Here is a 57671-nt window from a genome sequence, read left to right on the forward strand (position 1 = left end):
CTGATCAAAAGCAAGCTCTTCATCAGTTCGCTCGACTTGCATGTATTAGGCACGCCGCCAGCGTTCGTCCTGAGCCAGGATCAAACTCTCCAAAAAGATGTTTGATATAAGCTCATAAAAAAATTGACGTTTCGTTTTGTTCAGTTTTCAAAGATCAATCACTTTTTAGTTGATTAACAGCGACTTGATTATTATATCAAAATAATTTGTTGTTGTCAACACTTTTTTATTTAAGTGACTTTTGATTTATAAGATGTATTTTCAAATATAACAGAATTACGATTAACTGTCAATACATTTTATTAATTTGCTACTTCTAATCAATTTGTTTAGAAGCAACGTTTAATAATATACCAATTCCAAAACAAATTGTCAACGCTTTTTACAAAAAAAGGTTAGAGACTCCTATTTTCATTAAAAACCTGTACTTAATCGATGACTTTAAGCATTTAATCAAACGTTTGATTAATTTATTCTGTAGAAAGATCCTTACAGAAAAATATATTTGTAATATAGTAATTCATCCATTCTTCCAAAAAGGAAAATTATCTAGTAACTACAAGCCACTGGTAGAAATAGCTAGCATGATACTTTGTACAATAAATTATAGAGTAAAAAATAAATCTAATAACTTCTGCATTATATATTGAATGTCCTTCGGGAAAATGTCAAAATTAATTGTATATTTAGTCAAAACAGTTAACAATGTCATTTAACAGAAAGATTGGAGATGAACATAATGGAAAACTTACAGACAAAATGTGTTTACTTAGATTTTTATAATCCAACATATAAAGATTCCCTAGTAGATTATCATCTATTAGAGAACCAAAAAGCCTTTACAAAGACACCTATTGAAGCATTAAAATTTTGCGAACAGGACCAAGAGCGACATCCAATCTTAATTTTTTATAATGAAAAACCTGTTGGCTTTTTTGTTTTACATGAGGGAGAAGGAACGAAAGAGTTTAGTGACCATCATGATGCCATCCTGTTACGAGCTTATTCCATCAACTCCGTTTTTCAAGGAAAAGGGATTGCAACCCAATCACTCAGATTAATTCCTAATTTTATAAAAAAATACTACCCTAACATAAATGAAGTGGTTCTCGCCGTTAATCATCAGAACTTTGCTGCCCAGCATGTATATAAATCATGTGGGTTTGTCGACACAGGCCGCCGCGCAGTGGGACGAAGCGGAGAAATGTATATATACTCTCTTAATCTAGCCAGTAACAATGAATGTACAGAATGACAAAAAGGGCTCAGAAATATTTCTCCTAAACCGCTTCTTTGCACGCAAATGTCATTTCTCTTCTTTTAGAATTTGTCTACAATTTTAAAGGGCTGACATCATATAGTGTCTGCCCTTTTCTTATATGGTGTCTCACGTAATAATATGTTAGGTACAAGCCAAATGTATATCAACTCACCAATTAGTTCAACAATCGTTTGCGTTACGATAACAGCCGAGACGATCACCCGTTCATGTTCTGGCAATGCAAATGCCAAAGGGAGAACAACGAGTGAATTACGAGTACTTCCACTAAATAAAAGTGTACGCCCTGAAGATATATTTAATTTGAACATAATTGCTATATATTTTGAAATAATCGGCATAACCACCATAAAAGCTACATAAATAGGAATAACCTTTATAACTATATTGAACTCATTTAATATCTTTGCTAGTTGTGAAGCTACAATTATAAAAAGTGTCAGTGCCATAAAAGGAACCGGAAGCCAGGAGGAAACCCTTACTAACTGAGTACCTGTAGACGATCTGTTTGCGTATATTTGTAAAAAAACAGCAATTCCAAGAGGGATCACGATCAAATCCACAAAAGCCGTAATAAATGGTTTAGCATGAACAAATCCTTCTGCATTTTCTCCTAAAAACAACATTAAGAATATTGGTAAGAGAACCATTTGTAAAACAAATAGAATGGGTGTTGACAGTAACATCAACTTTTCATTTCCACCCCCTAGGGCAGTAAATATAATGACGTAGTCCACACAAGGAACGAGCAAAACTAAATATACTCCCAACAGTAGTCGCGGCTCGTTATGTAGATAAAATGATAAAACCCAGACAACGATTGGAACTACAACAAAATTTACTAGCAGGAGGGCTATAGTAAAACGGCGGTTCCGAAAAACATGTGTAAATGAGGGAAAGGGAATTTGAGAAAACATACTAAACAATACAATCGCAATCACAATAGAAACCCATTTATGTAAAGCGGCCGCTGAATGAGGAAATATCAATCCATATCCTGCTGCTATAAATATACATATAAAGTAAATCCTAGCTTGGTGATGTTCAATCTTATCTTTCATCCCCTTAATATCTCTCCTTCTCCCTTTATGCAAAAAGGTTATATGAAAAGGAGCAACAATGTGCTCCTTTTTAAAGAGAAATTTCCTTAACAACATCTTCTAATTTCATTCCACGTGATGCTTTTACCAATATAAGATCATTTTCCTCAATTCTTGCTTGTAACCGTTGAATTAATTCATCCTTATTTGTGAATGAAAAAATACGTGTTTCTGGAAATGAATCACGGGCTCCTTCTGCAATATAGCGAGCAAGCTCTCCATATGTAAATACAAATTGGATTTTTTCAGCATCAATAGCTTGACCAATTTCTGTATGGAATTGTTTTTCATTTTCACCAAGCTCAAGCATATCCCCCAAAACAAGTATTTTTCGTCTTGCTCCTGAAAAATTTTCGATTAAATGAATCGCCGCTTTCATTGAAGTTGGACTTGCATTATAAGCATCATTAATGACTTTAGATCCACGGATTCCATCAATCATTTCCATGCGCATTGCTGTTAATTTTAAAGCTTGTAAACCTGATGCAATTACTTGCGGTTCTAATGAAAATTCTTTTCCAACTAAAATAGCTGAAAGTGCATTTACAACATTGTATTCTCCAAGAACAGGAATAAAATATTCTACTTCAGGGTCAAGATTGGTTTTAAAGCTGCTTCCTGTTTCCTGCTGCGTAATGTGAACAGGATATACATCATTCGATAGACTTCTTCCAAAAGTTTTCGTATCAATACCGGTGATATGCGGTACTTTTTCTTGAAGAAGCGGTTCATCTCCTATGTAAATTAATAAACCACCATCCGGCAATCCTTCAACAATTTCAAGCTTTGCATCTGCAATTGCTCTCCGTGAACCTAAATTTTGAATATGTGCTTCTCCAATATTTGTAATGATTGCAACATCTGGACGGGCAATGTTTGTTAATAACGAGATTTCCCCCCTTGCACTCATTCCCATTTCTAGTACGGCGATATCTGTATTCTCATCTAAAGAAAGAATAGTTAGAGGCAGTCCTAAATGATTATTATAATTTCCTTCTGTTTTCTGGACTTTGTATTTTTGACTTAAAACAGTTGAAACCATATCTTTCGTCGTTGTTTTTCCATTGGAACCAGTGATGCCAACAACTTTAATATCTAATTGTTTTCGATAAGTCTTTGCAAGTTCTTGAAGGCTTTGCTGGACATCGTCCACTACGATAAGGGGCAGATCAGTTGGCGGATTTGGGACATCCTTTTGCCAAAGAGATGCTGCCGCTCCTTTACGAATTGCGTCTTCCACAAATTTATGTCCGTCTACATTACTCCCCTTAAGCGGAATATATAAATTACCTTTTTCAATCTTACGCGAATCAATACTAACACCTTGAATAGTGATGTCTGCTATAGCGTCGATTTCACTCACAACATTTATCATCGCTGCAATTTCTTGAATAGTTCTTTTAATCATTAATTATGACCTCCTACCAAAATCCCACACTATAAACAGAATGGGTCGGACACCATATTAGTATCAGACCCCCAAAATGTTAAAGTGTATATTTAATATTTTGTTTTTCTTTATGCTTTTCAATCGCAAGTTCCACAAGTTTTTCAATCAATTGTGGATATTCAAGACCGCTATGTTTCCAAAGAAGCGGAAACATACTAAAAGGAGTGAAACCTGGCATTGTATTAACCTCATTAATGATAATTCTTTCCTCTTTTGTTACAAAAAAGTCAGCACGGACAAGCCCTGCACAATCTAATGCTTTAAATGCTGTGATTGCTGCTGCAGATAGCTTTTCATAGACGGTTTGGGAAACCTCAGCCGGAATAACTAATGCCGTATCCCCATCCTGATATTTAGCCTTATAATCATAAAAATCTGTTTTTGGTACTATTTCACCTGCTACCGAACATTTCGGATCATCATTTCCAAGCACACCAATTTCAATTTCGCGTGCTATGACGCCTTCTTCAACAATAATTTTGCGGTCAAAGTTAAATGCCTCTGCAAAGGCTGCCTCTAATTCTGCACGATTAGTACATTTACTAATACCTACGCTGGAGCCAAGATTTGCAGGCTTCACAAAGCAAGGATAGCCTGTTACAGTCTCTACTTCCTCATAGCACTTTTCAGGTGCATCTTGCCACGCACTTCGAATAAATGATACATATTTTACTTGTTCAAGACCAGCTTGAGCAAAAATGTTTTTCATAATAACTTTATCCATACCTGCTGCAGATGCAAGCACACCATTTCCTACATAAGGAAGATTCAACAATTCTAATAAACCTTGCACTGTTCCATCCTCTCCATTTGGCCCATGAAGAAGTGGGAAGACTACATCATAACCGCTATCTGCTTCTGACAAAGATGTAGATAATGCAGTTGGTGCAACTGTTTCTCCGGAATGAAATTCTAACTGCTTGACATCCTCAACCGGGCCGTTTAATAACGGTCCTTTCACCCAAGCACCTTCTGTTGTAATAAAAATTGGATGCACCTCATATTTTTCATGATCCAAGGCTTGAATAACAGCTTTGGCAGTCTGCAATGATACTTGATGTTCCGCTGACTTCCCACCATATAATAAACAAATTTTCTTTTTCATTATGATCCTCCAATAATTACGAGATGTTTCTATTTTACCACTTTGAAATAGACTCTTTTCTAAAAGATTGTTGTTTTTAAATAGATTTTGCTTATTTAAAAATAAGTAGTTGATTTCCGCTCAAGAATTCTCGCTTTCCGCGAACGGACATTGAACCTTTGCGGAGCTTTTCGCCTACAGAGTCTCACCTGTCCCGTTATTCCTGTGAAGTTTCTCACCTTCCGCTCCAATCAACTTATGAACAGTTTAATCGAAAAACAACAAAGTTTTCGAAACAGCCTTCAATAAAACAAACATCATCTAGTCGAAATAACTTTCCGATAGTTTCCTTCCCTATTGTATGAGAAAATAGGGCATTTGTGTATATCCATTATTCTACAATTTTTAAACCAACAACACCTATAATGATTAAAATAATAAATAACAGCTTACGTAAGCTTCTACCTTCACGAAAAAATATAATTCCTATTAAAACACTGCCGGCTGCTCCTATTCCCGTCCATATTGAGTAGGCAGTACTTAATGGAATGGTTTGCAGCGCTTTAGAGAGACAAAACAAGCTGATTAAAGAACTTATGATTGAGAGAGCAGTATAAGTATGGCGTTTAAATCCATTAGAAACTTTCATAAAGAGAACGAAAGCAATTTCCCCTGCACCAGCTGTTATTAAGTAAAGCCACGCCAATACTATTCACTCTCCTTTATTGTTTCCTTCAGAAAACCGCAATCCGATAATCCCAATAAAAAGGCAAATTAGAAAAAACCACTTCACAAAACTTCCCTCTTCATCAAAAAATAAAATACCAATTATAGCTGTTCCTGCAGCACCAATTCCCGTAAAAACCGCATATGCTGTTCCAATCTCAATAGTGCTTGTCGCTTTTGCAAATAAAACAAAGCTTACTAAAATGAATACGACTGTTATGACGATTGGCATTAATTTTGTAAACCCGTGGGAATACTTTAATCCCATCGCCCAAATAATTTCTGCTATTCCCGCAATAAATAGATACAACCACGCCACCCTTGTGCCCTCCCCTTTTTATAAAAAACAACACCGAAATGGAAAAGAGTTTTCTCTTTGTTGCACTTGCAAACATCTTATTTTTCGTTTGTTATTCGACATAGGCAAATAGCAAAGGTATATACAGAAGCTTTTTGTAAATGACAAAGAAAAGGAACTAGCGATTTTTTTGCTACTTCCCTTCTCTGTTTTATTTAATTAACACTTTCCATTCTCTAGATCTGTGATCAAAGATAAGTTTACCATCTACTGGTCTATCCACTATTGATAAGTATTCTTCATACATTTCGTCCATATCATGAAAGTCACCAATTATCCATACGGGAATTTCAATTTGCGCTCGAGTCTGCAGGCTATTATCTAAAGAAATCAGCATTCCCTCTTTCATGCTCGTAATAAACGGCGTTAATACTTCAACAGGTACGGGCGGTAAATTTTTCTTCTTTCTCCGCGCAAAAAGAAGTGATTTATCACCCTTTATTTCGTTTATTCTTAAGGATATAACATCACCTAGCATTTTATAAAAATCATCCATTGAGCGATAATACGTTTTATTAAACCAGCCATCGTCTTGAGCTAAGTAGACAAAACGATTGTTTAGCTTCCGATAAAACGGCATTCGCAGATGATGTTTAATATGGCTTAAATAAAGCAGTTCTGCAATTTCGTAGCCTTCTAGCAAGTCAAGGCCTTCTTCATCTTCAAAATCAATCCAGCAGAAGTCCCCGTAGCGATAGACATCATCTTCCACTAAACGGTCAACTGTTTCCTCATCAACATACTCAAAAAGTGTGTGCAGATTAAACATGCCTGAATCGAATTGATGACGTAAAAGAAGAAGATTTGTTAATTTTGGAAAAGCATGATAGAATTCACGGAATTCTATTCCGTAGGATAATACATAATGGTTCACTTCATTTGTATGAACATATATGAGTCCCCGATTACCTGCATGGTTTTTCAATTAATTTACCTCCGATTGTGCGACACCAATATATGAAAAATACATATAAATATGGAAAAATTTCCTAAAGCAAAAATTATATTCTCATTTTAACAAATTTTTATAAAAATGTTAGTACAGTTCAACACATTCACTTTAAAATTATAATGAACAACAAGAAAAACTTCCATTTTTAAATACGACTTTTTTAGAACTTTTGTATCATACGCTGAATTTCCCAGCAACGAATTTAACAAAATAAACAAATGTATCAAAAATCTTTACAAGTAAAGTATATATAATGGATAAAGGAATTATAAAGCAACGAATTTATTATATGACGTGTACTCATATACATTCATACTTAAGAAATCTATAGTATACTTATTTTATACAACCATTTCATTTCAACTCATGAAGGAAGAACCGATCGAAAACATCCATTATATTTCCGATCGGTATATATAATGAAATGAGTTTTATTTTTAAGGAGGTGCTTGTCTTGCTTGATTGAGATGTTTACAATCACAAACTTCTCATGCAAGACAAAACATGCTGACGATCAATCTTATCATAATTGTATTACTAATCGGAGCAACATCTTTTTTCGTAGCCTCTGAATTTTCATTAGTAAGGGTTCGTGCATCACGAATCGATCAATTAATTGCAGAAGGCAACAAAAAAGCTACAGCTGCCAAAAAAGTAATTACCAATTTAGATAGTTATTTATCAACAACACAATTAGGTATCACTGTAATATCCCTTATATTAGGGTGGCTAGGTGAACCAACTTTACGAATTATTTTAAACCCGTTATTAAACAAAATCCATGTTCCTACAACAATCTTACAATTTTTAAGCTTTGTTATCTCTTTTTTAGTGATTACATTTTTGAGTGTCGTTGTAGGTGAACTTGCACCGAAAAATATTGCAATCCAAAAAGCAGAAAATATTGTGCTTGTAGTGGCAAAACCACTGATCTTTTTAAATAAAATTATGTTTCCATTCACATGGACGTTAAATCATTCATCACGGATTGTGACAAAGGCGCTTGGGTTTAGTATTTCACCTGATCATGATATCGCACATTCAGAAGAAGAATTAAGAATTATCCTTTCAGAAAGCTTAAAAAGCGGAGAAATCAATCAATCCGAATATAAATATGTGAATAATATTTTCGAATTTGATAATCGAATTGCAAAAGAAATCATGGTTCCGCGGACTGAAGTTGTTAGTATTGATAAAAGTGACAATATGAAAGCTGTACTAGATCTTGTTCAACAGGAAAAATATACGAGATATCCGGTTACTGATGGTGATAAGGACAATATTATCGGATTCATTAATATTAAAGAAATTTTAACAGATTTCCTTTCCGCTTCTCAAATTGAATTGGAAGGACCACTTGATCCTTATATCAATCCCATCATACATGTAATTGAAACCGTACAAATTCAAGAGATCCTTGCAAGGATGCAAAAGGATCATACGCATATGGCAGTTTTACTTGATGAATATGGTGGCACAGCAGGAATTATCACTGTCGAAGATATTTTAGAAGAAATTGTTGGTGAGATTCGCGACGAGTTTGATGAGGACGAGATACCTCTTATACAAAAGCTTGGTGAGGATCATTTTATTTTTGATGCAAAACTTTTAATCGAGGATGTCAACGATTTATTAGGAACAAACATTGAAGAAGAAGAAGTAGATACAATTGGCGGTTGGTTACTGACACAAAAATATGACTTAAAAAAAGGCGATATTATCCTTTTTGAGACATATGAATTCAAAGTAGCCGATATGGAAGGCTCACACGTACTCTACATCGAAGTACGTAAAGTTCAAAAAGTGAATCAATTACAAGAAGGAACCTCCGAATAAAAGGAGGTTTTTTTGTTTCGCAAATCATCGCATAATGGACAACTCCTATCCATAATATATATGTAAATAGTACGTTATTGAATTTTCACAATTATCTTATATTTTAAACTGTAACGTTTGACTGTACGGTTATTTTTCTCTATAATATTTATAATATATGATTCTATAGCAAAGAAACGAGGTGAGCCGATGGGGCAGTCTATCGAATAGGAGAATTAGCTTCATTAGCCAATGTTTCAAAAAGAACGATCGATTATTATACTCATTTAGGATTATTGCAGCCAAAGCGATCAAATGCAAATTATCGCATATACGATGAAGAGGCATTAGAGGATTTAAAATTTATTGTTGAATGCAAACATCTCCATTTTCCGCTTGAAACGATTCGTCAAAAAATGGAGTGGAGAAAGAACAATGAATTGAATGAAAAACTTTTGGCTCAACAAGTAGATCTTTTTTCTGAACAAATGAAAAAACTAAATATCGAATTAAGTCAATTTGTACCAAGTTTAGAGAAACTCTCAGATGACCAAAAACATACATTGTGCAAACGTCTATCTAAAGATAGTATGGCACTCGTTGAATCACTTTCTTTATTATTAACTAAACAAGTGGTTGGTCATTCTTAATCTTATTAAATTGAAAACTACAGGAGGTGACTCCTGTCCCATTTCACATGAGACAGGAAAACTTATTTGGACATATTTAAATTGGTGCTGATTTTCATTTTAATCGCACTTTCCGCTTTTTTTGTAGCTTCAGAATTTGCGATCGTAAAAGTTCGTAGTTCACGAATTGATCAATTGATTGAAGAAGGAAACAGAAAAGCAATTACGGTAAAAAAATTACTTTCAAATCTTGATGAATATTTATCTACCTGTCAACTTGGTATAACAATTATTTCATTACTGCTAGGATGGATCGGGGAAGAAACGGTATCAACACTGCTTGATCCGCTATTTGAAATAATCGGATTGCCACACTCTGTGACAACCGTTGTCTCCGTTTTCCTTTCATTTGCCATTATTACGCTTGTTCACGTAGTGATTGGTGAATTGGCACCAAAAACAATTGCTATCCAAAAAGCAGAACAGATTATTTTTCTAGCATCAAGACCATTAATGATATTTCACCGTATAATGTACCCGTTTATATGGATTCTGAACAGCTCAGCTGGCCTTGTGACTAAAATGACAGGATTTGAACCAGCTTCAGAAAATGATGTGGCGCATACAGAAGAAGAATTACGGATTATCCTTTCTGAAAGCTACAAAAACGGAGAAATTAATCAATCAGAATTTAAATATGTTAATAAAATATTTGAATTTGACAATCGTATTGCAAAAGAAATTATGGTCCCGCGTACTGAAGTTGTGTCTCTTTCTAAAGATGACTCCCTTGAATCATTTTTAGAATTAGTTCAGCAAGAAAGATTCACTCGCTATCCAGTGATTGATGGAGATAAAGACCATATTATTGGGATTGTAAATTTAAAAGAAGTTCTTACAGACTTACTTGATCAAAAAAATGGAGAAAAACCAACCATTCAATCTTATGTTCGGCCAATCATTCGCGTCATCGAGACGATTCCAATTAATGATTTACTGATCATGATGCAAAAAGAAAGAATTCATATGGCCGTTCTACTTGATGAATACGGCGGAACAAGCGGTATCGCTACTGTTGAGGATATTTTAGAGGAAATTGTTGGCGAGATTCGTGATGAATTTGATATGGATGAAGTCCCACTTATTCGCAAAGTACAGGAGAATCATTATATTATCGATTCAAAAGTATTGATTAGTGAAGTTAATGACCTGCTAGGAACCCATATCTCTGATGAAGAAGTGGACACAATTGGTGGTTGGGTTTTAACCGAAAATTACGAAGCGAAGCAAGGCGATATCATTCAATCAGAAGGTTTCGACTTTATCATTAAAGACATGGAAGATCTCCATGTTAAGTATATTGAAGTAAAAAAACATGCTTTTCAAGAAGTAAAACGTGAAGCACAACCGCCTATACCACTGACAAATTCAAAAGTATTATCATAAAAAATGAGGAATGGTTTAAAACCATTCCTCATTTTTTATATTTCTTTTATACTTGCGATTCGCTTTCTGCGCGTGGTCCGTACGTAAACCACCTCTCCTCCACCGAGAATCTATTACCGCACACTGATCCCGCAGGAGGACTCCCCATCTGCTTCCATTCCCGTGAACAAAAATATATTTAATCATACAAGAAGAGACAAAAAATGGGCACAAGAAATAGAACTAAAAGATAGATACTTTACCGTCATTTTTATTTTAATATAATTGTATGATAGAAAATCAGAAACAAGAATCATCATTTTTCTACTATTAGTTACGATATCTAATCTTTTTCGACAATTACAGTTTCCCCGGAAATAATTTCCGACTATTTTCAACATGTTCTGTTATCTGTGCTATAATAAAATTGGCTAAACATTACTTCAATTCACTAGTGAAATTATTTTTTAAGAGCTGCTGTTATATACTTACAATTTTCAAGAATCTCTATTAACTCTAACCGAGATTTTGTATAAGATGTTTTAATCCCCATTGCTGAAAAACTGGATATTACCTTTTTCAAATGATCATGGTTCTTTTTCATATGATCACCTCATTTAGCTATAAAATGACGAACTACTTTCCAAGTTTCTCTATAAACGATATTTAAAATTATACTTAATAAATTTTAATACTTCATTAAAATTTTTATGGCATACAGAATACAATAAAGGATAATATAAGTCACTTATACTATACCAGAAAAATAACCGAAATATAAGAGATTTCAAAAAATATACATATTTTATTTGCTGATATAAAACTGATAATAGCTTTCGTTTCATGCCTGCCTATCACATTATTGAAGAGAAAAGATCATTATTTCAACAATCACATCTTTAGAAATCCGCTTCAAACTATCATCTCTCTTTTCTAAATGCGGATAATGTCATACAATGAAAATAATACACTTGATTTAAGGAAGGGTTCATATTATGATGTCAGATCAGCTGAACAATTTTTCTAAAGAACTTCAAGCAAACCTTCATCCAACAAGTGAATACCATCAAAAACTTGTTCAAAAAGGATTATTGTTATACAGGCAAAATCATGTTTATAAAAAACAATATAATCCCCCTACCTATATCAGTGGAAAAGTACAAGATGTTATTCCTGTTGATGTTACACTAAATATGAACGAACCTTTAAATAGTCAATGTTCTTGTCCGCAAGAAGGAATTTGCCGCCATCAACTTGCACTGTTTTTTTCTGCCTATAGTGAAAATAGCAGTGTCTTTGAATGGGTTCAAGAATGGAAGAGCCAGGATCAATCTTTCGATATATTAAAAACGGTGAAACGAGCAAGTGATTTATTAAATGAGGCAGTCCCGCCCGATTTGAGTAAAGGCATTGACGCATGGTTGCATTATTTTAAGCAAACATTCGAAGATGCAAATATTAGTAATGAATATTTTCTAGAAACATCCGTAAAACGTAACTATCGGCGTTTACTCGATTTTATTCCCGTAGAGAGGGAATGGAAGCCGCTTTATCGATTGTTTGCTGCCTATGAGGCCTTAAAATGGTTAAATGGTGTGTGTGTTGAAAATGAATTTCACGGTCTATCTTCCCTTTTCGACTTCCTTTTACAAGAAGCCGAGGAATCATTAAACCAATTGTCTGTGACATCAGCACCGTTTGCTTTTGATCCCTACATTCAATATTTACGAGACGATAGCCATTTTCTAATAGAGTCTAGCTCGTATTTTTATTCGTCCCTATTTCATTTTTATAGATTACTTTGGTCACGTTTGTTTAGATCATCCAGTTGGAGACATGATGAATGGAATAGATGGAATGAACGCCTTATTCATGACATCAATACAAAAGAAAAAATTGAAATTCCTAATATTATGGCCTTCATTCATTTATCTTTTTTAGAAGAGGATGATGATAGAGCACTTTCATTTTTAAAAGAATTAATGAATGATGACCCAACACTCATACTGTTTATGCCTTTTTGGATAGAGGAATTAAAAATCCAAAAAGCATTTCAGAGACAATATCGGTATATCAACTGTGCACTGGCAATGCTTCCTCTATTTTTTCAAGATACTAATAGCAGCTACGAACGGCAATCTTTTACACGTTTATTTTTACAATCAATCGGTGAAGCTGCTTTAATGGAAAAAAACCCTTATTTATTGGAAAAAGTATACAGGGGCCTTTTACCTTATAGCTATTATAAATATGATTCCTATTTATTTTCTCAAAAAAAATTTCGGGAATGGGTAGAGCTTCAACATTTATCGGCAAAAGAAATCGACTTAATTGATAAAGAAAAATTGACTATCATTGCAAAAGAAGCCCCGCAAATGGTCATGCCTTTATACCATGAAGCCATTGAACATCTCATTTCCAGCCGCAATCGAAGCTCTTATAAAAAAGCAGTGCGTTATTTAAAAAAATTGCGAACTGTGTATAAAAAAAGAAACCGTATGTTGGATTGGGACCGTTTTTTCAATCACTTAGTTAATCGTACAAAACGATTACGTGCATTTCAGGAAGAATGTAGAAAGGGAAAACTCATCGATGTTGAATGATCAAGAATTTGTTATAAATATTACGCATATGGATAACGGACATTATTTTTTATTTGTTGATGGTAAAGATGGGATTGAAGTGGATCCCAATGTATGGAAACCATCTTTATTTATTTGGCATGAAGAGAGCTATTATGGCACCCTAATTCCAACTAGTAAATACTTAGATCATAATGGCGTTGCATTAGATGGTTTTTTATTACTTTCTCTTTTAGGAAAAGAAAGTTTCAGTTCTCTTATAGCGTGGGATTGGAATGAACTCGGACAGATCTTTTTGGCCGCCGCCCCCATAATGTATGAAGCCATTATGGACGGTGCGTGGTTCCCGCATTTAATAAATAGCAAAGAGGAAGCAGCCCACATGGAGCTTCCCAGCCTAGTGATTAACGAGTTTACCCCTGGATTTTGGGAACAATCTGTTGACGGGATTTCCGTTCAGTCCATACTGGAATCATGGTTTCACCATTCCATTCAACACTATGTGAGCCATCATCATTCCCTTAAAAATAAATTAAACAGTTTGAACCATGAAACATTAACAAAAGAGGATTTAATCGCTTATTTTGATGAGGGCCGTATAAAAAAATGGCTAAATGATGATGCTGACTTTCCCTTTTCAATTGGATTGCGCCTGACAGAACCAATAAATGATCATGAGCCATGGATATTAGAAACCGTTTTGCGTGATAAACAAAATCCCGAACGTTTTCTTTCCTATCCTAAACAGAAACTATACAAAAAATGGTTAGTATTCGAGGATGATATTAAGAAAGAACAACAGCGCTGGATAAAACTTTTCCCTTGGCTGGAACACAACGGTCACTTAGCAACATCATTGGAGGAAGAGCTAGCTTGGGAATTTTTAATTCATGCAAGTGAAAAGCTATTATACTTAGGCGTTGAAATTTTACTTCCTTCTTGGTGGACTACAATTAAAGAAACAAGTTTGCGCATCAAAGCAAAAATAAAGCAAACAAGCACAAATTATCGACCATCCTTTGTCGGTTTAAATGCTATGCTCGATTTTGATTGGCGTCTGTCAATGAATGGTGCCGAATTAACAGAAGAGGAATTTAAACTTTTAATTGAACAAAATCGCCGGCTAGTTAAAATTAACGGTCAATGGATTACACTCGATCCAAAAATGATTAAATCTCTGCAAGAACTAATGATGCGCGCGAAAAAGGAAGGTCTACGCATGCAGGATTTGTTCGAACAAGAACTCGCACCTGTTGAAACTTCACAAATAGATGAAGTAAGCCCAAGAGCCTTCGCCAATATACAGATTGAACTAAATCGTTCATTGAAGCAATTTATTCATCAACTTACAAATTTACAAGATATACCAAATATAAAAGCTTCTGAATTACTGCAAGGGCAACTTAGGCCTTATCAACAATTAGGGCTAAATTGGCTATCCTTTTTAAGGACATTTCGTTTTGGTGCAATTTTGGCGGATGATATGGGATTAGGTAAAACAATCCAACTGATCTCTTATTTGTTACATGTAAAAGAAAGCGAATCACCTAAAACACCAGCCCTTATTGTATGTCCAACATCTGTTCTAGGAAATTGGCAAAAAGAATTTGAGCGATTTGCTCCTCACTTAAAGGTTGCGCTTCATTATGGGGCAAATCGAGTAAAAGAAAATATTCAAGAACAATATGATCATATAGATGTTGTCCTTACTAGCTACGGACTTTCTCATATTGATCATGAAGAACTATCCACTATTGAATGGAGTACGTTAGCTTTAGATGAAGCGCAAAACATAAAAAACCCTCAAACAAAACAGTCACAGGCTATTAGGAAATTAAAGGGAACGCATCATATCGCTTTAACGGGAACACCAATGGAAAATCGCTTATCTGAGCTATGGACCATTTTTGATTTTGCAAACAAAGGATTTCTAGGGACATTCTCACAATTCCAGAAACGATTTATTTTGCCTATTGAAAAAGATGAAGCACCTGAAAAAATTCGTGAATTGCAATCCTTAATAAGACCATTCTTATTAAGAAGAACCAAAAAAGATCCTGAAGTAGAGTTAAATCTCCCTGATAAATTAGAGCAAAAGGAATACTGCCCGCTAACTGTAGAACAGGCATCCTTATATGAGCAGCTTATTCAAACAACGTTCCAACAAATTGAAACATTATCTGGGTTTGAACGAAAAGGGCTCATTTTACAAATGCTTAATCGTCTTAAGCAACTATGCAATCATCCGGCACTCTTTTTAAAAGAAAACGAACCTAGAAGATTAGTCGAGCGCTCCATTAAGCTCGAAAAATTAACTGACTTAGTGCAGACGATTATTAATAATAACGAGGCTTGCTTAATTTTTACACAATATATTGGCATGGGAGAAATGATTCAGCAAATCTTAAAGGAAAAATTCCAATTGAATGTGCCTTTTTTAAATGGAAGTATGCCTAAAGCAAAACGCGATCAATTTGTTGAACAGTTCCAAGATGGGAGATTTCCAATTTTTCTCCTCTCCTTAAAAGCTGGCGGAACAGGTTTAAACTTAACTGCGGCTAATCATGTCATACATTATGATCGTTGGTGGAATCCTGCTGTAGAAAATCAAGCTACAGACCGAGCGTACCGTATCGGGCAAAAACGATTCGTCCATGTCCATAAACTTATCACGACTGGGACATTGGAGGAAAAAATTGACGCGATGCTTGAAAAGAAACAAGCTCTAAATGATGAAATTATTCAAAGTGATGACTGGATAACAGAACTATCCGATTTAGATCTTAAAAACTTAGTTTCACTACAGCAAGGGGTCTTTTAATATACTTAAACGGGAATGAATTTAATCATTTCCGTTTTTCATTGGATTTGAAAAGAACTACTTTAATTTTTATTTAAACCATTTACAAATCTGAAAGCCCAAAGACGGACAGTGGCGAGGATCTTCAGCTCCCACCAAAGAAAAGCGAGCATCCTGGAGCGGAAATCATTTGCTCTTTTTTTGAAGAGTCTCTAAATTCACAAAAAAGCCTTTTAATTAGCTTCTCCAAGAAATCGAGAATGGCAATTATAGACAATCAAATTCATAAAAAATCAGCCGTTATGTAACAGCTGAAACAAAATATGAAGAGTATTATGAGGTAAATAAAAGAGGGCAATACGTTTAAAATCAATCTATCTGATGAGGAATATTTGAGGATACAATATTGAATGGAAATTTCAGTTTAGATTAAACTAAATTTTTTTTTGCGATTGCAAGAATCGCTTTTTTATTGATCGAATAAAATCATCACGCTAACCTAACCATCTTGTTCGATCTCTTCTAGCATGCTATTTTCTATACGTCTCCTGTTCAAAAATTTAATGGTATCTGCAATAACCTCAGTTATAAACACTTTCCTCCCTTCTTTATTTTCATAGTATCTCGTTTGAAGTCTTCCTACTATTCCGACGATAGATCCTTTCGTACAATATTTCGCCGTATTCTCTGCAGCTTTATTCCATAGTGTACATTGAATAAAATCAGTTATAAACTCACCAAATTGGTTTCGATAAGGACGATTTAATGCCAATATAATATTAAGAACCGACTTTCCTTCTAATGTATAATGGATTTCCGGGTCTTTCGTCAGCCTTCCTACTAATGTGACTTGATTAATCAATAAGCACACCCCCTTCCTTGATTCATATATTACTCATAATCATATTTATCGTAAAATGGGCATGTTCTTCTTTCCGGTACGCTTCTGCCGCAAAAATTACATTTACTTTGATAAAAAATGTGTTTTTTTACAGTTTTATAATCTTAAAATGTTTTTTATTTATTATTGCAACATTTTTGTGACTTAAATCTAAAGGGGGTATGTGAATTTTCTGATTAAAATGGGAAGAAATCCTGTTTTGTTATTATCTATTTTGCTAATGAATGTGTTATAATTTGGGCAAATAACCTCGGAGGAAAGTGTATGAAAACGTTTAAAATCGTCTCATTACATATTGTTGAAGCAGATACGCTTAAACCAATCTCTTTCTATGACGGTTTAATCATTAATAAAGAGGATGGAAAAGGCACATGGCTAATTGAAATTTATACACCGCTTGAATATCATCCGTATTTTCTTGAAGCTGAAGAAAACAAAAGAGCATTGGAAGTGGATGTCGTTATTACGCATGAAAGCAATGATCCTGCTTCATTAACGACCAATGTCCGTGGTATTAAAAAATTCCAGGACGCCATGAGCGTCTTATTAGAAGGGCATATTCAGTATCGAAAAAATGATGATCATGTGGAGCAAATTTTGACTGCATTAGTAAGCGAAGGCTTTCAAGGGAAGGAGCTTGTGCAGGAATTCAAACTTCGTTTAAATCGAAAATAATGTGAAGAATCACCCGCACCATAAAATGATAAAACTTTAGCCTTCTACCTCGAAATATAGATGTCTGTGTAAATTACATCCCGGATTAAAGGATGCTTGGCAATTTGGACAATTGGATCGGCAATGCAAATATTCGTGAATCGTCAGCTCGTAGCCGCACGCTCCACATAATATGGCTTTCTTATCAAATTGTTCCTTTGGCCATACTTTATGCTTCCCACAACCATGCTCCTCGTGGCATTCATAACAAGGGTAGTACGTATTACAACAGTAGAACTTAATCGCAATTCTATCAATTTTTTTATGATAGTGGACACATCGTGTTTCAGAATCCAATACACTGCCCTTTACTTCATGACCATGTATAATCATCTTAATCTCCCTCTTTTAAAAAAAGGGTGACACTCCATCACAACATTCAGATGAACATGTCTCCCTTTATAATTAAACATTCATATAATGAAAGCTATTTGCCAAGAGCAAATATTATTTCTGTTTCACAAGCAAGTTCGCCATCTACTGTTGCAACAGCTTTTGCTTTCCCAATTGGCCCTTTTAAACGCGTCATTTCAACTTCGAGACGTAATTGATCGCCCGGTCTAACTTGACGTTTAAAACGACAATTATCAATACCTGCAAACAGTGCTAGTTTCCCGCGGTTTTCTTCTTTTTTTAACATTGCAACTGCTCCTACTTGAGCCAATGCTTCAACAATTAGAACCCCCGGCATAACAGGATAGTCAGGAAAATGTCCATTAAAAAAGTCTTCGTTTCCTGTAACATTTTTAATTCCAACAGCTCTTTTACCTTCTTCAAATTCAATAACTTTATCGATTAATAAAAAAGGATAGCGATGTGGGATAATTTCCTTTATTTGCTGTAAATCTAACATAATTAGAACCCCCTTATTTTTTCTGAGGTATTTCAATCATTCTCTATTATTGGCGCATACTGTTGACCAAACCCATCATTTGATCCGCAATATTAATCGCCCTCGTTTGTAATTGATAAGATCTTTCTGTTTTAAGCAGATCAGTCATTTCTGTTCCTATATCAACATTTGACTTTTCTAAGGAACCTTGCTCTATAGAAATATTAGCTCGGTTTGCTCCGGTTAAATTCGTATAAACATTTGTGAGATTGGTATTTAGATTTTGCGGTAATTTCAATAAATTATTTCCAGCTTGTTCTAGAACTTGAGGATTTTGTACAGAGACAACACCTAGATTAACACTCGTTGACTGTCCATTTGCATACGTTATTGTCAGTTTCCCATTTTGATCAATATTATATTTTTGAGCATCCTTGTTAAAGGTAATAGCTTGATCATTTTCATTCAGTATAGGATTCCCGTCGCTATTCACGAGCATCATCTCATTATTCCCTACCGGTGAAACATATAAGGCTCCATCGCGGGTAAATTGCACATCGTTTTTGCCATTATCTTGGACAAGTACTTTTAAATATTGATTTTCCTTCGTGAAAGCAATATCTAACGAGCGGTCTGTCTGTTCCAAACTTCCTTGTGCTGTAACCATATCAGACTTCGCAACCTTCGATCCAACACCAATACGAATCCCCGTAGGAGTTAGTCTGCCAGTCTCTTTATTTGAGTCTGGTTGATTATTGAACTGCTGTACTAATAAATCCGTAAATGTCGCTTCTTTTTTCTTAAAGCCTGTTGTATCAGAATTGGCTATATTGTTACTGATGATATCAAGCTTTTTTTGCAACTGACTTAATGAATTTGTAGCTGTAATCATTGATCGATTCATGATTTTTTCTCCTCGCTATTAACCATTTACTCTTCCGACATCGTTAACAGCTTTATTCATACTTTGATCATAAGCTTGTACAACTTTCTGGTTTGCTTCAAAAGTACGATAGGCTGTCATCATATCTGTCATTGTTTGCGATTCATCTACATTTGAGGATTCTAAATACCCTTGTTTAATTTGAAAGCCATTCTGTTGATTATAAGCATTAGGCAATGTAGCATTATTTTCAAGATGGTAAAGCCCATCTCCATCCTTCTCTAATGAGTTTGGATCTTTTGCATAACTAAGCCCAATCCTTGCAATAGCCTGTCCATTTTCAGAAGTAATTTGCCCATCCTCATTTACAGAAAAGTCAGTGCCATTTACTTGAATTTTATTACCGTTATCATCTAACACATAGTTTCCGCTCGCGGTCGTTAAATACCCTTGTTGATCGACAGAGAAATTACCGTCACGTGTATATTTCACTGTACCATCACTTGCTTGCACCGGAAAAAATAATTTACTAGTAGAATCAGTGGAATTATCTTCAATCGCTAAATCGGTTTTATTATTCGTTTCTTCAAGGCTGCCTTGCTTGAAGAGAGGAGTTGCTTCTTGCATATATACACCTGTTGCAAGTGAACCAATAGATGCCTTCCCAATACCTGTCGTACCCTGTTTATCAATGTATTGCATCAGCATCTTTGGAAACGCCCTTAACGAAGATTGGTCGGTCTTATACCCAGGGGTATCCGCATTGGATAAGTTGTTTGTTGACATATCGATTTTCCGTTGTTGTGCAATCATACCTGAAGCAGCTGTATAAAAACCTCTTAACATATGCTCTTCACCTCAAAGAAAGAATATAAGAAGAATAAACCAGTAAAAGATGACATCATCTTTTACTGATTTATTCTAGTTCATAAAGGCATTTTAGCCAAATTTTCTTTTTGAAATCTTATCAATATTTTCAAGCATAATTCCTGTCCCAACGGCAACTGAATCCATTGGATTATCCGCTACTAATACCGGCACCTTAATTTCTTCCGCTAAAAGCTGATCAATACCGTGTAATAGTGCCCCGCCACCTGTTAAAATAACACCACGATCAATAATATCCGCAGATAGTTCAGGCGGTGTTTTTTCTAATACATTTTTTGTTGCATGAACAATAACAGAAACAGATTCGCGTAATGCTTTTTCAATTTCTGTAGAAGTCACCGTAATCGTCCTTGGTAGCCCTGAAACCATATCACGGCCTCTAATATCCATTTCTTCGTTACGCCCACCTGGGAATACGGTTCCGATTGTAATTTTTATGTTTTCAGCTGTTCTTTCACCAATGAGCAATTTATACTCTCGTTTAATGTATTGTAAAATTTCGTTATCAAATTTATCACCGGCCATTTTGATCGATGAACTTGTTACGATATCCCCCATTGATAACACAGCAATATCAGTCGTTCCCCCACCAATGTCTACAACCATATTACCGCTTGGCTGGAAGATATCCATTCCCGCTCCAATTGCGGCAACTTTAGGTTCTTCTTCTAAATAAACATTTTTTCCGCCGCTTTTTTCTGCCGCTTCGCGTATAGCTTTTTGCTCCACGCTCGTTATATTAGTTGGACAGCAAATTAAAATGCGGGGCTTAGACAATAAGCCTTTTACATTTAACTTGTTAATAAAATGTCTTAACATTGTTTCTGTAACGTCGAAGTCAGCAATAACTCCATCTTTAAGTGGTCGAATTGCTACAATATTTCCTGGGGTTCTCCCCACCATTTTCCTTGCTTCTTCACCAACCGCTAATACTTTGTTCGCATTTTTATCTATAGCTACTACCGAAGGCTCATTTAACACGATCCCTTGGCCCTTTACATGTATTAGAACGTTTGCAGTTCCTAAGTCTATCCCAATATCCTTTGCAAACATGCGTCTGCTCCTTCCTTATTTTTCAATGTTTTTTGCAAGAACGATTTATCTTAAACCCATCATTATGTCTGTTTTCCCTAATTATCTATTTTATCATATTCTTGTCCAGTTTCGATAAGATTGTTAAAAATAATTTTTCTTTCAATAGGACTTTTGACTTTAATTTAAACAGACAACATAAAAACGTTAGTACGATAATGGATTCTCATACGGCTGTCTTTATTTAAGATGGGTTTAACTGATAAACTTTCAACAATTAGTGATCGTGCTTTCTTTATTTGAAGATGTTAATACTTAATTAGAGAGATCGTGACACATGAAAAGTATGTAAAGGGGCTTTTTCGTAACAATAAAAATGGATGCTAAACCGTTTAAAAGGAAGAAGGACCTAGACACTCCATCGATAAAACTGTAAGAGGAGATTCAGGCCCTAAATCTGTACTATTAATTGCTTTGTAGTTCTTCTTTTTTATATTTTAGTTTTGTTGCTTCTCCTCCTCTTAGATGTCGAATCGATTTATGATAATCAAGAATATGTTTTACTTCGTTCGCTAAATCTGGATTAATTTCTGGCAGTCTTTCTGTTAAGTCTTTATGGACAGTACTTTTGGACACGCCAAACTCTTTCGCAATCACACGAACGGTTTTTCTCGTCTCCACGATATACTTTCCAATCTTGATAGTTCTCTCTTTGATGTAATCGTGCACACTGCTCGCCCTCCCCAAATTGGATGTGAGGAGTGTGAAATGAGACTCGCTACTCGCAATTCGTACTATATCCCGCAGCCTAATAAGAATAGATTCTAAAGACATGCGACAGAAAGTAAAAAGACTTTCTGGTATTGCAAGGATTAAACAAGTCTATAACTAAATAAAATAAGTCCAATTAACGATTGCTCACCTCAAACCCTCTCGCTTTTTGCTAAGTTTGTAACATTTTATTAGCTTGGGTAAAAATATATGCACAATCAAGCAAGAAAGGACAAGATATAGTGAACTTTTTCTCTTTATAAAGCTTGAATTAATGTTTATTCACTGGATTGTACATGCGGATTACAAAGTCATAACAAAAAAGTCTGATATCATACCCCAATATTAATTGTTTATATTGGAAGCCTATATGACACCAGACACTCTTTATTATTAGATTCACTTTATTGTAATTGTAAATTATTCTCCTGCATTTTCATTAGCAGATGGGGTATTATCGCTGTCAGTATTGTTAGTAGTTTCTTTTTGGTCAGTGCTTGTGCTTTCATCACTGTTGTTTTTCGGTAATTCAACTGAGCTTAATGGTTTATTAAAGTATGACACTGGATTTACTGCAATATCATCTTTACGAATTTCAAAGTGAAGATGTGTTCCAGCTTCTTTATTTAATTCACTTTGCCCAGCTTTTGCTAATGTTTCACCTTGTTTTACGGAATCTCCTTCTTTAACAGCAATGTCTTTAACTGATTGATATTCCGTAACAACGCCATTACCATGATCAATTTCAATGACATTTCCTAAAACAGAATCTTCTTTTACTTCTGATACTTTTCCGCCCATAGCCGCAACAACGTTAAACGATTTACCATTCTTCATCGTAATATCGATTCCTTGATTTGGTTGGTACGTATTACCATATACTACAAGAGCGGCTTCCTGTTCTTTTGCAGAAGCATTTGGATCATAGAATTTCTTTTCAATGCTAGCTAAGCTTGGATGATCAACAGGCATTTTAAAGTTTTCTATTGCTTTATTTACTTCAATCGCCTCGTTGTCTGATTTGTTTTGTCCTACTAATGCATTGCCATCGTTAGAGAATTTTTCTTTTGCTGAATGGCTCCCCACTGACTGATACCATAAAATTCCTGCAATAATCAAAGCTGCACTTGCTAAATAGATTGCTGGATATACCCACCGTTTTTTTAAGATATTCTTAAAACGCTTTAATTGAGAAGGCTGTTTCTTTTCTTCCTCTCTCATTTTCATCACCTCAGCAACCATTGTGAACACATCTTCATAGATTTATACATTTTCATAGAAAAATTTTTAAAGTATTATATTTCGACAAAAATCTTTATTCTATGCATGACCACTAAAAAAAAAACAAAAAAAATCTAGCACCATCCTAAAATGATAGGTAATTTACCATATCTATTTAGGGTGATGCTAGACTTTATTCGTCTTCACTACTTTGTAGCCATTAATTTATTGTTTGCAACTTTTTCTATTGGCACAATACTGACACCTTTATAATAATACTTAATAATGCTATCGCAATCTTTTCCCTCTTCTGCCATACCGTTAGCACCATATTGGCTCATACCTACACCGTGCCCATATCCTTTCGTCGTAATGATTAAATGATTACCTTCTTTAGTCCATGTAAAATCCGATGATGGAAGATTAAGCTTTTCCCGAACTTCTCTCCCGGTAAATATTTTTCCCCCAATTCTAATTTTAGCTACCCGCTTCCCTGCTGTTCTTGAAAGGACCGTTCCAGTATCATTTGTTAGTGTGACACCTAATTTTTGTTCAACATCGGCGATCGGAACCGTTTCCTGCTTTGAAAATTTTGGGGATGATTTATCCCAAGGACTTGGCACGCTTTTTAAATATGGAATTGCATTTGACCAATAATCTTCTGCATTTTCAGTGTATCCATTACTAGTGGAGAAGAAAGCTGCATCAATCGGCTTTCCGTTATACACAATCACTTTTCCTTCCGTTTCTTGTACGGCTTTGTTTATTTTCTCCATTTTTTGATCGTATTGATTCCCCCAGTTTTGTTTCAATTGATCATTACTTAAATATGCCTGATCTGCTACACCATCAGTTACATCCGCATTTTCAGGCAAATCACTATTTCCCCCATATAATAAACGGCTAACAATAAATGTGCGTGCCGTTAAAGCCTGTGCTTTTAACGCTTCAAGTTTAAAATCTGCCGGCATTTCAGCAGCAACAACACCTGCAACATAATTTTCCATCGGTAATGTGTCAATCTTTTTACTTGCAGTTCGATAGACAGTCACTTCAATCGTGGATTGATCTTCCTCTACCTTTTTATGTTTCTTTTCTTCACTTAGCTTTCCACTCGCCTCATCTTTTTGGAAAGGTAGAACAATGATAGTAGGTACTAGAAAGGAAAGGAAGAGTATAAAGATTACAATGATGAAGATAGGTTTAATTGGTTTCATACTTGCTGCCTCCGTTTTTAGTTGATAGACCTATTATCAAACTTATGGGTTTGGACAGGCATTTATGATAAAAAAATCCAGCTTGCTACTTTTCCTTTTCCATTCTTACTAGAAAGATTTACGGTTGTCGTAATAAGGAAAAAATTGCGCAGGGTAAATCAATGTTGTGAGGATAATCTATATCTAGTTAGAACTTTATAGGAGTGTGAATCTTACGATGTCGAAAACGAAACATATTGGGTTAACAATTGCGGCAATTGGATCCATTCCACTAATCATGACATTAGGGAATTCAATGCTCGTTCCGATTCTTCCTAAAATGAAGTCGGAATTACATTTATCCCAATTTCAAGTAAGTTTGACGATTACGATTTTTTCCGTTGTAGCTGCAATGTTTATTCCCATTCTCGGTTATCTTTCAGACCGCTTTAATAGGAAAATGATTATTCTTCCTTCATTATTCATTTATGGGATTGGCGGACTAATAGCAGGTTTTGCAGCAATGTCTTTTCCAAATTCTTATTTTTGGATACTTATAGGCAGAGCGTTGCAAGGTATTGGTGCTGCAGGAACTGCCCCAATTGCAATGGCTTTAACAGGCGATCTCTTTAAAGGATCTCAAGAAGGTAAAGTATTAGGGATTGTTGAAGCTTCAAACGGCTTCGGGAAAGTACTGTCACCAATCGTTGGCTCACTTGTCGCTCTTCTCATTTGGTATGGTGTGTTCTTTGCCTTTCCAGCTTTTTGTATTATTTCAATTCTTTTAACGATATTTTTTGTTAAAGAAAACGTAAAAAAGAAAGCCCCCATGCCTTTTGGAAAATACATTAAAGGGCTTTTAAGCGTCTTTAAGCATGAAGGCCGCTGGCTATTAACTACATATTTAGCCGGAGCAACTTGTTTATTTACTCTATTTGGCATTTTATTTTATCTCTCAGATATTTTAGAAAAGACTCACGATATTAATGGGGTTAAAAAAGGGCTAATTCTTGCGATCCCACTTTTAATTATGTGTACAACCTCATATATTACCGGAAGTAAAATAGGAAATAATCAAAAACTGATGAAAAAACTAATCGTCTTCGGCTTTGCCTTTATGACAGTTTCCTATGCGTTGCTTTCATTTTTCAGTAACCTTATTGCTTTTATATCCATTTTAGCATTAAGCAGCCTTGGTACTGGTTTTGTATTACCTTGTTTAAATAGTATTATTACGAATGCAGTAGGAAAAGAAAGACGCGGCTTTGTCACTTCGCTATATGGTTCTGTACGCTTTTTAGGGGTCGCAATTGGTCCACCTGTCTTTGGAAGACTTATGGAATGGTCGAGAATAGGTATGTTTATGTCTATTTCCTCTCTTGCCTTCGTTGTTGGGTTATTGGCGTTACTCATGATTCACGTAAAAAAAGAGCAGCCTGAAGGTGAAGGGCAAAAACAGAAATCGAATGAAAAAGATGCAACTGTTACAAATTTACAGCCTGCTGGTGGAAGATAATGATAAAGCAAAAAGGAATTAAAGAGCATACTCTTTAGTTTCTTTTCCTTTATTTTTTTCGAGGTAGCAATTTAAGTGCGATTAACGTATTTCGAATCCGCAATTCATAAATCAAGTCCACTACTCTTGTAGACAACCATTGACAGATTACGGCTTGTATAACAATTTGCCAATTAATTACATAGGCTGTCAGCACGAATATAAACCCATTTATCCAAAATAATGGCTTTCCCGGAGCAATTCCTCTTGATCGTGAAATGATCAGTGCTAATATCCCAATTCCCCCTTGCGATACCCCTTCTCTTAATAAAGTTCCTACTCCTATCCCAAGTATTAACGACCCAATGAATAAATCGAACCAGCTGTTTATGTATGGTATATATACATTCTCCTCAAAAAAGTTAACGGAAAGAGATGTAATAGTGATCCCAATTAAAGTCCCAAGTGCACTTTCAGTACCTAAATAATGTACAGCGACCATAAGCATTGACGCGTTTACAATCCATAAGCCAATACTCATTGGAATATTAAACCAGTGATTTAATAAAACTGTTATTCCGCCTGCTCCCCCTGAAGGAATGGAATGCGGAAAAAGGAAAACACCCATGGCGAACCCTTGAATGATCGCACCAGCTATAATAAAACAATATTTCCTCCAAATCATCCGTTGGGCAATTTTTGAACAGATATGATTTTTCAAAGATACCATCCCTAATATAGATTTTACGACTTAAACAATTAATGCTATTCTATGCGCCTCAGCCAAGCTATATGAACGTATCTTCCTCTCTATCATATGTTTGTCCAGGATGCTCGCTACCGCAACGGCAAACTATTTGCTCATAAAAACACACTTCTATTAGCTAAATAAAAAGCGTGTGAAAAGGAAGTTCACACGCCTGTATTAACTAATGAACCATTATATTGAACGAAGCTATTGTTGTGTACAGAAGCGCCCCTGGTAGCCCTTTATTTATATCATAGCGATTTTAGTATCTTTACGGATACGGCTATGATCATCACCAAGAATCCGATCTAAAATAGCTGCTACGATTGAATGGTAGGCGTGCTCATTTCTTTCACGTGGTCTTGATAATGATACATTGACATCCATGGCTATTTGGCCATTTTCCAGCAATATTACCCGATCCGCTAAAGCAACAGCCTCCTCTACATCATGTGTAACGAGTAACGCTGTAAATTTCTGCTCTAACCATACTTGTTCAATTAAACTTTGCATTTCAATACGTGTCAAAGCGTCTAATGCACCTAAAGGCTCATCTAATAGTAATAGATCAGGTTTATGAATTAATGCTCTTGCTAATGCAACCCGTTGCTTTTGTCCTCCTGAAAGCGTTGCTGGCCAATCCTGAATACGTTCTTCTAAGCCAACCTTCCTCAATGTTTCCACGGCTTCTTGGTGATGATCCCCTTTAAGGCCTAATTCGACATTTTGAATAACTCTTTTCCAAGGTAAAAGTCTGCCATCTTGAAACATGATCCTAGATCCGGCATTTATACCCGTTAAGTATTTACCTTCTTGGACGATTTGTCCGCTATCAGGTCTTTCTAAACCTGCAATTAAGCGTAATAATGTACTCTTTCCGCATCCGCTTTTCCCAACAATTGCAATAAATTCTCCCTTATTAATCGTTAAGTTCAAATGCTGGAATACGATTGTTTCTGAATACTTTTTATGAATGTTTTTCAATTCAATATGGGCTGTTTGTTCACTTGTCACTTTCCTTCCCCCTTCAATTGGTCAACAAAGTTTTGAGCGGTTATCCAATATCACACACGATTATGAGATTTTCTTTTTTTTGTAATTCGGATTCCATTTTAAACATTTTTCTTCAAAGAAACGGGCAATTATATCTGATGCTTTACCAAGCAGCGCATATAATAAAATACTTAATACAACAACATCCATTTGCATAAATTCTCTCGCATTCATTGCCATATAACCTATACCAGATGTAGAGGAGATCGTTTCTGCAACAATTAAACTAATCCACATAATACCTAGTGAAAAACGGATTCCAACTAGTATCGAGGATAGCGCTCCGGGAAAAATGATATGAGTAAAAAGGGAAATTCCTTTCATACCATAAATTTTCCCCATCTCAATTAACCCAGGATCAACTGACTTAATTCCATGGTATGTGTTTAAATAAACAGGGAATAAAACACCTAGTGCAACAAGGAATATTTTCGCTTCTTCTCCTATACCAAACCACAATATTACAAGCGGAATAAGAGCAAGATGAGGGATGTTCCTAAGCATTTGAATAGAAGTATCAAATAGAATTTCGGAAATTTTAAATAACCCATTAAACAAACCGAATAAAAATCCAACAGTGCCGCCAATAATAAATCCAATTACAGCTCGACATAAACTAATCCATACATGATGAAATAAATCACCAGTTTTCAATAAGTGTACCGCTGCAAAATAAACATCAGATGGTGCAGGCAATATTCGATTTGACAGTATTCCATAAACAGAAAGTAATTGCCAAGTAATGATTAGCAATATGGGGATGATCCATGGCAGTATGGTTTGGACGATGTTGCGGAGTCGGCGTTTCACTTTCTGTCATCCTTTCCATTGCCTTTATAAATGTTATATATATTATTTTTTATCGTAACTTTCTTAGGAATAATCTTTAATTTATAAAAAGTATTGGCGATATCCTGTTGTTCTTTCACAATGTTATTTGAAATTTTTTGAACTCCATACGTACGACGATTTAAGGCGATCATTAATGACTGTTTGTCGATACCAAGGAGAGGTGAAAGCATATCAGCCGTTTCCTTATGATGATGATTTGCCCAATCAGAGGACTGTTGAACTTCATTTAAAACAATCTTTAAAATATCGGAATGTGCATGCGCAAAGCTGGATGATGCAACAAAGAAATCACGATCAGATGTTAAACCAGCTCCATTTACTAACAATTTTGTATTTGGCAATCTTTGAGCATCTGCTGTGTATGGATCCCAAACAACCCAGGCATCAATTGCCCCTTTCTCAAAAGCAGCCCTTGCATCTCCAGGCTGTAAGTATGCTGGTTTAATATCATTAATGGAGAGCCCTGCTTTTTCCAATGCTTTAATTAATAGAAAATGCGAGCTTGAACCTTTTGCAAAACCAATTTTCTTCCCTTTTAAATCTGAAAGTTTATTAATGCCAGAATTCTTTTTAACTAAAATCCCTGAACCTTTATACTTTGAAATACCTGCAGCTACATAAACAAGAGAAGATCCTGATGCTTGAGCAAAAATCGGCGGTGAATCTCCAGTTCTTCCAAAATCAATACTTCCTGCATTTAAAGCCTCTAATAATTCAGGGCCTGCTTGAAATTGAATCCATTTCACTTTATAACCATATTTTTTTAAAGCTTTCTCTAATGTCCCTCGTTCTTTTAAAATAACTAGCGGACAATTCTTTTGATATCCTATGCGTAAAACTTTTTGTCCACTTGAATTCGCAGTCTTTTCTTTACCACATGCTGATAAAATGGCAGAAAACATGAGCAGGAAAATCAAAAGAGGTATAAAAAATAGACGCTTTCTCACCTTCAAACAAAACACTCCTTTCCTCTCCCCCAACTATTTTCAAATTCGCTCATAACATGTTAAAGAACTCCTTCTAAGTTTTTAAGTTTTAGCGGGCTTTGGCCGTTCCCGTTTTCTTGGGGATTTTATATTCTTTAATACGATATGTACATCAGCCGATTAGGTACCTGTACATCTATAGCAAGAGATAAAGCACTATCGTTTTAGTTAACTTGTATAACTGTATTCTTTAGTTACAAAGTACCATTAACACGTTCTAACTGATGTATAAAACATTTATTGCAAATGATTAGGCAACACTCACTATTGATGCAAACGAACTTAAAAGAGGGATTCAAATAAATGACCATTTAAATGATCATTTATTTGAATCCCTCTTTTAAAGGACTGTATATCTCATTCTTTTACAACATTCCTGATTGTATCCAATAGTAAACGAATTCCTTCCCCTTGGGTCAAGTTTATATGGATTTCCTGCAATGCATTCTCTTTTATTTTGCCCATTAAACTTTCTTTTTGATCGTTCTCCTTTACTAGCTGCTGATTTCCTTGTTTATCTAAAATCCAAAAATGATAATTCAAATTTGGATTTTCCTCAGGAAAGCTAAAGATGATGACATAATGAATATCAAAATATTGATCAAAATATTGAAGAGTTCCCCGCATATAGTTATCATCATTTTTTGTCGCTGAAAGTGAAACACGATATCCATTTGCAGTACCGATCAGATCAATTTCATCAAGTATATACTCAATAAATAACTTCATATTTTCCTCCTTTCTTAAAGTTTTTCTTATATTTTATCTTTTTATGCCCCTGCTGCCTTCTGTACGGGTGATATTAGAATGTAAAGCCATTTCCCTTGCTACCAATTCCGGCTAGCTCCTCCGCCTCCTGAAGAGCCACCACCACCTTTACGATTCCCCCCACTTCCCCCACCATTTCTAAGAAAAATGGAAAGGATATTGATAATCATAAAAGTAAATGTTCCACCAAAAAATTTGTTATCTAATATGATGAGAATGATGATTAGAACCGCTATTCCTATCTGGAGCCACATCGAATGTTTTGGGGCGACATAGGCCTTTGCATCTGTTTTTTTATTTATATGATATTCTTGTGCAACAACATTAAAAAGCTGTTTGTACGTATTTATCACTGCAGCGCTTGGTTTATTTTCTTTCAAATATGGAATTGTATAATCATCTAATATACGCCCTACTTTTCCGTCGGGGAGAGCCCCTTCTAAACCGTATCCAACTTCAATTCTTACACTTTTATCTTTAACCGCCACAAGCAACAGCACACCGTTGTTTAATTTCTGATCGCCTAAACGGTATTTCCTAAAAGCTTGATTAGCATATTCTTCAATCGTTTTATTTTGAAGAGATTCTACTGTGAGTACAGCAATTTGAGCTTTTGTTTTGTCATCAAGCTGTCGTCCTAAATGAATGAGCTCATTTTTCTGCTGCTCTGTTAACACATGTGCAAAATCCTGAACATAAATGTCACCAACTGGCGAGGGAATGTCAGCATTCTTTGCTTCAGCTTCTCTTCCCATTCCTACTATAAAGGATACAATAAGTAATGTAATGGAAGTAAAGAGAATTAGCTGCTTTCTCATTTATTGCTGTCTCCAAAATCAACCTTTGGTGTTTCTTTGGCATTTGTATCTGCTTTAAAATATTCCTTTTGCTTGAAGCCAAAAAGATTGGCAACAAGTGCCCCTGGAAATTTCTGTACTTTTTTATTATAGGTAGCTACCGCATTATTATAATCTTGGCGTGCAACTGCTATTCGATTCTCCGTTCCCGCCAATTCATCCATTAATTGCGTAAATTCCTCATTCGCTTTTAAATTCGGGTAGTTTTCAACAACTACAAGCAAACGATTTAATGCACCTGAAAGCTGGTCATTAGCAGCTGCCTTGTCAGCAGGTGATTTTGCACTGGCCAAATTCGCCCGGGCATTAGAAATACTCGTTATAACGTCTTTCTCATGTGAAGCATAGCCTTTAACAGTGCTTACAAGATTCGGGATAAGATCCATCCTTCTTTGGATTTGGTTTTCAATTTGTGAATAAGATTGGTTTACATCCTCTCTGGCATTTACTAAGCTGTTATAGCTTGAAAAAATACTTGCAATGAAAAAGACTACCACAATTGCAATGACAATCCATATGATCGATTTTTTCCTCAATTATCATCACTCCTTCTTATTTATAACGTACGAAAGATATAAAGGTTTCATGAAAAAAGAAACAACAATTCGCACATTTTTTATACAAGGCTATTTTCGAAAACGTTGTTGCTGCTTCATCAAAGAAAGGCATTGCTTCCCGCTTCAGGATGCTCGCTTCCTTCCGCTCCTATCAACTGTATTAACGGGTTTGTCATTTAAGTCAACTTCTATGAATCGTAAGTGACAACAACTATTTTAAACAACAATTTTTTAGAAAAGCGCCTTATACAAAGTCAATTTATTATAAAAAAGAGGCATATTTTTCAAATTTCTTAATTATTTTTTTAATACCAAGAAATTTTAATAATAGCTACCTAGATACAGTATGCTCACAATTAAAGTCAAATCAACCAAAATTCAGCAGAAAAATAAAAAAATCCCTGCACTATGTATATGTACAAGGATTTTTATCCATACTAGAGATTGGCATCCGCAACAACTTGGTTTTCTGTAACAGATAAAGCTTTATCATCATTTACACGTTCAATATCTGCGCCAAGAGCGGCTAATTTATGATGGAAATTTAAATAGCCACGATCTAGATGTTTTAATTCAGTTACACGAGTAATTCCTTTTGCTTTCAAACCAGCAATAATTAATGCAGCAGCAGCACGTAAATCTGTTGCAGCTACTTCAGCACCTTGAAGATCAATTGGGCCATTTATAATAACAGAACGCCCTTCGATTTTAATATCCGCATTCATACGTCGGAATTCTTCAACATGCATAAAACGATTTTCAAATACTGTTTCTGTTATCATACTCGTACCTTTAGCTAAAAGTAATAATGCCATCATTTGCGATTGCATATCAGTTGGAAAACCAGGATGAGGCATTGTTTTAATATCAATTGCTTTTAACCTTTTAGGCCCGATTACTCTTAATCCAGTTTCTTCTTCAATAATGGTAACGCCCATTTCTTCAAGCTTTGCAATAACAGCCGATAAATGTTCTGGAATTGCACCTTTAACAAGTACATCGCCTTGTGTCATTGCGGCAGCAACCATAAAAGTACCCGCTTCAATACGATCAGGAATAATCGTATGATCAGCTGCATGGAGCTTTTCAACACCTTCAATTTTCATAACCTCTGTGCCAGCCCCAGTTACATTTGCTCCCATTTCATTTAAGAAATTCGCTAAATCAACAATTTCTGGCTCTTTTGCACAATTTTCCAAAGTCGTAACACCTTCAGCTAGAGCAGCGGCCATCATAATGTTTTGCGTTGCTCCAACACTTGGAAAATCTAAATAAATTTTAGCTCCTTGTAAACGGCTTTTGGAGGTTGCTTCAATAAAGCCATTTCCAACATTCACTGTCGCTCCCATAGCTTCGAATCCTTTAAGATGTAAATCAATTGGACGTGATCCAATTGCACAACCACCAGGCAGGGCTACTCGAGCCTTTCCAGTACGTGCTAATAATGGACCCATAACTAAAACGGATGCGCGCATTTTACGTACATATTCAAATGGAGCTTCAATAAACAACTCTCTAGATGCATCTACAGTTACTACATTTCCATCAAATGTTACTTCACTATTTAAATGACGCAACACTTCATTTATTGTATATACATCGGAGAGTTGCGGTACATTTCTGATAACACTTTTTCCTTCACTTGCCAATAATGTTGCAGCGATAACAGGTAATACAGCATTTTTAGCACCCTCAACTTGAACTGTGCCTTGCAGCCTATTTCCGCCACGGACGATGATTTTGTCCAAGAGTATTCCCCTCCGCGTCCATATTCTATATATTAATATTCAATCGTAATGATTGGTGTGCCAATTACAAAGTTTGTATTAGCGCCCAAACCACTTTTTCTTAAACCAATTTGTACATTCATCTCTTCTTTCTTCTTTGTTGATAATTCTTGAGAAAGCTTTGATGAGTATGCTGATACAGAATAAAAGTCATTTTCTTCCAAAGCTTCAACCTTTTTTGCCTGAAGACTTTTTAACAAACGATTTTTTTCATATAACAAAACATTATCAATTTTATCACTGAAGTGACCTTGGATACAAGAAAAAATTACAGGCTTTTTATCGTATAATTTATCAAGCTGACTTGAAACCATTTTATTCAAATTCTCAACCTTGTGATCATTCCAATGCTTACCACTCACTTCATAAATTAAAAAAGAGTATGACTTTCCATTTACATTTGTTGACAATAATTTTATCGTTTCAACATAGTTATTTTTTCGTGATATACCTGTATAAGTCTTCGAATCACGATTTTTCACATATGTCCATGCCATATTTGGAAATTGCTTATGTAAGGACTTAGTTTTTTGATTCCAAGACTTATTAGAAGCTAAATGAACAGTTTCTCTCGTAAATAAAGTCCATTCTGTAACTTTACCATTCAACGATTCAGCCGTATGAATGAGAAATGGTAAATCACTATTAAAAGTTTGTGCTTTAGCTCTATATCCTACAAACACCAATGTTAAACATACTAATACAGTACATAACCAAAGTAATTTATATTTTTTAATCATTTTTAGTATCCCCTCTCCCTTTAATAAAAGGATTTACCATTAAGGGAAAGAGCATACTAGGTAAATGTCGTCAAGTTATGACATATAGTATTTAGTATATAAATTTAATCGAAATTTGTCTAAAAGGTAGACCTCACTTATTGTAAATAAATTTATGTCTTTTGCAAACATGTAAAATATACCAAATTAATTTATAGATTTAGGATATTCATCCTACTAGTGGTAGAAAATGAATTGAAATAGTTGTGGCAACTGCTGTGACCAAAGTAAATAATTAAGAAAAAAATTGCTGACTGCCGATCCAATCGCTAATGACAACAAAACATACAGTAATCTCGCTTGAACAACACGATTTTTTTTAATTATTTGTTCAATATTTACAGCCTGGAGAGCCCAAAAGGATATTGCGATGAAGAATAAATGGGTGAGTATACTAATTAACGCTTGATTTCCAAAACCAGATAACATGATTTCACCACCAATTTATGTATAAATTGAACTTAACCATTTAATATTTTAACGGCTTATACCTTAATAAAACAATATTCCTATGAAAAAGAACGGAAATAATTGTCTCCCTTCGCTATCATAGGAATGTTGTCGCTTCTGCTATGTTAAAAGGCTGTGGAACTTTGTCATGGAATACCTAAATTTAATAATAAAGCTGTAAAAAAAGAGTCAGATACCACTGTTTAAGATATAAGGTATACAGCGCTATACCATATATACTTCTTTGTGGTACCGGACCCCTTTTTATTATGAACGATGCTTGTAAACGTCAATACGAGTCATTGCTCGTTTAAGAGCTAATTCAGCACGTTTAAAATCTACATCATCATGATTGGATTGAAGGCGATTTTCCGCGCGTTCTTTCGCTTTCTCAGCACGTTCAATATCTATTTGCTCAGGTAATTCAGCAGCTTGCGCCAATATCGTTACCTCTTCAGGCCGCACTTCAATGATGCCTCCGCTGACTGCTACTAGTTCAGTTTTTCCATCATTTTTTAAACGCACAGCGCCAATTTGAAGAGGTGCGACCAATGGAATATGTCCATATAAAATACCTATTTCTCCACTTTTGGCCTTTGCAATAATCATTTCTACTTCTGAACTATATACTGGGCCGTCTGGAGTGACAATACTGACCTTATATGTCCTCATTTTTTATCCTCCTGGTCCCTAATTTACGCCTCTACACCCATCTCTTTAGCTTTTTTCACAACTTCTTCAATTGTACCAACTAGACGGAAAGCATCTTCTGGTAAATGATCATATTTACCTTCCAAAATTTCTTTGAATCCGCGAACAGTTTCTTTAACAGGAACATAAGATCCAGGTTGCCCTGTAAATTGTTCCGCAACGTGGAAGTTTTGTGATAAGAAAAATTGTATACGACGTGCACGTTGTACAACAAGCTTATCATCTTCACTCAACTCATCCATACCAAGAATTGCGATAATATCTTGGAGTTCGCGATAACGTTGAAGTGTTTGTTGTACTTGGCGTGCTACATTATAATGCTCTTCTCCAACAATTTCAGGAGAAAGTGCACGTGAAGTAGATGCAAGTGGATCTACTGCAGGGTAAATACCCATTTCAGATAATTTACGTTCAAGGTTTGTTGTTGCATCTAAGTGAGCGAATGTTGTAGCTGGGGCTGGGTCTGTATAGTCATCCGCAGGTACATAAATCGCTTGAATTGATGTAACTGAACCTTTAGTTGTTGAAGTAATCCGTTCTTGTAATTGTCCCATCTCTGTTGCAAGGGTAGGTTGGTAACCCACAGCAGAAGGCATACGTCCAAGTAACGCAGAAACCTCTGAACCAGCTTGAGTAAAACGGAAAATGTTGTCAATAAAGAATAACACATCCTGCCCTTGCTCATCACGGAAAAATTCAGCCATTGTTAAGCCCGTTAGAGCAACACGCATACGCGCACCTGGTGGTTCATTCATTTGTCCGAATACCATTGCTGTTTTATTAATAACACCAGAATCCTTCATCTCATAATAAAGGTCGTTACCTTCACGTGTACGTTCACCAACACCCGCAAATACAGAAATACCGCCATGTTCTTGAGCAATGTTATTAATAAGCTCTTGAATTAATACAGTTTTCCCTACTCCGGCACCACCAAATAGTCCAATTTTACCACCTTTAATATAAGGTGCTAAAAGATCTACTACTTTAATACCAGTCTCAAGAATTTCTACTTGAGTAGATAACTGTTCAAATGTCGGCGCAGTACGTTGAATTGGATCGCGACGAACATCATTTGATATTTCTCCATCCAAATCAATAACATCACCAAGGACATTAAATACGCGTCCAAGTGTAACTTCACCAACTGGTACTGATATTGGTGCACCAGTATCTTCTACTTCCATTCCACGCTGAAGTCCATCAGTTGAAGACATAGCAATTGTACGAACTGAATCATCACCTAGATGAAGCGCAACTTCTAGAGTAAGATTAATATTTACTTCTGTAGCAGATTGTGCTTTATAATTAATCTTTAATGCATTATAAATATCAGGGAGTTGACCATTTTCGAATTTTACGTCAACAACCGGACCCATTACTTGAATAACGTGTCCAATACTCATTACTTTCCCTCCTAACTTACATTTTGAGGCTTATTTATACTCTTTTTCATTAAATATCGGCCTATTCTAGTGCTGCTGCCCCGCCAACAATTTCAGTAATTTCTTGTGTAATTGCTGCTTGACGCGCACGGTTATAAGTCAACGTTAATGTATCTATTAAATCCATAGCATTATCTGTAGCATTTTTCATTGCTGTCATCCGCGCAGCATGCTCGCTTGCTTTACTATCTAATAATGAACCATAAATTAGGCTCTCCGCATATTGCGGTAAAAGTACATTTAAAATTTCTGGAGCAGATGGTTCAAACTCATAAGAAATTATACGATTCGTTGATGTTACCTCTGTTAATGGAAGCAATTTCTTCTCTGTTACTTCCTGCTGAATTGCACTAACAAAATGATTGTAATATAAATACAATTCATCAAAGGTACCATTTTCAAATAGACCTACTGATTGTTTTGCAATATTAGATATGTCAGTAAATGATGGATGATCCGATAAACCAACAATATTTAATACAACATTCATATTCAAACGTTTAAAGTACTCATATCCTGTACGACCAATTACAATAATTGCATATTCATCTGTAGATTTGTGACGTTCACGAATCGTCTTTGTCACTAAACGTAATACATTACTATTAAAAGCACCAGCTAACCCACGATCAGAAGTAACAACTAAATAACCTGTTTTATTCACTGGTCGTGAAACGAGCATCGGATGTGAAATACCACTTGTTCCCATGGAAATACTAACAACAACATCTTGCAATTTTTCCATGTATGGCACAAATGATTTAGCAGCCATTTCAGCTCTATTCAACTTAGCAGCCGATACCATTTGCATGGCTTTTGTGATCTGACTTGTTTTTTTCGTTGAATTGATACGAGTTTTAATATTACGTAAGGATGCCATTTTAGTCTCACCACCCTTGTTTGTTAGTAGGACTCCAATAACTTATTAATTGAAGTCCTTTTTTATTGTTATCAGCCAAATTTATTCAGATTTTGCAAATGTCTTCTTAAATTCATTGATTGCGTTAGCAAAGTCATCATCAGATGGTAAATTTCCAGTTGTACGAATTTGCGAAAGCAATTCTGAACGGTTTTGATCTAACCACATATAAAACTCAGATTCAAAACGTTGAATATCCTGAACAGGAATATCATCTAAGAATCCTTTTGTTAAGGCGTATAAAATAGCAACTTGTTTTTCAACTTTGATTGGTTTGTTCAAATCTTGCTTCAATACCTCAACAGTTCGTTGTCCACGTGCTAGTTTCGCTTGTGTTGCTTTATCTAAATCTGAACCAAATTGTGCAAATGATTCAAGTTCACGGAACGATGCGAGGTCAAGACGAAGTGTCCCTGCAACTTTTTTCATCGCTTTAATTTGAGCAGAACCACCAACACGGGATACTGATAAACCAGCGTTAATGGCAGGTCGTACACCCGAGAAGAATAAATCAGATTGTAAGAAAATTTGTCCATCTGTTATTGATATAACGTTTGTTGGAATGTATGCTGAAATATCTCCGGCTTGCGTTTCAACGAATGGTAGGGCAGTTAAAGAACCGCCGCCTTTAGCATCACTCAATTTAGCCGCACGTTCAAGTAAACGAGAGTGTAAATAGAATACATCCCCTGGATATGCTTCACGACCTGGCGGACGACGTAAAAGTAATGAAAGTTCACGATACGCTACCGCTTGTTTTGTAAGATCATCATATACAAGCAATACATGTTTACCGTTATACATAAATTCTTCACCCATTGCAACACCCGCATATGGAGCTAAGAATAATAGCGGTGCAGGTTGTGCAGCAGATGCTGTTACTACAATTGTATAGTCTAAAGCGCCATGTTTACGGAGAGTTTCAACAGTACCACGAACAGTAGATTCTTTTTGTCCAATTGCGACATAAATACAAATCATATCTTGGTCTTTTTGGTTTAAAATTGTGTCCACTGCAAGAGTTGTTTTACCTGTTTGACGGTCTCCAATAATTAATTCACGCTGTCCTCTTCCGATTGGTACAAGGGCATCAATAGCTTTAATACCCGTTTGTAATGGCTCATTAACAGATTTACGATCCATTACTCCTGGAGCCTTTGCCTCAATTGGGCGAGTTTTTGTTGTTTGAATTGGTCCTAGTCCATCCACTGGTTGTCCTAGTGGGTTAACAACACGTCCAATTAATTCGTCACCGACAGGAACTTGCATGATTCTTCCTGTACGTCTAACTTCATCACCTTCATGAATATCACGGAAAGGTCCTAATATAATAATACCAACATTGCTTTCCTCTAGGTTTTGAGCAAGACCCATTACACCGTTTGAAAACTCAAGAAGTTCTCCAGCCATTGCATTATCGAGTCCATGAGCACGAGCAATACCATCACCAACTTCAATAACAGTACCAACATCGCTAACTTCAATTTCAGACTGATAATTTTCTATTTGTTTCTTTATTAATGCGCTGATTTCTTCAGCCTTAATGCTCATAAATCCCACACCTCATTTCTAACTTAACTTATTAATGTTCTTTCTAGACGGTCTAACTTACCACGCAAACTGCTGTCAAAGATAGAATTTTTGATTTTTATTTTCAGTCCACCTAATAGATCACGATCAATCACATTGACAATATTTAATGACTGTTTTCCAACTTTCTTAGCAAATACATTTGAAATTGATTCAGTTTCTTCTGCAGTTAATGGTCGCACTGAAAAAACTGTTGCATCCGCTATTCCGCGTTCGTTATGTACTTGTTCAATAAAAGCATCACAAACGCTCACAATTAACTCATCACGATGACGATCAACTAATAATGAGATTGTATTCAATGTAAAAGTAGAAACATTAGCTAATACTTCGTTTATCATTATTTGTTTTTGATCTCTAGAAATTTTTGGTGACTTCAATAACTTTTGAAATTCGTCATTGTTTTCAAAGACGCTCTTTATGACGCGAAGTTCATTTTCAATTTGATCTAACTGCTGATGTTCTTTTGCTAATTCGAAAAGCGCCAAAGCATACCGTTTTTCAATGGCTTCATAACTCATCGCTTTTCTCCTGCCTCTTTAATAGATTCTTCAATAAGCTTTTCTTGATCTTCAACTGTTAGTTCTTTTTCAATAACTTTAGATGCAACTAGAACAGATAGAGATGCAACTTGCTCACGCAATGCAGCAACAGCTTTTTGTTTCTGTTGCTCAATTTCAAGCTTAGCACTTTCTTTAAGTCTTTCTGCTTCTGAACGAGCAGTGTTCATAATATCTTCTTTCTGAGCCTCTGCTTGTTTCTTAGCATTTTCAATTAAACTTTGTGCTTCAAGACGAGCATCGTTTAATAGTGAACGTTGTTCTTCAACTAATTTATTGGCTTCAACGCGATTTTTCTCAGCTTCTTCAATCTCTCTTGCAATATGCTCTTCACGTTGTTTCATAATGCCCATCAACGGACCCCAAGCAAATTTTTTCAACAAAAGTAGTAAAACAATAAACATAATGAGCTGGAAAATAATATCGCCAGTGTTTAATTTTCCTTCAACAAATCCAAATACTAAATCATTTGCTAACATACAAGTTCACTCCTTTCCAAGAGCATTTCCATTCATTTCACAAATACAATTTTTATATAAAATAAATCGTAAATATTCTCACATAAAGGAATGGCGAAGTTTCCTATCCGAATATCTTCGCCATTTATACGTTTCTGTTGACTATCTGTTAAGAACCATAAAACCAATAACAACTGCTATAATTGGAAGTGCCTCTACTAACGCAATACCGACGAACATCATTGTTTGTAACATACCACGTGCTTCTGGTTGACGAGCAATCCCTTCAACCGTACGACCTACAACAAGACCGTTACCAATACCAGCACCTACTGCTGCTAACCCACATGCAATTGCTGCTCCAAGAATACCCAAACTCATGATAATATTTCCTCCTTAAGGTAAATGAAATTTTAAATAATAGCTTTAAAATATAAACTGATTATGCTTCATGTGAAATTTTATGTGATAGATATACCATTGTTAGCATTGTGAAAATATATGCTTGGATTGTACCAACGAAAATAGAAAATGCTTGCCATAATAACGTTGGAATAATTGCTGCAATGGTACCCCCAACATTTGTTGCAAGAGAACTAGCAAGAAGGGATAATAAAATTTCACCTGCATAAATATTTCCGTAAAGACGTAAACCTAATGTCAACGTATTTGCGAATTCTTCAATTAGTTTAATTGGCAATAAGAACCACATTGGTTCAATAAAGCTGCGAAAATATCCTCCTACGCCTCTTTGTTTAACTCCATAATAGTGGGTTAATCCTACAACCATAATAGCCAACGTTAATGTAATAATTGGATCTGATGTTGGTGATTTCCACCATGAATAATGGCCATAGTTTACTAAAAATGGAAGCCCCAGCATATTGGAAACAAAGATATACATAATTAGCGTAATTCCAAGAATGTGAAATGATCCGCCTGTTTTCCAATCCATGTTGCTTTTGATAATATCCTTGACGAAATCCATTACCCATTCTAAGAAGTTTTGCATACCTGTAGGTCTCAACGCCAGCTTTCTAGTGGAAACAACCGCAATGATGAACACAATTAAAGATGAAATTGTAATCATCATAATATTGGAAAGGTTAAAATAAAGACCTAAAAATTCCACTACAGGTGCCTTATGTTCCAACAGAACTCACCTCTCTTTACTATTTAATTTATCGAAAATGATACTTAGCATTAAATCTATCATAATGACAACATAGCATGTCACTATTCCAATTATTACACTTAAAAGATTGAAAATGGCTGGGTATTTTGTAGCGATCATAACTGCTGCCAATGCTGCAGCCATTCTCCAAGTCGTTCCCAGCGAACGATATTTCTTGCGACCTACTTCTTGCACTCCCTCTGTTACAGAAAGAGTTTTCTTCGCCAGCATTCTTAAATTAAAAAGACTGATGGTCGTACCTAACAGCAGGCCTAAGAAAATTGGGCGGTAAGAGGGAATTCCTACTCCTAGCAAATAGAGGAATAAGAGAAAAAACATATACTTACGCTGCCTTTTATAAACTTGCAAAAGTTCCGGCATATCTTTCTACTCTCCTGATATGGAATGTTAAACTCGACAACATGTAAATTTCAAGCTTATTCAAGCTGAATCTTGTCCAACTATTGGAACTATTCGATTAACATCCCAAACTTAATCGAGCCAGAATTACAAAAAAACTGTGTTATATAACATACAACTACTTTAACATGTGCGGCTATTTAAATAGCGACCACAAAATGGACTTTGTTCATTTTATCACACACGCTATCACATAAAAAAAGCGCTACCTAATTCCTTATGTAAGTAGTTGAAATAGTTACCTTTATTAACTTATGAAAACCTTCCCATTTTGTGCACTCTTTAAGGATACAATAGCGGTAAATCAATGTCAATGTACTTTCTTTGAACAATAATCCATTTTTTATGAATTTACATGTTTGTAACATAATTGTCAAAAAAGAAAAATTTTCCAATTGATATTTTACCAAACATACATTGTTTTATAAATAACTTATCCTATAAATTTTACAAAATACCACATTAGACAACTTTTTTTATTATAACAGTTGTTTTCAATTAGATCTGTCAACATGAATAGCCAACTTTATATAATGAAAAGCACCTTTTCTTTTGACCTACACTACATTGTGAAGCTAGGAAAAGGTGCCTCATCGTCATCCTGTGAAAGGTTGAGGACGCTCATTCGTATCTTTAAAGTAAAAACGGATGGATTCCAATATCCTTCTAGATGCAAAACCATCTCCGTAAGGATTGGCTGCATGCGCCATTTGATTATAAAAGGTTTTATCATTCAATAATTTAGTTGTGTATCTATAAATCATTTCCTCATCAGTACCGACTAATTTTAATGTGCCTGCTTCGATCCCTTCTGGTCTTTCTGTTGTATCACGAAGGACTAATACAGGGACTCCGAGCGACGGAGCTTCTTCTTGAACTCCCCCTGAATCTGTCAATATTAAATAGGCACGGCTCGCAAAATTATGGAAGTCTATTACATCCAATGGCTGTATTAAATGAATTCGTTCATCATTCCCTAAAATTTCATTTGCAATTTCTTGAACAATAGGATTTAGATGAACTGGATACACAACTTGAGTTCCCGGCTGTTCATCGACCACTCTTTTAATAGCGCGGAACATTCGTCTCATAGGCTCACCTAAGTTTTCACGGCGATGAGCAGTCAATAAAATGAGACGATCATTTTTAATCTTTTCAAGCACTTGATGTGTGTATTCTTTCCTTACTGTTGTCCGTAACGCATCAATCGCTGTATTTCCCGTTATAAAAATCTGTTCTTCGTTCTTATTTTCAAGAAGTAAATTTTGCGCTGCTTTTTCCGTTGGCGCAAAATGTAAATCCGCAACAACACTTGTTAATTGGCGATTGATTTCCTCTGGATATGGAGAGTATTTGTTCCAAGTCCTTAACCCTGCCTCAACATGCCCCACTGTAATTTGATTATAGAATGCTGCAATACTAGCAACGAAGGTAGTCGTCGTATCTCCGTGAACAAGTACAATATCAGGCTTCGTCTCTTTCATGACTTTATCTAAACCTTCTAAGCCCTTTGTTGTTACATCAATCAGTGTTTGTCTATCTTTCATAATATTCAAATCATAATCCGGCTTAATTTGAAAGATCTCAAGTACTTGATCAAGCATTTGGCGATGCTGAGCAGTTATTGTCACAATCGAATGAAATATTTCTGGGTATTTCTGCATTTCTAATATGAGTGGAGCCATCTTAATTGCTTCTGGTCTAGTGCCAAAAATTGTCATAATTTTAATCATAGATCCGACTCCTTCTATGCATTAAATTCTTACTTAGTTCCGAATAAACGATCTCCAGCGTCCCCTAATCCCGGAACAATATAACCATGATCATTTAATTTTTCGTCTAAGGCAGCAACATAAATATCAACATCTGGGTGTGCCTCTTGAACTGCTTCCACCCCCTGTGGTGATGCAACTAAACACATAAATTTAATATTTTTTGCACCACGTTGTTTAATTGATTGAATCGCGTCTATCGCCGATCCCCCTGTTGCTAACATTGGATCTACTACGATAAAATCACGCTCTTCTACATCACTCGGAAGTTTCACATAATATTCAACAGGTTTCAATGTTTCTGGATCTCGATATAAACCAACATGTCCAACTTTTGCTGCAGGAATGAGTTTTAAGATTCCGTCCACCATTCCAAGTCCCGCACGTAATATTGGAACAATTCCTATTTTCTTACCTGATAGGATTTTAGATTTTGCTGTGCTGACTGGCGTTTCAATTTCAATTTCTTCCAATGGCATATCTCTCGTAATTTCAAACGCCATCAATGTTGCAACTTCATCCACTAATTCACGAAAATCTTTTGTCCCTGTATTTTTATTGCGGATATACGTTAATTTGTGCTGAATAAGAGGATGGTTGATAATATGTAAAGTACTCAATTTTCTCTCTCCTTTTTTTATTAAATCTTTTTCGACAAAACTCTCATAACCTCTCCCCATTTTACACGAAAAAAGAGTCTAACCTCAAGACAATATATTATCTAAGTTAGACTCTTTGAAATCAAACAACCTATTTTATATTTTTATACTATATGGGGCGTTCTATACTTTTTATTAAAAATTTGGATAGAGTTGAAAACGACCTGTAAGATTTTTTACACGTTCGCTTGCTTCTTGTAACTTACTTTCATCATTACTGTTTTTTAAAGCTAATGAGATAATTGAAGCAATTTCATCCATCTCTTCAATACCAAACCCACGAGATGTAACTGCGGCAGTACCTACACGAATTCCGCTTGTTACAAACGGCTTTTCAGGATCAAATGGGATTGCGTTTTTATTCACAGTTATACCAACATCATCCAATACCTTTTCGGCCAATTTGCCTGTAATACCAATCGAACGTAAATCTACTAAAATTAGATGATTGTCAGTCCCACCTGAAACAAGATCAAATCCTTCTTTTTGCAAAGAAGCTGCCAATTGCTTAGCATTATCTATAATTTTTTGTGTATAGTCTTTAAATGAGTCTTGCAGTGCTTCACCAAATGCGACAGCCTTACCTGCAATGACATGCATAAGTGGACCACCTTGGATTCCTGGGAAAATAGCTGAATCTATTTTTTTACCAAACTGCTCTTTACATAAAATCATGCCTCCACGCGGACCACGCAATGTTTTATGTGTTGTCGTTGTCACAAAGTCTGCATATGGTACTGGACTTGGATGAAGACCAGTTGCAACGAGGCCTGCTATATGAGCCATATCTACCATAAGATAAGCGCCTACTTCATCAGCAATTTCGCGGAATCTCTTAAAATCAATTACACGAGGATAAGCACTTGCTCCAGCAACGATAAGCTTCGGTTTATGTATACGTGCTTTTTCCAACACTTCTTCATAATCAATCGTTTGTGTCTCACTATTTACACCGTAGTCAACAAAATGATACTGAACTCCACTAAAATTCACCGGACTTCCATGTGTTAAATGGCCTCCATGAGCTAAATTCATTCCTAACACTGTATCTCCCGGCTCAAGGATTGTAAAGTAAACAGCCATATTTGCTTGTGCACCTGAGTGGGGCTGCACATTTACATGTTCTGCTCCAAAAATTTGTTTCGCACGATCACGGGCAAGATCTTCTACAACGTCAACATATTCACAGCCACCATAATAGCGACGGCCTGGATAACCTTCTGCATATTTATTCGTCAAGACAGAGCCTTGAGCTTCCATGACAGCTTCACTAACAAAGTTTTCACTAGCAATCAACTCTATTTTACTTCTTTGTCGACCTAATTCTTGCTGAATAGCTTCGTATACTTGTTGATCTTGTTTGGCGATTTGACTCAATTTGGGGCCTCCTTAATAACTTTGTATTCAAATTCGCTTTTATTTTATCATATTTCCGAACAAAATCTATCAGATATTTATTTATTTTCGGATTGAAAGCCCTTTAACTTTGTTTTTTAACCATTTTTGCAAGTTTAGTTGCTTTTTTATCAAAAAAGAGAAAATGGTTTTCCTTCCAGGATGCTGATCCTTCTCGACCTCGATGTCTTACCATTCCGTTATTCTAGCAGGAACCTCGAACTTCCGCATCAACCAATTTCTTTATAAACTGTTTACATGAACAATTTTTTATATAAAAAACCCATTTCGTTCAATCATACAACGAAATGGGCATTTCATATTAAATGTTATTTTTCGTAAACTGCACGTTGCCCGCCAATTAGCTTAGGACGTGTGACAGCTAATGTTACATGCGCAGAACCAACTTGTTTTGTGGATACTCGGACGGGTACTGCTACATGTTTTAAATGCATGCCAATAAATGTATCACCGATGTCTATTCCTGCATCTGCTTTTATAAATTCAACAACGACAGGGTCAGTAAAATGATGATATGCACATGTCGCCATTGAACCTCCAGCATGTCGAACAGGTATAACTGTTACCTCATCCCAATTTTTCTTTTCTGCCAATTTACGCTCAACAACGAGAGCCCTATTCAAATGCTCGCAACATTGAAAAGCAAGATGGATATCAAATTTTCTAGAAAACTGATTAAGTTCTTCAAAAATCATTTCTGCAACCTCTAACGCTCCCGCAGTACCAATTTTTTCACCAAGGACTTCTGAAGTTGAGCATCCGATGACAATTACTTGATCTTTCTTAACATGTATTTGCTGTGAAAATTCCGCTAGTATACTTTGTAATTGACTTCTCCACTCATTGATATTAACAGTCAAAATTTACACCTCTATATTTAAAAGAAGTTGTGATTAGCTAATATTTAATATTCGTCATGACCCTTATTCTTCATACTGGGAAATTTTATTAAGACGGTTTAAATGACGGTCTCCTTGAAACTCAGTTTCGAGCCAAGTTTTTACAATCTCACAGGCAAGTCCAGGGCCAATTACTCGAGCACCCATCGACAATATATTACTATCATTATGTTCACGTGTTGCTTTTGCACTAAACAGATCGTGTACAAGCGCACAGCGTATCCCTCTTACTTTATTTGCAGCGATGCACATTCCAATACCAGTGCCGCAAATTAGAATCCCTCTATCAAATTCCCCTTTAGCAACTTTCTCAGCGACCGGAAGTGCATAATCAGGATAATCAACAGAAGTTTCACAATCACAGCCGAAATCTTCGTACTCTATTCCTAATTGTTGTAATAACTTTGCAACTTCCTTACGAAGCAGCACTCCACCGTGATCCGAAGCTAACGCAACCTTCATTTTCCGTTCCCCCTAAAGTAGTTAATAGTTTCATAGACTTAATAATGAAAGCGTTCAATATTCTCTTTTAATTTTACTGCATCTTGATTCAACTGGACAATTAATTGCTCAATATTTTGCATAACAAGTGCTTGTTTTCCTGTAATGTCTGTCACCTCTGTTGCACCAGCAGAAGTTTCCTCCGCAATAGCAGCAACTTCCTGGGATTGATGGGCAGCCTGCTGAATTGACTGCATCTGTTTGTCTACAAGTTCAGCAATATGATTAACCTTTTTAGCAACTTGGTGAATCGTTTCAGTCATTCGATCCATTGCCTCTTTCGTTTCCGCACCCTTTGTCGCCTCTTGATTGGCCTTTTTCACCTGACTCGTAATTTGGACAACTACATTTCCGACTTCTTCCTGGATATTTTGAATCAAATCTGTAATCCCTTGTACTGCCTTTGCACTTTCATCTGCAAGCTTTCTTACTTCATCAGCCACGACAGCAAATCCTCTTCCATGTTCACCTGCACGGGCAGCTTCAATAGAGGCATTTAATGCAAGCAAATTAGTTTGTGCAGCAATTTCACCTACAAGCGAAATAATATTTTCAACCTTTTTAGCGTTCGTCTCCAAACGGTGTACTGCTTTTAATGATTCCTCATTGCCATTTACAATGATTTCAATCCCGTTAATTAATGTATCAATGACTTCCTTACTGTTTTTTAATTCTTTAATCATATTACCCGACGATTGCTCTGACGAATTCGCTTTATCTTGAACTTCCTGAGCAATACTCGTTATATCTTCTACTAACTCTGCCGTTGTTTGAATAGCGTAGGCTGAATTTTCTGCCCCGGCTGAAATTTCCGCAATATTACGCGCAATCTCTTCTGCTTGAACAGTAGCTCTTGATGTTTTAGAAGAGATTTCTTCGACAGTATCTTTTGTATGTTCAAAATTACTATCAATCTGTTTGACCATTATTCGCAAATTACTTAGCATTCTATTAAACGCAGTTGCTAGTGAACGGATTTCGTCATCTGATTTTGGCAATGGTACATCTTCTTGAATATCACCATCACTAGCCTTTAATGCAGCCTGCTCAAAAACCTTTAAAGGTTTAGCAATAAAACGAGCGGCAAAATAGCTAAATATTCCTGACCAAATAATTCCCAGACTAAGCGTTATAATGATAAACCACGACTGACTAATATAATTAGATACAAAAGGGTAAATAATATATATAAAGACGCCACTTGTAAAATATGTAACGAAAGCTAAACTTGTAAAAAACAGTACAATTTTTTTCGTTAAACTAAATGAATATGTTTTTTTCTCCATTTTCCCTCTCCCTAGTCATTTGGATAGAGTTTTTGCACTAGATGATTAATCAGTGAATATAACTCGTGGTATGTTTTTCGGTATATTTCTAGACTGCCTCCATACGGATCGGTGATATCCCCATGTTCACCATTGACAAATTCTTTTAATGTAAACGTTTTATTAGAGGCGTTTGGAAACTGTTTGATGACAGCCTCCTTGTGTCCTAATGTCATCGTTAAAATATAAGTTGCCCAATCAATGTCATTCTCCGTCAGCATTCTTGCTTTCTTTTTGTGCTCTATTGATTGTTCCTTTAACACTTGCAATGCGTTGTATGACGGATCTTGTCCATTCATCGCAAAAACTCCAGCAGATCTTACATCAATGCCATCAATATTTTTGTGATGTAGAATAGCCTCAGCCATCGGGCTCCTGCATGTATTACCTGTGCAGACAAATAAAATATTCAAACATGTTCCCCCTTATAAAACGTCCATTTCTATTAACACTTTTATTATAGTCAATAAGTCTTGTTATATAAAGAACAACTTTGCTCGACTCTTAATTTTTATAATAAAAATTAAACAATTAACATAAATGACAATTTTCTTATCGGAACTCTTCTCTAGAAGATTGTGTCTTTTAATAGATGTCATTCACTTTAGCAATGCATCCCATGTTTGGCGCAAAGATGCGAGCAACTAGAGCGGAAATAGAACCACTTCTTTTGATAAATAAGCAAACAAAGTGAAGAAAACAACCTTTCTAGAAGATTGTTTTTTAATAGATTCTGTTCACTTTAGCAATTCATTAAGAGATTGGAGCGGAAGGTCGAAGCTTCTGGGGATAGCGGGTAAGGTAGGGACCCGCAGGCGTGCAGTGCTGAGAAGGCTCAGTGTCCGCCCGCGGAATGCGAGCATTCTGAAGTGGAAAGAACTACTTCTTTTTGATCAAAATGTAATACAGTGTACGAAAATAGGCTTATTTAAAAAGGCAGCAATAATTTTACCCCAAATATGAATAAAATCATCCCCCCCAACACTTCACCATACATACCTAATAATCCATGCACCTTTCGTCCAATCAACAATCCCAGCCATGCCAATATTGTGGCGACGATGCCAAAACAAACAACAACGACTATCGTTCTCGCACCGTAAATTCCTAAAGATAGGCCTGCTGAAAAGCTATCTAAACTTACACTTAAAGCAAAAAAAATAAGGCCCAATCCCTCCGGCTTTATTATGCTAGTATCTTCCTTCTTAAAAACAAATGCCATCATTTGTATTCCAAGAATAATTAGCAAAATTCCTCCAACATACTGAGCAATCATCCCAAACGTATGAGATAAAAATTTCCCAGCGATGATTCCAAAAAAAGGCATGATTACATGAAATATACCAACTGTAAGCCCTATGTAAAACATTTGCTTCATCCGCAGTTTACTCATTCCGATTCCTAAACTTACGGAAAAGGCATCCATACCTAAAGCAAATGCCATCACCATTAATGTAATTGTTTCAGAGATGATTGCCATTTATTTTCCCCCTTTGTACATGCCCTAAAGAAAAGATATGCACAAAAAAGGGAATTTAGAATTCATCTACTATCAAGTGAACTTATCACTTTAACAAACAGCCCATTTTTATTTTTCGGCATGCTCATCAATAATATAACGATGTCCAGCTGCCTTCTCTAAGCGATTCATAATTGCTAATCCTATACCTTTCAATGGAAAAACTTCAGAAAAAATAATATCGACATCACTTTGATTAAAAGATCTTAGCGCATCATATAGTGCATGTGCAGTCGTTTCAAGATGTTGTCTAGTTCCACAAACAGCAACAACATCTGCATCAATGGCTTTAGCACTCTCTTCCGTAAGAATTGCTCCTACTTTTAATCCTTCACGACGTTTCTCATTTATTTTTTCTTGCATAAAATTGCTATTTCCCTCAACTAAATAGACAGGGGCATTGGGCGCATAATGAGTATATTTCATTCCCGGTGCTTTCGGTCGCGTATCCTTTGGATTGATGAGTCCAGGATCAACAGCCACTTGACCAATAACCTCTTCTAATTGCTCTTTTGTAATACCGCCCGGGCGCAAAATAACCGGCTTCTTCAATGTACAGTCGATGACAGTCGATTCCACTCCGACTCCAGTTTCTCCCCCATCTACAATACCTGCAATTTTTCCATTTAAATCTTCTAATACATGCTGCGCCATTGTGGGGCTTGGCTTTCCAGAACTATTAGCGCTTGGAGCAGCAATCGGTAATTTTGCATGTTTAATAAGTTCAAAAGCAATTGGATGATCAGGCATACGGATTCCGACAGTATTTAAACCCGCAGTTACCCTTTTAGATAGTACCCCCTTTCTTGCTTTTAAAATAATGGTTAACGGCCCTGGCCAAAAAGCGTTTATTAATTTTTCAGCTGTATCTGGTATTTCTTCTACAAGCTCATCCAATTGTGAATAATCGGCAATGTGGACAATTAGTGGATTATCCCCTGGTCTCCCCTTGGCTTGATATATTTTTTCAACAGCTTCATCCGATGTTGCATTTGCTCCCAGTCCATAAACTGTTTCAGTAGGAAATGCAACCGTTTCATTTTCTCTTAATATACTAGCAGCTTCTATGATTTGTGGATAACTATCCGAGTTGTCAACATCTTTATCCACAATCCACAATTTTGTTTTCATTTTTTTCACCTTTTCTTCATAAATTACTAACATCAAAAAATTGTTGATAAATCCACGATTTCTATGTCCTCATTTTGCAAGTATATATAATTATCCAAAACCAAACAAGTGTTATCCACAAAATGTGGATAACACTTGAAAAATAGTGAATGAATTCTAAAATAAATGTTTAATTACTTCTACGATTAACATTTTCTTCTGAATTTCCCCCTCATCCTGATCGTTATAGACAGGTGATTGAGCATTGGACTTTGAAACCTCTTTTTTCTTCGTATTCCGCTCTGTTTTGTTCAATGCTACAGATGATGACTTTTTAACTCCGTCATCAGTACTTGAATTTGAATGCTTTGCAGAGTTCTGTTGTTGCTCGGTTTTGGATTGCTGGTTTTCTTTAGATTGCTGCGCTTGAACTTGATCTGTTTCTTGACTTTGTTGGTTCTCTTGAGGTTGTTCTGTTCCTGCATTTTGCTGGTCTGCTTGAGCCTGTTCTCTTTCTGTACTTTGCTGGCTCTCTTGGGATTGATTTGTTTCTGTATGTTGCTCGTTCGCTTGAGTCTGTTCTGCTCCTGTATTTTGTTGGCTCTCTTGGGATTGATCCGTTTCTGTACTTTGTTCGCTTGCTTGGGATTGATCTGTTTCTCTATGTTGCTGGCCTTTTCCAGCCTGTTCTGTTCCTCCACTTTGCTCGTTTGCTTGAGTTTGTTCTGTATCTTGAACTTTTTTATTTTTTTGTTGTGTTTTTTTCGTTTCCTGCGTATGGTGTTTTTCTTCGTTCGAATCATCTTCAAACCCTTTACTCACAGCAAGACCATTTGAAAAGTCAAGAAAGCACAATGGCGGATACAATACACACCACCAATTAGCACCTTTTCCTTCCCCTAAAGTAATAAGTACAGCATCGTACTTACCTGCGGGATATAAATATTGACCATATAGTTTAGTAGGGAAATCTACCTTCCCTAATGTTACATGTACTGATTGGTTCATATGTTCTTTATGCATCACTTTAGTTGCAATCTTTTCAATCTCAGGCAAATGCGACTGGATGACTTGTTTTGCTTCTTGCTTAGACTTAATATTTTTCACCCATTTTGAAATATTGGCATTAACCGCATCACGGATTTTTCTTTTAACAGCTTGATCTTGCGGCTTATCACTATTTGCCAAAATTCTAAGCCGAATTGCATCTTTTGGAATAACAACAGAATCCTTTGCAACTACTTCTTGCTTCGGTAAATATAAACTTAAAATTGTCCCAATAGACAGTAATAAAATATATAATCGTACAGTAGATTTTCTTTTCAATTTTCTCCCCGTCCCTTCACTAACACATTGTGGACAAGAAAAAAATATTCTAAACTAGTAAACTGAAAAAAATTTGCCACATCTGCGGAAATGTTTAAATCCAAATCACAACTATGTTAAATCAAGCAGAAAACAATGCGCTCATGTTCATTTATGTCATGAACAATTTCTACTTTGCTATGTGGAAATGTTTGTTGTAAAAGCTTAGCAACCGCTTCACCTTGTCCTGTACCTATCTCAAATCCTACTAAAGCTTTTGGATTTAAAAGTAAAGGGAGCTCTTTCATAAAACGGCGATAGTAGTCTAATCCATCCACACCGCCAAATAAAGCTTGCTGTGGTTCATGATCCTTAACAACAACTGATAAAGTCTCCTTATCGGCTTCAGGTATATAAGGTGGATTTGAAAGTAAAATATCAACCCTTTCATCTCTTTCAATAAAAGGGCGCAACAAATCACCTTGTCTAAAGGCAACATCAGCATGTAAGTTATGGGCATTTTGCCTCGCAACCTTTAATGCTTCAGGTGATAAATCTGAGGCTTCAACTTCCAAATATGGACATTCTAATTTCATTGTAATCGCAATAACCCCGCTTCCAGTGCCAACGTCAACAAGTTTTAACCCATTTTTGCTTTTAAAATGTTGATTTATTCGTTGGACCGCGCCTACAATTAATTCTTCAGTCTCAGGACGGGGAATTAGCACATGCTTATTTACATTAAATACACGGCCATAAAACATTTCATAACCAATCATATGCTGAATTGGCACCCCATCTTTATGCGCCAAAACAGCCGCTTTAAAAGATTCTTGTATTTCACCCGGCATATCCATACGCAAATTCGTCAATAATTGCGTTCGATTCATTTCTAAAAAATGACACAGCAATAATTCGCCAGCATTTGCATCCCTATCATGTTCTATTAAAAAAGAAGAAGCCCAGTTGAGGGCTTCATATACTTTTTGCGGTTTGCTCATTAGTCGTTCACACTCTCAAGTTTTTTTGATTGTTCTTCTAAAATAAGAGCATCAATAACTTCGTCTAACTTTCCTTCTAGAATTTGATCTAATTTTTGGATCGTTAACCCTATACGATGATCAGTTACACGATTTTGAGGAAAATTATAAGTTCTAATTCTTTCAGAACGATCTCCAGTTCCAACAGCTGATTTCCGGTTTGCATCATATTCTGCCTGTGCTTCCTGTTGGAATTTATCATAAATACGGGCACGAAGAACTTTCATCGCTTTTTCCTTATTTTTGATTTGGGACTTTTCATCTTGACATGATACAACAATACCTGTTGGGATATGGGTTAGACGTACAGCCGACATAGTTGTGTTTACACTTTGCCCCCCTGGACCACTTGAAGCAAACGTATCAACTCGTATATCTTTTTCATGAATGTCAACTTCAACCTCTTCAGCTTCAGGCAATACCGCAACAGTCGCTGTAGAAGTATGAATTCTGCCGCCTGATTCTGTTTCTGGAACGCGCTGTACTCGATGTGCTCCATTTTCAAATTTCAATTTAGAAAATGCACCATTTCCATTCACCATGAAAATAATTTCTTTATATCCGCCTATACCTGTAGTATTTGCTTCAATGACATCAACTTTCCATCCTTGAGATTCTGCATAGCGTGTATACATCCGGTATAAATCACCAGCAAATAAAGCCGCTTCATCTCCCCCGGCAGCTCCGCGGATTTCAACAATTACGTTTTTATCATCGTTTGGATCTTTCGGTATTAATAAAATTTTAAGCCGTTCTTCATAGTCAGAAATTTGGCTTTCTAATTCATTAATTTCTTCCTTCACCATTTCCCGCATTTCAGCATCAAGTTTATCCTCTAACAATGATTTAGCATCACGGTATTGTTTTTGGATATCCTTATATTCACGATATACCTGTACCGTCTCTTGAATAGCTGATTGTTCTTTCGAATACTCTCTTAATTTTTTTGGATTATTCACAATCTCCGGATCACTTAAAAGTTCATTTAGCTTTTCATAGCGGTCCTCAACTGCCTGCAGTCGATCAAACATCGAATCCCACCTCTATCGATAACGTTATAATAAAATGACATTTATTTTTTTCGCTCATTAGGATTTTTTATAAAAGACTTTGTTGTCATTTGCGACTCAATTGTTAATTCCCCCGACTAGATTTTTGTTTCCAAGCGCAGGTATTTAAAATAAACAGGGTTCAGCAACATGATTAACAAAGCTTTAAAAAAGATCACACTAAGATTATTATAGTATACACTAATCCAACCATAAAGAGCAACGTTATCCACAAAGTGGAGCTTTCAACTACTGCTCCTCCAGTTTTACATCAATATCATATTGTGGCAAAACCTCTTTCAGCTTGTTTCGAATTTCCGCTTGTTTCTTTAATCTTTCTCTACTCGTTAGTCGGTCATTAGTATGGACATTTACCCACATATCTTTTCCATTAATAAGAACATAGTGGGGAGTATATCCGCGCATTTCCCATATAACATTTTTAGCTCTTATAACATCAGCAGATGCAGGGCTTCGACCATTTTTAGACGTAATTGGCTGCTTATCCTGATTACTTGTATTCATTAAATGCATATTCTCAGAATGAGATTGTTGTGTTGAATTACTTTTCCCATTACAACCTGCCATAAGTAATATAATTAGAATAACTATAAATCCTCGCAACATAAAAACCACCTCCAGCATTAGGTTTCCCGCAAAAAGGTGGTTTATGAGTACCTATATATTATATCGGAGGATTCGCGTGACATTTACGGCAAACTGGATAATATGAATCATTTCCTCCAATTTGAATTTGCTCACCAGTATATACTGGTTTCCCGCTCTCATCAATTCGTAAATTCATCGTTGCCTTTCTTTCACAAAACCAACAAATGGTTTTCATCTCTTCGATTTTGTCCGCATAGATTAATAAATATTTACTTCCTTCAAACAGCTCATTTTGAAAATCATTTTTCAATCCAAATCCCATAACAGGAATATTTAAATCATCCACAATATTCGCAAGCTGCAATACATGTTCTTTCTTTAAAAACTGTACCTCATCGATTAATACGCAATAAGGACGCGGAGTACATTCTTTTACCATTTGATATATATTCGTATCATTAAAAATAGGAATTGCTTTCCTTCTTAATCCAATTCTGCTTGAAACATACCCGACTTCATCTCTCGTGTCAATTCCTGATGTAAATAGTAATACAGGTTTATTTTGTTCTTCATAATTATGGGCAACTTTAAGAATCTCAATAGATTTTCCACTGTTCATTGCTCCATATTTAAAAAATAACTGTGCCATCAACCTTACCCCTTATGATTTCTACTTGCCTTCATAATTTAGCTTTATTAATCCACTGTATTGATGTTTTCCTTTCATACTAAAACGAACACAAAACTACGTCCTTATATAAAAGGAAAAATCTATTTTAAACAATCACCTTAAGGTTAAAAACCATTCCAATTTTATCATACCAACAAAAAAAGGGCACTCAGATTCCATGCACCCTTTTTAAAAGAAAAATGAATCGAAGCAACCAGATTGAATGGTAATCAATAAAAAAACAGGCAAATTGCTTTTGCCTGTTTTTGTTTTTTGTAGATTATTTAAGACCGTATTTTTTGTTGAAACGGTCAACACGTCCATCTGCAGTAGCAAATTTTTGACGTCCAGTGTAGAATGGATGACATTCAGAACAAACTTCAACGCGTAGTTCTTCTTTAACAGAACCACTTTCAAATTCATTACCACATGCACATTTAACCATTACTTTTTTGTAATTTGGATGAATTCCTGCTTTCATTCTTTTCATCTCCTTCAGCCCTGAATCATTGCGAAACAGAGTTATATATTCTTATGGGCTTAACCCAGTAAAATATCCAGAAACACACTGTGATTATTATAACAAGTGCCACTGTGAAATGCAACTGCCTGACCTAAAAAATCATTTCCTTTTTTTCTAGGAAATTCTAGTGCTTATGCCTTCACAAAATCTTTTTTCCGGAAGAATTTTTCGCTAAATTTTTGATCGTTTCAATAAACTCTTCATTTGTTTTTGATTGACGAAGTTTTCGTAAAAACTTCTCAGCAAAATCAGGAGAATCAGACATAGATTTTCGAAGGGCCCATAATACGTCCAAATGATCTTTCGAGAGTAGGAGCTCTTCCTTTCTTGTGCCTGAACGACGAATATCCATAGCTGGGAATATTCTTTTTTCTGATAACGAGCGGTCAAGATGCAATTCCATATTACCTGTTCCCTTGAATTCCTCGTAAATAACTTCATCCATTCGCGATCCAGTATCAACAAGCGCGGTCGCCAAAATAGTTAAACTTCCACCTTCTTCGATATTCCTTGCAGCTCCAAAGAAACGTTTTGGACGGTGGAACGCTGCTGGATCAATACCACCAGATAAAGTCCTTCCACTTGGAGGAATAACTAAGTTATAGGCACGTGCTAAGCGGGTGATACTATCCATTAAAATAATAACATCCCTTTTGTGCTCAACTAAACGCATCGCTCTCTCCAGCACAAGTTCCGCTACCTTAATATGATTTTCTGGAACTTCATCAAATGTAGAACTAACAACATCTGCTTGTACAGATCGCTCAATATCCGTTACTTCTTCTGGACGTTCATCAATTAGCAGAACAATTAATTCGGCATCAGGGTGATTAACAGTTATTGAATTAGCAATTTCTTTCAGCAACATCGTTTTACCAGCTTTTGGTGGGGCAACAATCAATCCACGTTGACCAAAACCAACAGGGGTAATTAAATCCATAATTCTTGTAGAAAGCTTTGTTGGAGTAACTTCAAGCTTAATTTGCCGATCAGGATATAGTGGAGTTAAAGCTGGAAAATGGACTCT

The 57671-nt window shown here is 35.8% G+C and carries 59 protein-coding genes and 1 rRNA gene (1 of these 60 running past the window's edge); 8 read left to right on the forward strand and 52 right to left on the reverse strand.

The window, feature by feature from the left end; translation table 11 throughout:
* A 16S ribosomal RNA gene (locus G4D61_RS00005) occupies nt 1–96 on the reverse strand; the annotation flags it as partial.
* 643 nt (nt 97–739) lie between these two features.
* Between G4D61_RS00005 and G4D61_RS00010 the strand changes: the two genes are divergently transcribed.
* Nucleotides 740–1255, forward strand: coding sequence for a GNAT family N-acetyltransferase (locus tag G4D61_RS00010; RefSeq protein WP_035356067.1), 516 nt, complete (start codon nt 740–742; stop codon nt 1253–1255).
* A gap of 98 nt (nt 1256–1353) precedes the next feature.
* Here the strand turns inward: G4D61_RS00010 and G4D61_RS00015 are convergent, their stop codons facing one another.
* The 6 genes from G4D61_RS00015 to G4D61_RS00040 all read right to left on the reverse strand — a co-directional run bounded on the left by G4D61_RS00015 (nt 1354) and on the right by G4D61_RS00040 (nt 6922).
* Entirely contained in the window at nt 1354–2340 is a 987-nt protein-coding gene (locus tag G4D61_RS00015) for an arsenic resistance protein (RefSeq protein ID WP_035348406.1), read from the reverse strand.
* Between the two features lie 70 nt (nt 2341–2410).
* Nucleotides 2411–3787, reverse strand: a complete 1377-nt coding sequence (locus G4D61_RS00020; RefSeq protein ID WP_025727689.1) for a UDP-N-acetylmuramoyl-tripeptide--D-alanyl-D-alanine ligase — start codon at nt 3785–3787, stop codon at nt 2411–2413.
* 79 nt (nt 3788–3866) lie between these two features.
* Nucleotides 3867–4934, reverse strand: a complete 1068-nt coding sequence (locus G4D61_RS00025; RefSeq protein WP_163172960.1) for a D-alanine--D-alanine ligase — start codon at nt 4932–4934, stop codon at nt 3867–3869.
* A 370-nt stretch (nt 4935–5304) separates the two neighbouring features.
* Entirely contained in the window at nt 5305–5619 is a 315-nt protein-coding gene (locus G4D61_RS00030) for a DMT family transporter (protein WP_025727687.1), read from the reverse strand.
* Between the two features lie 6 nt (nt 5620–5625).
* On the reverse strand, nt 5626–5958 hold the full coding sequence (locus G4D61_RS00035; protein WP_025727686.1) for a DMT family transporter: 333 nt from the start codon (nt 5956–5958) through the stop codon (nt 5626–5628).
* A 190-nt stretch (nt 5959–6148) separates the two neighbouring features.
* The gene (locus tag G4D61_RS00040) at nt 6149–6922 is read right to left on the reverse strand and encodes a hypothetical protein (RefSeq protein WP_025727685.1); all 774 of its coding nucleotides are present in this window, start codon (nt 6920–6922) and stop codon (nt 6149–6151) included.
* Nucleotides 6923–7453: 531 nt separating this feature from the next.
* Between G4D61_RS00040 and G4D61_RS00045 the strand changes: the two genes are divergently transcribed.
* The 3 genes from G4D61_RS00045 (at nt 7454) to G4D61_RS00055 (ending at nt 10839) form a co-directional block, all read left to right on the forward strand.
* Nucleotides 7454–8785 carry a hemolysin family protein gene (locus G4D61_RS00045; RefSeq protein WP_025727684.1) on the forward strand — a complete coding sequence of 444 codons (1332 nt, stop codon included), beginning with the start codon at nt 7454–7456 and terminating at the stop codon, nt 8783–8785.
* 206 nt (nt 8786–8991) lie between these two features.
* A complete protein-coding gene (locus G4D61_RS00050) occupies nt 8992–9414 on the forward strand; it encodes a MerR family transcriptional regulator (protein ID WP_035348398.1) in 423 nt (140 codons plus the stop codon).
* A 66-nt stretch (nt 9415–9480) separates the two neighbouring features.
* Nucleotides 9481–10839, forward strand: coding sequence for a hemolysin family protein (locus G4D61_RS00055; protein ID WP_025727682.1), 1359 nt, complete (start codon nt 9481–9483; stop codon nt 10837–10839).
* Nucleotides 10840–11278: 439 nt separating this feature from the next.
* Here G4D61_RS00055 and G4D61_RS00060 read toward each other — a convergent pair whose 3' ends face one another.
* The gene (locus G4D61_RS00060; RefSeq protein WP_163172962.1) at nt 11279–11422 is read right to left on the reverse strand and encodes an Lmo0850 family protein; all 144 of its coding nucleotides are present in this window, start codon (nt 11420–11422) and stop codon (nt 11279–11281) included.
* A 394-nt stretch (nt 11423–11816) separates the two neighbouring features.
* Here G4D61_RS00060 and G4D61_RS00065 point away from each other — a divergent pair, with 394 nt between their 5' ends.
* Together G4D61_RS00065 and G4D61_RS00070 are read left to right on the forward strand one after the other, a co-directional pair.
* Nucleotides 11817–13421 carry an SWIM zinc finger family protein gene (locus tag G4D61_RS00065; RefSeq protein WP_025727681.1) on the forward strand — a complete coding sequence of 535 codons (1605 nt, stop codon included), beginning with the start codon at nt 11817–11819 and terminating at the stop codon, nt 13419–13421.
* Nucleotides 13411–16221 (forward strand): DEAD/DEAH box helicase, encoded by a 2811-nt coding sequence (locus G4D61_RS00070; protein ID WP_025727680.1) that lies wholly within the window; start codon nt 13411–13413, stop codon nt 16219–16221. The genes G4D61_RS00065 and G4D61_RS00070 overlap by 11 nt, the downstream gene beginning before the upstream one ends.
* A gap of 478 nt (nt 16222–16699) precedes the next feature.
* On the opposite strand, the gene G4D61_RS00075 is transcribed toward G4D61_RS00070, so the two are convergent.
* Entirely contained in the window at nt 16700–17062 is a 363-nt protein-coding gene (locus G4D61_RS00075; RefSeq protein ID WP_025727679.1) for a single-stranded DNA-binding protein, read from the reverse strand.
* A 303-nt stretch (nt 17063–17365) separates the two neighbouring features.
* On the opposite strand from G4D61_RS00075, the gene G4D61_RS00080 reads away from it, so the two are divergent.
* Nucleotides 17366–17776 carry a YwpF family protein gene (locus tag G4D61_RS00080; protein ID WP_025727678.1) on the forward strand — a complete coding sequence of 137 codons (411 nt, stop codon included), beginning with the start codon at nt 17366–17368 and terminating at the stop codon, nt 17774–17776.
* A gap of 36 nt (nt 17777–17812) precedes the next feature.
* Here the strand turns inward: G4D61_RS00080 and G4D61_RS00085 are convergent, their stop codons facing one another.
* The 8 genes from G4D61_RS00085 to spoIID form a co-directional block, all read right to left on the reverse strand.
* Nucleotides 17813–18148: a CHY zinc finger protein gene (locus G4D61_RS00085; RefSeq protein WP_081749985.1), complete on the reverse strand. Its 336-nt coding sequence runs from the start codon at nt 18146–18148 to the stop codon at nt 17813–17815.
* A 94-nt stretch (nt 18149–18242) separates the two neighbouring features.
* The gene (gene fabZ, locus G4D61_RS00090) at nt 18243–18668 is read right to left on the reverse strand and encodes a 3-hydroxyacyl-ACP dehydratase FabZ (RefSeq protein WP_025727677.1); all 426 of its coding nucleotides are present in this window, start codon (nt 18666–18668) and stop codon (nt 18243–18245) included.
* 46 nt (nt 18669–18714) lie between these two features.
* Entirely contained in the window at nt 18715–19551 is an 837-nt protein-coding gene (locus G4D61_RS00095) for a flagellar hook-basal body protein (protein ID WP_025727676.1), read from the reverse strand.
* A gap of 18 nt (nt 19552–19569) precedes the next feature.
* Nucleotides 19570–20376: a flagellar hook-basal body protein gene (locus G4D61_RS00100; protein ID WP_025727675.1), complete on the reverse strand. Its 807-nt coding sequence runs from the start codon at nt 20374–20376 to the stop codon at nt 19570–19572.
* 93 nt (nt 20377–20469) lie between these two features.
* Nucleotides 20470–21471 carry a rod shape-determining protein gene (locus G4D61_RS00105; protein WP_025727674.1) on the reverse strand — a complete coding sequence of 334 codons (1002 nt, stop codon included), beginning with the start codon at nt 21469–21471 and terminating at the stop codon, nt 20470–20472.
* A 444-nt stretch (nt 21472–21915) separates the two neighbouring features.
* The gene (gene spoIIID, locus G4D61_RS00110; RefSeq protein WP_025727673.1) at nt 21916–22179 is read right to left on the reverse strand and encodes a sporulation transcriptional regulator SpoIIID; all 264 of its coding nucleotides are present in this window, start codon (nt 22177–22179) and stop codon (nt 21916–21918) included.
* 462 nt (nt 22180–22641) lie between these two features.
* A complete protein-coding gene (gene spoIIQ / locus G4D61_RS00115) occupies nt 22642–23442 on the reverse strand; it encodes a stage II sporulation protein SpoIIQ (protein ID WP_025727672.1) in 801 nt (266 codons plus the stop codon).
* A gap of 206 nt (nt 23443–23648) precedes the next feature.
* A complete protein-coding gene (gene spoIID / locus G4D61_RS00120) occupies nt 23649–24659 on the reverse strand; it encodes a stage II sporulation protein D (protein ID WP_025727671.1) in 1011 nt (336 codons plus the stop codon).
* Between the two features lie 217 nt (nt 24660–24876).
* Here spoIID and G4D61_RS00125 point away from each other — a divergent pair, with 217 nt between their 5' ends.
* Entirely contained in the window at nt 24877–26154 is a 1278-nt protein-coding gene (locus G4D61_RS00125; RefSeq protein WP_163172964.1) for an MFS transporter, read from the forward strand.
* 49 nt (nt 26155–26203) lie between these two features.
* Here G4D61_RS00125 and G4D61_RS00130 read toward each other — a convergent pair whose 3' ends face one another.
* The 35 genes from G4D61_RS00130 to rho all read right to left on the reverse strand — a co-directional run.
* Nucleotides 26204–26854, reverse strand: coding sequence for a YitT family protein (locus G4D61_RS00130; RefSeq protein WP_371316442.1), 651 nt, complete (start codon nt 26852–26854; stop codon nt 26204–26206).
* 273 nt (nt 26855–27127) lie between these two features.
* Nucleotides 27128–27895, reverse strand: a complete 768-nt coding sequence (locus G4D61_RS00135; protein WP_025727668.1) for an ATP-binding cassette domain-containing protein — start codon at nt 27893–27895, stop codon at nt 27128–27130.
* A gap of 60 nt (nt 27896–27955) precedes the next feature.
* A complete protein-coding gene (gene ssuC, locus G4D61_RS00140; RefSeq protein ID WP_025727667.1) occupies nt 27956–28744 on the reverse strand; it encodes an aliphatic sulfonate ABC transporter permease SsuC in 789 nt (262 codons plus the stop codon).
* Complete coding sequence (locus G4D61_RS00145) at nt 28741–29733, reverse strand: sulfonate ABC transporter substrate-binding protein (protein ID WP_306304296.1); 993 nt, start codon at nt 29731–29733, stop codon at nt 28741–28743. The genes ssuC and G4D61_RS00145 overlap by 4 nt, the downstream gene beginning before the upstream one ends.
* Nucleotides 29734–30129: 396 nt before the next feature.
* Nucleotides 30130–30501 (reverse strand): hypothetical protein, encoded by a 372-nt coding sequence (locus G4D61_RS00150; RefSeq protein ID WP_035352646.1) that lies wholly within the window; start codon nt 30499–30501, stop codon nt 30130–30132.
* 98 nt (nt 30502–30599) lie between these two features.
* Nucleotides 30600–31358, reverse strand: coding sequence for a TPM domain-containing protein (locus G4D61_RS00155; RefSeq protein ID WP_025727664.1), 759 nt, complete (start codon nt 31356–31358; stop codon nt 30600–30602).
* Nucleotides 31355–31933, reverse strand: coding sequence for a LemA family protein (locus G4D61_RS00160; protein ID WP_163172966.1), 579 nt, complete (start codon nt 31931–31933; stop codon nt 31355–31357). Before G4D61_RS00160 ends, G4D61_RS00155 begins: the two co-directional genes overlap by 4 nt.
* Nucleotides 31934–32391: 458 nt before the next feature.
* Nucleotides 32392–33702, reverse strand: coding sequence for a UDP-N-acetylglucosamine 1-carboxyvinyltransferase (murA, locus tag G4D61_RS00165; protein WP_163172968.1), 1311 nt, complete (start codon nt 33700–33702; stop codon nt 32392–32394).
* Nucleotides 33703–33734: 32 nt separating this feature from the next.
* Nucleotides 33735–34481 (reverse strand): YwmB family TATA-box binding protein, encoded by a 747-nt coding sequence (locus G4D61_RS00170; RefSeq protein ID WP_035352652.1) that lies wholly within the window; start codon nt 34479–34481, stop codon nt 33735–33737.
* 216 nt (nt 34482–34697) lie between these two features.
* The gene (locus G4D61_RS00175) at nt 34698–34949 is read right to left on the reverse strand and encodes a DUF1146 family protein (protein WP_025727660.1); all 252 of its coding nucleotides are present in this window, start codon (nt 34947–34949) and stop codon (nt 34698–34700) included.
* A gap of 288 nt (nt 34950–35237) precedes the next feature.
* Nucleotides 35238–35642, reverse strand: a complete 405-nt coding sequence (locus tag G4D61_RS00180) for a F0F1 ATP synthase subunit epsilon (RefSeq protein ID WP_025727659.1) — start codon at nt 35640–35642, stop codon at nt 35238–35240.
* Between the two features lie 23 nt (nt 35643–35665).
* Nucleotides 35666–37087 (reverse strand): F0F1 ATP synthase subunit beta, encoded by a 1422-nt coding sequence (atpD, locus tag G4D61_RS00185; RefSeq protein WP_025727658.1) that lies wholly within the window; start codon nt 37085–37087, stop codon nt 35666–35668.
* Nucleotides 37088–37148: 61 nt separating this feature from the next.
* The gene (gene atpG / locus G4D61_RS00190) at nt 37149–38006 is read right to left on the reverse strand and encodes an ATP synthase F1 subunit gamma (protein ID WP_163172970.1); all 858 of its coding nucleotides are present in this window, start codon (nt 38004–38006) and stop codon (nt 37149–37151) included.
* A gap of 81 nt (nt 38007–38087) precedes the next feature.
* A complete protein-coding gene (gene atpA, locus G4D61_RS00195; RefSeq protein ID WP_025727656.1) occupies nt 38088–39596 on the reverse strand; it encodes a F0F1 ATP synthase subunit alpha in 1509 nt (502 codons plus the stop codon).
* A 23-nt stretch (nt 39597–39619) separates the two neighbouring features.
* Nucleotides 39620–40156: a F0F1 ATP synthase subunit delta gene (locus G4D61_RS00200; protein WP_035352655.1), complete on the reverse strand. Its 537-nt coding sequence runs from the start codon at nt 40154–40156 to the stop codon at nt 39620–39622.
* Nucleotides 40153–40674, reverse strand: a complete 522-nt coding sequence (gene atpF / locus G4D61_RS00205; RefSeq protein ID WP_025727654.1) for a F0F1 ATP synthase subunit B — start codon at nt 40672–40674, stop codon at nt 40153–40155. Before atpF ends, G4D61_RS00200 begins: the two co-directional genes overlap by 4 nt.
* 141 nt (nt 40675–40815) lie before the next feature.
* Nucleotides 40816–41034: a F0F1 ATP synthase subunit C gene (atpE, locus tag G4D61_RS00210; protein ID WP_025727653.1), complete on the reverse strand. Its 219-nt coding sequence runs from the start codon at nt 41032–41034 to the stop codon at nt 40816–40818.
* Nucleotides 41035–41095: 61 nt separating this feature from the next.
* Entirely contained in the window at nt 41096–41806 is a 711-nt protein-coding gene (gene atpB, locus G4D61_RS00215) for a F0F1 ATP synthase subunit A (protein WP_025727652.1), read from the reverse strand.
* A gap of 6 nt (nt 41807–41812) precedes the next feature.
* A complete protein-coding gene (locus tag G4D61_RS00220; protein WP_025727651.1) occupies nt 41813–42208 on the reverse strand; it encodes an ATP synthase subunit I in 396 nt (131 codons plus the stop codon).
* Nucleotides 42209–42843: 635 nt separating this feature from the next.
* Nucleotides 42844–43980, reverse strand: coding sequence for a non-hydrolyzing UDP-N-acetylglucosamine 2-epimerase (gene wecB, locus G4D61_RS00225; RefSeq protein WP_205603166.1), 1137 nt, complete (start codon nt 43978–43980; stop codon nt 42844–42846).
* Between the two features lie 29 nt (nt 43981–44009).
* The gene (gene upp, locus G4D61_RS00230; RefSeq protein ID WP_025727649.1) at nt 44010–44639 is read right to left on the reverse strand and encodes a uracil phosphoribosyltransferase; all 630 of its coding nucleotides are present in this window, start codon (nt 44637–44639) and stop codon (nt 44010–44012) included.
* A gap of 174 nt (nt 44640–44813) precedes the next feature.
* Entirely contained in the window at nt 44814–46055 is a 1242-nt protein-coding gene (gene glyA / locus G4D61_RS00235; protein WP_025727648.1) for a serine hydroxymethyltransferase, read from the reverse strand.
* A 347-nt stretch (nt 46056–46402) separates the two neighbouring features.
* A complete protein-coding gene (locus G4D61_RS00240) occupies nt 46403–46954 on the reverse strand; it encodes a TIGR01440 family protein (RefSeq protein WP_163172972.1) in 552 nt (183 codons plus the stop codon).
* Between the two features lie 63 nt (nt 46955–47017).
* Nucleotides 47018–47455: a ribose 5-phosphate isomerase B gene (rpiB, locus tag G4D61_RS00245; protein ID WP_163172974.1), complete on the reverse strand. Its 438-nt coding sequence runs from the start codon at nt 47453–47455 to the stop codon at nt 47018–47020.
* A 38-nt stretch (nt 47456–47493) separates the two neighbouring features.
* Nucleotides 47494–48780 (reverse strand): methyl-accepting chemotaxis protein, encoded by a 1287-nt coding sequence (locus tag G4D61_RS00250; protein WP_025727645.1) that lies wholly within the window; start codon nt 48778–48780, stop codon nt 47494–47496.
* An 11-nt stretch (nt 48781–48791) separates the two neighbouring features.
* Entirely contained in the window at nt 48792–49232 is a 441-nt protein-coding gene (locus G4D61_RS00255) for a low molecular weight protein arginine phosphatase (RefSeq protein ID WP_025727644.1), read from the reverse strand.
* 515 nt (nt 49233–49747) lie between these two features.
* Nucleotides 49748–50299, reverse strand: a complete 552-nt coding sequence (locus G4D61_RS00260; protein WP_025727643.1) for a manganese efflux pump MntP — start codon at nt 50297–50299, stop codon at nt 49748–49750.
* Between the two features lie 108 nt (nt 50300–50407).
* A complete protein-coding gene (locus G4D61_RS00265; protein ID WP_025727642.1) occupies nt 50408–51469 on the reverse strand; it encodes an L-threonylcarbamoyladenylate synthase in 1062 nt (353 codons plus the stop codon).
* 156 nt (nt 51470–51625) lie between these two features.
* Nucleotides 51626–52774, reverse strand: coding sequence for a stage II sporulation protein R (spoIIR, locus tag G4D61_RS18610; RefSeq protein WP_163172976.1), 1149 nt, complete (start codon nt 52772–52774; stop codon nt 51626–51628).
* Between the two features lie 116 nt (nt 52775–52890).
* Nucleotides 52891–53754: a peptide chain release factor N(5)-glutamine methyltransferase gene (prmC, locus tag G4D61_RS00275; protein ID WP_025727640.1), complete on the reverse strand. Its 864-nt coding sequence runs from the start codon at nt 53752–53754 to the stop codon at nt 52891–52893.
* On the reverse strand, nt 53754–54824 hold the full coding sequence (gene prfA, locus G4D61_RS00280; protein ID WP_025727639.1) for a peptide chain release factor 1: 1071 nt from the start codon (nt 54822–54824) through the stop codon (nt 53754–53756). Before prfA ends, prmC begins: the two co-directional genes overlap by 1 nt.
* Nucleotides 54825–55091: 267 nt before the next feature.
* Entirely contained in the window at nt 55092–55469 is a 378-nt protein-coding gene (locus G4D61_RS00285; RefSeq protein ID WP_035352660.1) for a hypothetical protein, read from the reverse strand.
* 58 nt (nt 55470–55527) lie between these two features.
* Entirely contained in the window at nt 55528–56100 is a 573-nt protein-coding gene (locus G4D61_RS00290; RefSeq protein ID WP_025727637.1) for a thymidine kinase, read from the reverse strand.
* Between the two features lie 301 nt (nt 56101–56401).
* A complete protein-coding gene (gene rpmE / locus G4D61_RS00295) occupies nt 56402–56602 on the reverse strand; it encodes a 50S ribosomal protein L31 (protein ID WP_025727636.1) in 201 nt (66 codons plus the stop codon).
* 181 nt (nt 56603–56783) lie between these two features.
* Nucleotides 56784–57671, reverse strand: the 3' portion of a protein-coding gene (gene rho / locus G4D61_RS00300; protein WP_025727635.1) for a transcription termination factor Rho. Its footprint extends 393 nt past the window's final position; 888 of the gene's 1281 nt are visible here — the last part of the coding sequence; its start codon lies beyond the right edge, outside the window; its stop codon occupies nt 56784–56786.

The organism is Heyndrickxia ginsengihumi, assembly GCF_011008565.1.
Lineage (GTDB): Bacteria > Bacillota > Bacilli > Bacillales > Bacillaceae_C > Weizmannia > Weizmannia ginsengihumi.

Coding starts and splice junctions, on each gene's coding strand:
- G4D61_RS00010 (WP_035356067.1), top strand. CDS start 740: ATGGAAAACTTACAGACAAAATGTGTTTACTTAGATTTTTATAATCCA.
- G4D61_RS00015 (WP_035348406.1), bottom strand. CDS start 2,340: ATGAAAGATAAGATTGAACATCACCAAGCTAGGATTTACTTTATATGT.
- G4D61_RS00020 (WP_025727689.1), bottom strand. CDS start 3,787: ATGATTAAAAGAACTATTCAAGAAATTGCAGCGATGATAAATGTTGTG.
- G4D61_RS00025 (WP_163172960.1), bottom strand. CDS start 4,934: ATGAAAAAGAAAATTTGTTTATTATATGGTGGGAAGTCAGCGGAACAT.
- G4D61_RS00045 (WP_025727684.1), top strand. CDS start 7,454: ATGCTGACGATCAATCTTATCATAATTGTATTACTAATCGGAGCAACA.
- G4D61_RS00060 (WP_163172962.1), bottom strand. CDS start 11,422: ATGAAAAAGAACCATGATCATTTGAAAAAGGTAATATCCAGTTTTTCA.
- G4D61_RS00065 (WP_025727681.1), top strand. CDS start 11,817: ATGTCAGATCAGCTGAACAATTTTTCTAAAGAACTTCAAGCAAACCTT.
- G4D61_RS00070 (WP_025727680.1), top strand. CDS start 13,411: ATGTTGAATGATCAAGAATTTGTTATAAATATTACGCATATGGATAAC.
- G4D61_RS00080 (WP_025727678.1), top strand. CDS start 17,366: ATGAAAACGTTTAAAATCGTCTCATTACATATTGTTGAAGCAGATACG.
- G4D61_RS00085 (WP_081749985.1), bottom strand. CDS start 18,148: ATGATTATACATGGTCATGAAGTAAAGGGCAGTGTATTGGATTCTGAA.
- fabZ (WP_025727677.1), bottom strand. CDS start 18,668: ATGTTAGATTTACAGCAAATAAAGGAAATTATCCCACATCGCTATCCT.
- G4D61_RS00095 (WP_025727676.1), bottom strand. CDS start 19,551: ATGAATCGATCAATGATTACAGCTACAAATTCATTAAGTCAGTTGCAA.
- G4D61_RS00100 (WP_025727675.1), bottom strand. CDS start 20,376: ATGTTAAGAGGTTTTTATACAGCTGCTTCAGGTATGATTGCACAACAA.
- G4D61_RS00105 (WP_025727674.1), bottom strand. CDS start 21,471: ATGTTTGCAAAGGATATTGGGATAGACTTAGGAACTGCAAACGTTCTA.
- spoIIQ (WP_025727672.1), bottom strand. CDS start 23,442: ATGAGAGAGGAAGAAAAGAAACAGCCTTCTCAATTAAAGCGTTTTAAG.
- spoIID (WP_025727671.1), bottom strand. CDS start 24,659: ATGAAACCAATTAAACCTATCTTCATCATTGTAATCTTTATACTCTTC.
- G4D61_RS00125 (WP_163172964.1), top strand. CDS start 24,877: ATGTCGAAAACGAAACATATTGGGTTAACAATTGCGGCAATTGGATCC.
- G4D61_RS00150 (WP_035352646.1), bottom strand. CDS start 30,501: ATGAAGTTATTTATTGAGTATATACTTGATGAAATTGATCTGATCGGT.
- G4D61_RS00155 (WP_025727664.1), bottom strand. CDS start 31,358: ATGAGAAAGCAGCTAATTCTCTTTACTTCCATTACATTACTTATTGTA.
- G4D61_RS00170 (WP_035352652.1), bottom strand. CDS start 34,481: ATGATTAAAAAATATAAATTACTTTGGTTATGTACTGTATTAGTATGT.
- G4D61_RS00175 (WP_025727660.1), bottom strand. CDS start 34,949: ATGTTATCTGGTTTTGGAAATCAAGCGTTAATTAGTATACTCACCCAT.
- G4D61_RS00180 (WP_025727659.1), bottom strand. CDS start 35,642: ATGAGGACATATAAGGTCAGTATTGTCACTCCAGACGGCCCAGTATAT.
- atpD (WP_025727658.1), bottom strand. CDS start 37,087: ATGAGTATTGGACACGTTATTCAAGTAATGGGTCCGGTTGTTGACGTA.
- atpG (WP_163172970.1), bottom strand. CDS start 38,006: ATGGCATCCTTACGTAATATTAAAACTCGTATCAATTCAACGAAAAAA.
- atpA (WP_025727656.1), bottom strand. CDS start 39,596: ATGAGCATTAAGGCTGAAGAAATCAGCGCATTAATAAAGAAACAAATA.
- G4D61_RS00200 (WP_035352655.1), bottom strand. CDS start 40,156: ATGAGTTATGAAGCCATTGAAAAACGGTATGCTTTGGCGCTTTTCGAA.
- atpF (WP_025727654.1), bottom strand. CDS start 40,674: ATGTTAGCAAATGATTTAGTATTTGGATTTGTTGAAGGAAAATTAAAC.
- atpE (WP_025727653.1), bottom strand. CDS start 41,034: ATGAGTTTGGGTATTCTTGGAGCAGCAATTGCATGTGGGTTAGCAGCA.
- G4D61_RS00220 (WP_025727651.1), bottom strand. CDS start 42,208: ATGCCGGAACTTTTGCAAGTTTATAAAAGGCAGCGTAAGTATATGTTT.
- wecB (WP_205603166.1), bottom strand. CDS start 43,980: ATGATTAAAATTATGACAATTTTTGGCACTAGACCAGAAGCAATTAAG.
- rpiB (WP_163172974.1), bottom strand. CDS start 47,455: ATGAAGGTTGCGTTAGCTTCGGATCACGGTGGAGTGCTGCTTCGTAAG.
- G4D61_RS00250 (WP_025727645.1), bottom strand. CDS start 48,780: ATGGAGAAAAAAACATATTCATTTAGTTTAACGAAAAAAATTGTACTG.
- G4D61_RS00260 (WP_025727643.1), bottom strand. CDS start 50,299: ATGGCAATCATCTCTGAAACAATTACATTAATGGTGATGGCATTTGCT.
- G4D61_RS00265 (WP_025727642.1), bottom strand. CDS start 51,469: ATGAAAACAAAATTGTGGATTGTGGATAAAGATGTTGACAACTCGGAT.
- prmC (WP_025727640.1), bottom strand. CDS start 53,754: ATGAGCAAACCGCAAAAAGTATATGAAGCCCTCAACTGGGCTTCTTCT.
- prfA (WP_025727639.1), bottom strand. CDS start 54,824: ATGTTTGATCGACTGCAGGCAGTTGAGGACCGCTATGAAAAGCTAAAT.
- G4D61_RS00285 (WP_035352660.1), bottom strand. CDS start 55,469: ATGTTGCGAGGATTTATAGTTATTCTAATTATATTACTTATGGCAGGT.
- G4D61_RS00290 (WP_025727637.1), bottom strand. CDS start 56,100: ATGGCACAGTTATTTTTTAAATATGGAGCAATGAACAGTGGAAAATCT.
- rpmE (WP_025727636.1), bottom strand. CDS start 56,602: ATGAAAGCAGGAATTCATCCAAATTACAAAAAAGTAATGGTTAAATGT.